This window comes from Sphingobium ummariense RL-3, from assembly GCF_000447205.1.
GTDB lineage: Bacteria > Pseudomonadota > Alphaproteobacteria > Sphingomonadales > Sphingomonadaceae > Sphingobium > Sphingobium ummariense.
Window position 1 is genome coordinate 1 of record NZ_AUWY01000108.1, and the last position, 54,105, is coordinate 54,105.

At 63.7% G+C, this 54,105-nt stretch carries 62 protein-coding genes and 2 pseudogenes (1 of these 64 only partly in view); 37 read left to right on the plus strand and 27 right to left on the minus strand.

Features of this window, described 5'->3' with window-relative positions; genetic code table 11:
* The 3 genes from M529_RS39825 to M529_RS39835 form a co-directional block, all read right to left on the minus strand.
* Positions 1 to 622: TolC family protein (locus M529_RS39825; RefSeq protein ID WP_021318847.1), on the minus strand; the 622-nt coding region annotated here is incomplete at its 3' end.
* A 63-nt stretch (positions 623 to 685) separates the two neighbouring features.
* Entirely contained in the window at positions 686 to 943 is a 258-nt protein-coding gene (locus M529_RS39830; RefSeq protein WP_007683334.1) for a hypothetical protein, read from the minus strand.
* Between the two features lie 77 nt (positions 944 to 1,020).
* Positions 1,021 to 1,383 (minus strand): hypothetical protein, encoded by a 363-nt coding sequence (locus M529_RS39835; protein ID WP_007406428.1) that lies wholly within the window; start codon positions 1,381 to 1,383, stop codon positions 1,021 to 1,023.
* Between the two features lie 261 nt (positions 1,384 to 1,644).
* On the opposite strand from M529_RS39835, the gene M529_RS39840 reads away from it, so the two are divergent.
* From M529_RS39840 to M529_RS39885, 10 genes are all read left to right on the plus strand, one after another.
* On the plus strand, positions 1,645 to 1,983 hold the full coding sequence (locus tag M529_RS39840) for a hypothetical protein (RefSeq protein WP_007406371.1): 339 nt from the start codon (positions 1,645 to 1,647) through the stop codon (positions 1,981 to 1,983).
* 140 nt (positions 1,984 to 2,123) lie between these two features.
* Complete coding sequence (locus tag M529_RS39845; RefSeq protein ID WP_007406417.1) at positions 2,124 to 2,603, plus strand: heavy metal-responsive transcriptional regulator; 480 nt, start codon at positions 2,124 to 2,126, stop codon at positions 2,601 to 2,603.
* The gene (locus M529_RS39850) at positions 2,600 to 2,821 is read left to right on the plus strand and encodes a hypothetical protein (protein WP_007406426.1); all 222 of its coding nucleotides are present in this window, start codon (positions 2,600 to 2,602) and stop codon (positions 2,819 to 2,821) included. The genes M529_RS39845 and M529_RS39850 overlap by 4 nt, the downstream gene beginning before the upstream one ends.
* Positions 2,822 to 2,880: 59 nt before the next feature.
* Positions 2,881 to 3,201, plus strand: a complete 321-nt coding sequence (locus tag M529_RS39855; RefSeq protein ID WP_007406382.1) for a hypothetical protein — start codon at positions 2,881 to 2,883, stop codon at positions 3,199 to 3,201.
* Positions 3,202 to 3,224: 23 nt separating this feature from the next.
* Positions 3,225 to 5,135, plus strand: a complete 1,911-nt coding sequence (locus M529_RS39860; RefSeq protein WP_013039106.1) for a 2Fe-2S iron-sulfur cluster-binding protein — start codon at positions 3,225 to 3,227, stop codon at positions 5,133 to 5,135.
* The gene (locus M529_RS39865) at positions 5,135 to 5,863 is read left to right on the plus strand and encodes a hypothetical protein (RefSeq protein WP_007406424.1); all 729 of its coding nucleotides are present in this window, start codon (positions 5,135 to 5,137) and stop codon (positions 5,861 to 5,863) included. Before M529_RS39860 ends, M529_RS39865 begins: the two co-directional genes overlap by 1 nt.
* On the plus strand, positions 5,860 to 6,582 hold the full coding sequence (locus tag M529_RS39870; RefSeq protein WP_021318848.1) for a hypothetical protein: 723 nt from the start codon (positions 5,860 to 5,862) through the stop codon (positions 6,580 to 6,582). The genes M529_RS39865 and M529_RS39870 overlap by 4 nt, the downstream gene beginning before the upstream one ends.
* The gene (locus tag M529_RS39875) at positions 6,569 to 7,012 is read left to right on the plus strand and encodes a DUF1622 domain-containing protein (protein WP_007683337.1); all 444 of its coding nucleotides are present in this window, start codon (positions 6,569 to 6,571) and stop codon (positions 7,010 to 7,012) included. Before M529_RS39870 ends, M529_RS39875 begins: the two co-directional genes overlap by 14 nt.
* A 14-nt stretch (positions 7,013 to 7,026) precedes the next feature.
* A complete protein-coding gene (locus M529_RS39880; protein ID WP_007683338.1) occupies positions 7,027 to 7,467 on the plus strand; it encodes a four-helix bundle copper-binding protein in 441 nt (146 codons plus the stop codon).
* A 131-nt stretch (positions 7,468 to 7,598) separates the two neighbouring features.
* Positions 7,599 to 7,889: a hypothetical protein gene (locus M529_RS39885; RefSeq protein ID WP_013039105.1), complete on the plus strand. Its 291-nt coding sequence runs from the start codon at positions 7,599 to 7,601 to the stop codon at positions 7,887 to 7,889.
* A gap of 351 nt (positions 7,890 to 8,240) precedes the next feature.
* Here the strand turns inward: M529_RS39885 and M529_RS39890 are convergent, their stop codons facing one another.
* Positions 8,241 to 8,405: a hypothetical protein gene (locus M529_RS39890; RefSeq protein ID WP_236617705.1), complete on the minus strand. Its 165-nt coding sequence runs from the start codon at positions 8,403 to 8,405 to the stop codon at positions 8,241 to 8,243.
* On the opposite strand from M529_RS39890, the gene M529_RS39895 reads away from it, so the two are divergent.
* The 5 genes from M529_RS39895 (at position 8,406) to M529_RS39915 (ending at position 14,354) form a co-directional block, all read left to right on the plus strand.
* Positions 8,406 to 8,624, plus strand: coding sequence for a hypothetical protein (locus M529_RS39895; RefSeq protein ID WP_236617702.1), 219 nt, complete (start codon positions 8,406 to 8,408; stop codon positions 8,622 to 8,624). It abuts the gene before it with no gap.
* A 442-nt stretch (positions 8,625 to 9,066) separates the two neighbouring features.
* Positions 9,067 to 10,587, plus strand: coding sequence for an aldehyde dehydrogenase family protein (locus M529_RS39900; protein ID WP_007683341.1), 1,521 nt, complete (start codon positions 9,067 to 9,069; stop codon positions 10,585 to 10,587).
* A gap of 26 nt (positions 10,588 to 10,613) precedes the next feature.
* On the plus strand, positions 10,614 to 11,639 hold the full coding sequence (gene adhP, locus M529_RS39905; protein ID WP_007683342.1) for an alcohol dehydrogenase AdhP: 1,026 nt from the start codon (positions 10,614 to 10,616) through the stop codon (positions 11,637 to 11,639).
* A gap of 25 nt (positions 11,640 to 11,664) precedes the next feature.
* The gene (locus M529_RS39910; protein WP_007683343.1) at positions 11,665 to 13,371 is read left to right on the plus strand and encodes a copper resistance system multicopper oxidase; all 1,707 of its coding nucleotides are present in this window, start codon (positions 11,665 to 11,667) and stop codon (positions 13,369 to 13,371) included.
* Positions 13,368 to 14,354 (plus strand): copper resistance protein B, encoded by a 987-nt coding sequence (locus tag M529_RS39915; RefSeq protein ID WP_009823975.1) that lies wholly within the window; start codon positions 13,368 to 13,370, stop codon positions 14,352 to 14,354. The genes M529_RS39910 and M529_RS39915 overlap by 4 nt, the downstream gene beginning before the upstream one ends.
* 292 nt (positions 14,355 to 14,646) lie before the next feature.
* Here the strand turns inward: M529_RS39915 and M529_RS39920 are convergent, their stop codons facing one another.
* The 3 genes from M529_RS39920 to M529_RS39930 are packed head-to-tail and all read right to left on the minus strand — an operon-like array spanning position 14,647 to position 16,934.
* The gene (locus tag M529_RS39920; protein ID WP_021318849.1) at positions 14,647 to 14,922 is read right to left on the minus strand and encodes an HU family DNA-binding protein; all 276 of its coding nucleotides are present in this window, start codon (positions 14,920 to 14,922) and stop codon (positions 14,647 to 14,649) included.
* A gap of 60 nt (positions 14,923 to 14,982) precedes the next feature.
* Complete coding sequence (locus M529_RS39925; RefSeq protein WP_021318850.1) at positions 14,983 to 16,344, minus strand: hypothetical protein; 1,362 nt, start codon at positions 16,342 to 16,344, stop codon at positions 14,983 to 14,985.
* The gene (locus M529_RS39930; protein WP_021318851.1) at positions 16,341 to 16,934 is read right to left on the minus strand and encodes a recombinase family protein; all 594 of its coding nucleotides are present in this window, start codon (positions 16,932 to 16,934) and stop codon (positions 16,341 to 16,343) included. Before M529_RS39930 ends, M529_RS39925 begins: the two co-directional genes overlap by 4 nt.
* 146 nt (positions 16,935 to 17,080) lie before the next feature.
* Here M529_RS39930 and M529_RS39935 point away from each other — a divergent pair, with 146 nt between their 5' ends.
* The 6 genes and pseudogenes from M529_RS39935 to M529_RS39960 form a co-directional block, all read left to right on the plus strand.
* The gene (locus M529_RS39935; protein WP_021318852.1) at positions 17,081 to 20,008 is read left to right on the plus strand and encodes a Tn3 family transposase; all 2,928 of its coding nucleotides are present in this window, start codon (positions 17,081 to 17,083) and stop codon (positions 20,006 to 20,008) included.
* Between the two features lie 79 nt (positions 20,009 to 20,087).
* Positions 20,088 to 21,227, plus strand: a complete 1,140-nt coding sequence (locus M529_RS39940) for an MFS transporter (RefSeq protein WP_021318853.1) — start codon at positions 20,088 to 20,090, stop codon at positions 21,225 to 21,227.
* A gap of 79 nt (positions 21,228 to 21,306) precedes the next feature.
* The gene (locus tag M529_RS39945) at positions 21,307 to 21,744 is read left to right on the plus strand and encodes a DUF411 domain-containing protein (protein WP_007683347.1); all 438 of its coding nucleotides are present in this window, start codon (positions 21,307 to 21,309) and stop codon (positions 21,742 to 21,744) included.
* 384 nt (positions 21,745 to 22,128) lie between these two features.
* On the plus strand, positions 22,129 to 22,392 hold the full coding sequence (locus tag M529_RS39950; RefSeq protein ID WP_004212689.1) for a type II toxin-antitoxin system RelB/DinJ family antitoxin: 264 nt from the start codon (positions 22,129 to 22,131) through the stop codon (positions 22,390 to 22,392).
* Entirely contained in the window at positions 22,379 to 22,660 is a 282-nt protein-coding gene (locus M529_RS39955) for a type II toxin-antitoxin system YafQ family toxin (protein ID WP_004212690.1), read from the plus strand. The genes M529_RS39950 and M529_RS39955 overlap by 14 nt, the downstream gene beginning before the upstream one ends.
* A 401-nt stretch (positions 22,661 to 23,061) precedes the next feature.
* Positions 23,062 to 23,376 (plus strand): annotated as a pseudogene (locus M529_RS39960) (CorA family divalent cation transporter); the annotation flags it as partial.
* Between the two features lie 62 nt (positions 23,377 to 23,438).
* On the opposite strand, the gene M529_RS39965 reads toward M529_RS39960, so the two are convergent.
* From M529_RS39965 to M529_RS40005, 9 genes are all read right to left on the minus strand, one after another.
* Positions 23,439 to 23,846, minus strand: a complete 408-nt coding sequence (locus M529_RS39965) for a response regulator (RefSeq protein ID WP_007683354.1) — start codon at positions 23,844 to 23,846, stop codon at positions 23,439 to 23,441.
* 81 nt (positions 23,847 to 23,927) lie between these two features.
* Entirely contained in the window at positions 23,928 to 24,551 is a 624-nt protein-coding gene (locus tag M529_RS39970) for a response regulator transcription factor (RefSeq protein ID WP_007683357.1), read from the minus strand.
* On the minus strand, positions 24,541 to 26,076 hold the full coding sequence (locus M529_RS39975; protein WP_007683359.1) for a two-component system sensor histidine kinase NtrB: 1,536 nt from the start codon (positions 26,074 to 26,076) through the stop codon (positions 24,541 to 24,543). The genes M529_RS39970 and M529_RS39975 overlap by 11 nt, the downstream gene beginning before the upstream one ends.
* A gap of 58 nt (positions 26,077 to 26,134) precedes the next feature.
* Positions 26,135 to 26,608, minus strand: coding sequence for a DUF305 domain-containing protein (locus M529_RS39980; protein ID WP_007683361.1), 474 nt, complete (start codon positions 26,606 to 26,608; stop codon positions 26,135 to 26,137).
* Positions 26,609 to 26,698: 90 nt separating this feature from the next.
* On the minus strand, positions 26,699 to 27,847 hold the full coding sequence (locus M529_RS39985) for a copper resistance protein B (protein ID WP_007683363.1): 1,149 nt from the start codon (positions 27,845 to 27,847) through the stop codon (positions 26,699 to 26,701).
* Positions 27,847 to 29,772, minus strand: a complete 1,926-nt coding sequence (locus M529_RS39990; protein WP_007683365.1) for a copper resistance system multicopper oxidase — start codon at positions 29,770 to 29,772, stop codon at positions 27,847 to 27,849. The genes M529_RS39985 and M529_RS39990 overlap by 1 nt, the downstream gene beginning before the upstream one ends.
* 66 nt (positions 29,773 to 29,838) lie before the next feature.
* Positions 29,839 to 30,405, minus strand: a complete 567-nt coding sequence (locus M529_RS39995; RefSeq protein ID WP_007683367.1) for an RNA polymerase sigma factor — start codon at positions 30,403 to 30,405, stop codon at positions 29,839 to 29,841.
* Positions 30,402 to 30,842 (minus strand): periplasmic heavy metal sensor, encoded by a 441-nt coding sequence (locus M529_RS40000; RefSeq protein WP_007683368.1) that lies wholly within the window; start codon positions 30,840 to 30,842, stop codon positions 30,402 to 30,404. Before M529_RS40000 ends, M529_RS39995 begins: the two co-directional genes overlap by 4 nt.
* Positions 30,842 to 31,114, minus strand: a complete 273-nt coding sequence (locus M529_RS40005; protein ID WP_007683370.1) for a hypothetical protein — start codon at positions 31,112 to 31,114, stop codon at positions 30,842 to 30,844. Before M529_RS40005 ends, M529_RS40000 begins: the two co-directional genes overlap by 1 nt.
* A 133-nt stretch (positions 31,115 to 31,247) precedes the next feature.
* Here M529_RS40005 and copC point away from each other — a divergent pair, with 133 nt between their 5' ends.
* From copC to cueR, 5 genes are all read left to right on the plus strand, one after another.
* The gene (copC, locus tag M529_RS40010) at positions 31,248 to 31,625 is read left to right on the plus strand and encodes a copper homeostasis periplasmic binding protein CopC (RefSeq protein WP_007683372.1); all 378 of its coding nucleotides are present in this window, start codon (positions 31,248 to 31,250) and stop codon (positions 31,623 to 31,625) included.
* A gap of 4 nt (positions 31,626 to 31,629) precedes the next feature.
* On the plus strand, positions 31,630 to 32,574 hold the full coding sequence (gene copD / locus M529_RS40015) for a copper homeostasis membrane protein CopD (protein WP_020820523.1): 945 nt from the start codon (positions 31,630 to 31,632) through the stop codon (positions 32,572 to 32,574).
* Between the two features lie 36 nt (positions 32,575 to 32,610).
* Complete coding sequence (locus tag M529_RS40020; RefSeq protein WP_020820524.1) at positions 32,611 to 33,285, plus strand: class I SAM-dependent methyltransferase; 675 nt, start codon at positions 32,611 to 32,613, stop codon at positions 33,283 to 33,285.
* A 107-nt stretch (positions 33,286 to 33,392) separates the two neighbouring features.
* Positions 33,393 to 35,750 carry a heavy metal translocating P-type ATPase gene (locus M529_RS40025; protein WP_020820525.1) on the plus strand — a complete coding sequence of 786 codons (2,358 nt, stop codon included), beginning with the start codon at positions 33,393 to 33,395 and terminating at the stop codon, positions 35,748 to 35,750.
* A complete protein-coding gene (gene cueR, locus M529_RS40030; RefSeq protein WP_020820526.1) occupies positions 35,747 to 36,145 on the plus strand; it encodes a Cu(I)-responsive transcriptional regulator in 399 nt (132 codons plus the stop codon). Before M529_RS40025 ends, cueR begins: the two co-directional genes overlap by 4 nt.
* A 26-nt stretch (positions 36,146 to 36,171) precedes the next feature.
* Here the strand turns inward: cueR and M529_RS40035 are convergent, their stop codons facing one another.
* Positions 36,172 to 36,807, minus strand: a complete 636-nt coding sequence (locus tag M529_RS40035) for a response regulator transcription factor (RefSeq protein ID WP_020820527.1) — start codon at positions 36,805 to 36,807, stop codon at positions 36,172 to 36,174.
* Positions 36,808 to 37,220: 413 nt separating this feature from the next.
* Positions 37,221 to 40,190, minus strand: coding sequence for a Tn3 family transposase (locus M529_RS0124875; protein ID WP_025160581.1), 2,970 nt, complete (start codon positions 40,188 to 40,190; stop codon positions 37,221 to 37,223).
* 142 nt (positions 40,191 to 40,332) lie between these two features.
* Here M529_RS0124875 and M529_RS40040 point away from each other — a divergent pair.
* From M529_RS40040 to hmpA, 4 genes and pseudogenes are all read left to right on the plus strand, one after another.
* Positions 40,333 to 40,782 (plus strand): annotated as a pseudogene (locus M529_RS40040) (integrase); the annotation flags it as partial.
* A gap of 319 nt (positions 40,783 to 41,101) precedes the next feature.
* The gene (locus M529_RS40045) at positions 41,102 to 41,581 is read left to right on the plus strand and encodes a group III truncated hemoglobin (RefSeq protein ID WP_020820530.1); all 480 of its coding nucleotides are present in this window, start codon (positions 41,102 to 41,104) and stop codon (positions 41,579 to 41,581) included.
* Positions 41,574 to 41,849 (plus strand): DUF1971 domain-containing protein, encoded by a 276-nt coding sequence (locus tag M529_RS40050; protein ID WP_020820531.1) that lies wholly within the window; start codon positions 41,574 to 41,576, stop codon positions 41,847 to 41,849. Before M529_RS40045 ends, M529_RS40050 begins: the two co-directional genes overlap by 8 nt.
* Before the next feature lie 39 nt (positions 41,850 to 41,888).
* Entirely contained in the window at positions 41,889 to 43,100 is a 1,212-nt protein-coding gene (gene hmpA / locus M529_RS40055; RefSeq protein ID WP_004206960.1) for an NO-inducible flavohemoprotein, read from the plus strand.
* 42 nt (positions 43,101 to 43,142) lie between these two features.
* Here the strand turns inward: hmpA and M529_RS40060 are convergent, their stop codons facing one another.
* The 8 genes from M529_RS40060 to M529_RS49350 form a co-directional block, all read right to left on the minus strand.
* Positions 43,143 to 43,388, minus strand: a complete 246-nt coding sequence (locus tag M529_RS40060) for a hypothetical protein (protein ID WP_020820532.1) — start codon at positions 43,386 to 43,388, stop codon at positions 43,143 to 43,145.
* A gap of 17 nt (positions 43,389 to 43,405) precedes the next feature.
* Entirely contained in the window at positions 43,406 to 44,101 is a 696-nt protein-coding gene (locus M529_RS40065) for a superoxide dismutase (protein WP_020820533.1), read from the minus strand.
* Positions 44,074 to 44,274, minus strand: a complete 201-nt coding sequence (locus M529_RS49345) for a hypothetical protein (RefSeq protein ID WP_021318857.1) — start codon at positions 44,272 to 44,274, stop codon at positions 44,074 to 44,076. The genes M529_RS40065 and M529_RS49345 overlap by 28 nt, the downstream gene beginning before the upstream one ends.
* A complete protein-coding gene (locus M529_RS40070) occupies positions 44,271 to 44,669 on the minus strand; it encodes a hypothetical protein (RefSeq protein WP_020820534.1) in 399 nt (132 codons plus the stop codon). Before M529_RS40070 ends, M529_RS49345 begins: the two co-directional genes overlap by 4 nt.
* On the minus strand, positions 44,666 to 45,343 hold the full coding sequence (locus M529_RS40075; RefSeq protein ID WP_020820535.1) for a carbonic anhydrase: 678 nt from the start codon (positions 45,341 to 45,343) through the stop codon (positions 44,666 to 44,668). Before M529_RS40075 ends, M529_RS40070 begins: the two co-directional genes overlap by 4 nt.
* Positions 45,340 to 45,981, minus strand: coding sequence for a peroxiredoxin (locus M529_RS40080; RefSeq protein WP_008828739.1), 642 nt, complete (start codon positions 45,979 to 45,981; stop codon positions 45,340 to 45,342). Before M529_RS40080 ends, M529_RS40075 begins: the two co-directional genes overlap by 4 nt.
* 97 nt (positions 45,982 to 46,078) lie before the next feature.
* Positions 46,079 to 46,258 carry a hypothetical protein gene (locus tag M529_RS40085; protein WP_020820536.1) on the minus strand — a complete coding sequence of 60 codons (180 nt, stop codon included), beginning with the start codon at positions 46,256 to 46,258 and terminating at the stop codon, positions 46,079 to 46,081.
* 53 nt (positions 46,259 to 46,311) lie between these two features.
* Complete coding sequence (locus tag M529_RS49350; protein ID WP_125445753.1) at positions 46,312 to 46,785, minus strand: hypothetical protein; 474 nt, start codon at positions 46,783 to 46,785, stop codon at positions 46,312 to 46,314.
* A 64-nt stretch (positions 46,786 to 46,849) separates the two neighbouring features.
* On the opposite strand from M529_RS49350, the gene M529_RS40090 reads away from it, so the two are divergent.
* Both M529_RS40090 and M529_RS40095 read left to right on the plus strand, forming a co-directional pair.
* Positions 46,850 to 47,698 (plus strand): LysR family transcriptional regulator, encoded by an 849-nt coding sequence (locus M529_RS40090; protein ID WP_020820537.1) that lies wholly within the window; start codon positions 46,850 to 46,852, stop codon positions 47,696 to 47,698.
* A complete protein-coding gene (locus tag M529_RS40095) occupies positions 47,695 to 48,180 on the plus strand; it encodes a DUF6306 domain-containing protein (RefSeq protein ID WP_020820538.1) in 486 nt (161 codons plus the stop codon). The genes M529_RS40090 and M529_RS40095 overlap by 4 nt, the downstream gene beginning before the upstream one ends.
* Positions 48,181 to 48,209: 29 nt before the next feature.
* Here M529_RS40095 and M529_RS0124880 read toward each other — a convergent pair whose 3' ends face one another.
* On the minus strand, positions 48,210 to 48,653 hold the full coding sequence (locus tag M529_RS0124880; protein ID WP_029986492.1) for an Rrf2 family transcriptional regulator: 444 nt from the start codon (positions 48,651 to 48,653) through the stop codon (positions 48,210 to 48,212).
* A gap of 227 nt (positions 48,654 to 48,880) precedes the next feature.
* On the opposite strand from M529_RS0124880, the gene M529_RS40100 reads away from it, so the two are divergent.
* The 5 genes from M529_RS40100 to M529_RS40120 form a co-directional block, all read left to right on the plus strand.
* Positions 48,881 to 50,515 (plus strand): nitrite/sulfite reductase, encoded by a 1,635-nt coding sequence (locus tag M529_RS40100; RefSeq protein ID WP_020820541.1) that lies wholly within the window; start codon positions 48,881 to 48,883, stop codon positions 50,513 to 50,515.
* Positions 50,508 to 50,948: a DUF934 domain-containing protein gene (locus tag M529_RS40105; protein ID WP_020820542.1), complete on the plus strand. Its 441-nt coding sequence runs from the start codon at positions 50,508 to 50,510 to the stop codon at positions 50,946 to 50,948. Before M529_RS40100 ends, M529_RS40105 begins: the two co-directional genes overlap by 8 nt.
* 155 nt (positions 50,949 to 51,103) lie before the next feature.
* Positions 51,104 to 51,439 (plus strand): MHYT domain-containing protein, encoded by a 336-nt coding sequence (locus M529_RS40110; protein WP_020820543.1) that lies wholly within the window; start codon positions 51,104 to 51,106, stop codon positions 51,437 to 51,439.
* A gap of 402 nt (positions 51,440 to 51,841) precedes the next feature.
* Entirely contained in the window at positions 51,842 to 52,111 is a 270-nt protein-coding gene (locus M529_RS40115) for a hypothetical protein (protein WP_020820544.1), read from the plus strand.
* A gap of 145 nt (positions 52,112 to 52,256) precedes the next feature.
* Positions 52,257 to 54,105, plus strand: the 5' portion of a protein-coding gene (locus M529_RS40120) for an FUSC family protein (RefSeq protein WP_025160579.1). It continues 227 nt past the right edge of the window; only the first 1,849 of its 2,076 coding nucleotides appear in the window; its start codon is at positions 52,257 to 52,259; its stop codon lies off the right edge, out of view.

Here is a 54,105-nt window from a genome sequence, read left to right on the forward strand (position 1 = left end):
CCACCGCAGCCATCTCGGCGCGGCGATCGGCGATGGCGGCGCGGAGCTGGTCGGGCTCGAGCGCCTGGCTCGGGCGCGCGCTGCCCGACGCCAGGCGTGCGGTCACGGTCTTCTGCAGGTCGTCGAGGCTGGCATCGAGCAGGTCGAGCTGCCGGAGCCGGCGTTCTCCATAATAGAGATCGACCCAGGCGAGGGCGGTCTCGAGCCGCACGTTGCGGCCTTCGACCAGCTCGCCCGCCTCGGCGATACCGATATCGGCCGCGGCGCGCGCGGCGCGTGCATGGCGCTTGGCGAGATTGGGGAAGGTCTGGCTGAACCCGATCGTCGCCATAGTGAAATCGTCGCGCGTGAAGCTGCCGGCATTGGGGCCGCTCACCGGGAAGTTCTGCAGGCCCAGGTCGAGCGTCGGATCGGGCAGGCGATCGGCCGCGACCGCCGAAGAGCGGGCGCCGGCTGTCGCCGCCGCGCGCGCCTTGAGGCTTGGCGCGTTGGCGGCAGCGAGCCTCACTGCCTGCTCGTAGGTGAGCGGGCCGGCCGACACCGGCACGGCCCAGGCGCTCGCAAGCGTCGCACCGATAGAGAGCAACAGGCGTCGCACAGCGCGCCTCGGCATCATGATCATGGATATCATCCCCTCATGACAGAGGCGGCGCGCCAAGATGTGACGCGCCGCTCCGGAGCGGGTTTAGCCCTTGTCCGACCTGACTGCGCCGCGCATGCAGTCGGCGGCGCTTGCCTGCATCATCGCGCAATCGCAGCTGGCCATGTCCCGGCTGTCGGGCACCCATATGCGGACACGCGCAGGGCCAGTCGCCCGCGGACCATATTGCGGCGCCGACCGCCATTCCCAATGGCCTTGCGGCGTGCGGCTCGCGTCGGTTGCAAGCGCAGGCGCGGCGAGACTGAGGGCCGCCACAAGGGCGGCCGGAAGCAGTTTGATCATCACGAAAACCTTTGACTGAAAAGAAGGAAACCGGGCGCGCACGCATCGATCGATGCGCGCAGCCCGTGCTCGTTCAATCAGGCAAGGCTGGTGGGAGGATCCGGCTCGGGCGCAACCGCCTTGCCGGTCAATATCGTGTCGGTCGTCCAGAAGCTGGGCGCGTCGTAGAGACGCGCAGGCGCAACGCCGCCTGCCAGGTCCGCTGCGACCAGCGGGATCACGCACCCCATCGCGGCGATGCAATCGAGCGTCAGGCCCTTGCAGGGCTTTTCGCTGGGCGCAGGCTGCTGCTTGGCCATCATCGCCATGCAGTCCGCATCCATGCCCTTGGCCAGCGGCGCGCCTGCCGCCTGCGGCACGCTGTGCGCGGCCGCCATCTGGGCTCCGAAGAGACCGGACAGCGCTCCGATGACGAGCAGGAGGGCGAGCAGGCGTTTCACGGGCCTCGATATCTAGCGGGTTTCGCGGGCGCAGCCAACCAAAGTCTCGCGCCGCGCGGATTTTGAAGTGCTGACGGCTGATTCCGTCAACTCCGCGTCAATAAAGATCCGGCCCGGGGAAGAAGATCGGCTGCGGCCTCTACGTATATCGAGGCTGGACCCGGGACCGTAGTCCCAAGCCTGAAGAGACGCTCTTCCCCTCGGCAAAGTCCGGGCGGTGGCTTACCATCCAAGGAGGTGAATATGGTCAGAAAAACTCTCATGGTCGCGCTTGCCGGCATTTCGATGCTTGCTGCCGTCCCCGCTATGGCCCAGGGCATCGGGCACAGCCTGTTCATGCGCGGCTCGATCGTCGACACGGGCAGCAACGGCACGGTCGTCTGCATCGGCAAGGCCGATGGCGCCGAGGTCGGCCAGAAGCTCGAGGTCTATCGCGTCGTGACCCATCCGGGTCCGTCCAAGGGCGTGGCGCCGACCTATCACCGCCAGCTCGTCGGCCATGTGACGATCGACCATATCTTTGACGATCACTTCGCGCACGTGTCCGTCGCCGACGGCACGCCTGCCAGGCACGACATCGTCGAGCTTCGCAAGAACTGACAAGCCGGTGGCCCGGCGGCACGGGCTGCCCTGCGACGCGTCGGGGCAGCGGGCCGCCGGCGACGAGGAGACCGTTCGGGGTCAAAGCGAAACCGCTTGACCCTGGACCATGGTCCAACCGGCATGATCGAGCGGATGACATGGGCAATTTCAAGATCGGCGAACTGGCCGCGGCCGCAGGCGTGGGGCGGGATACGATCCGCTATTATGAGCGGATGGGCCTGCTGCGCGAGCCCGCGCGCACGGCAGCGGGCTACAGGCTCTACGACGCGACCGACCTCGAGCGCGTCAATTTCATCCGCTCGGCGCAGGAGCTTGGTTTCACACTCGAACAGGCCCGGCAGCTGCTGGCACTCAGGGCGTCGGACACCGCGCATGCCCAGGCCGTGCTCGATATCACGCTTGCCAAGATCGCGGACGCCGAAGCCCGGCTCGAGCGCCTGTCGGATATCCGCGACATGCTGCGGATGCTCGCCGACGAATGCCCGGGCGAAGTGCCGGTCTCCGATTGCCCGATCCTCGCCTTCCTGACGGCGCGGCGGAAAGACCAGCAGCATAACAAGAAACATCAGGCAGCGCAGGACGAACGATCACCACGAGCGAAAGGGGTTTTGTCATGAAGAAAATGCGTTTGATCGCCGTCCTCACGCCGGCGCTGCTTCTAGGCGCCTGTGTGACCACGCGGCCGACCTCGGCGCAGGTCGAGAGTTGCCGGGCGATGGAGGGCAATATGGGTCTCCAGACGCCGCATGATCATGGCGAGATGAAGGGGCAGGGGCGCAACCCGATGAACCTCTCGCACGACCGGTGTCTCCGGATTCTGCGCAGCGCGCAATGAGCCGGTCCGGACGCCAGGGATGGCGCCCGGACACAGTTTTCAAGCCAAGGAGCAAAGCCATGATCGACCATGCGAAGAAAGCCCTTCCACTTGTCGGCGGAAGCCTGTTGCTGGCGCTCGCGCTTTCGGGCTGCGACCGCCAGGCCGACCAGACGGTGCCGCCCGCGGCGAACAGCGTCGCCGCCACCCCGGTCCTGACCGACAGCGGCAACGCTGCAGACGCGGCGCCGATGGACGCGATGAGCAACCAGGCCGAGATGGAGCGGCATCACCGTCAGGCGATGGACCATGACGCGATGCGCGCCGGGGCCGGCAACCAGACCGCGCCGGCACCCGATCCCGCGCCGGGCAATGCGGCGATGCCGATGAAGGATATGTAGGCTCGCACACTAAGGGGATGAGGATGTCCAGGCGGATCAGCCTTCGACGCTTGAGCCTCGGCTGCGCAATCGCTCTCAGCCTGTCCGCGAGCGCGGGCGCGCAGGAGGGCGAGGATCATGCCGCGCATCATGGCGCAGGCATGCCGGCCGGCGGGGGCATGTCCGCACCGGCAGAGCCGGGGTCGTCGGACATGGCGAAGATGATGAACCCCATGATGGATCGCATGATCAATGGGGAAGGGGAGAATGAGCACGGCCACGAATCGCGCCGGACCGGCTTCATCTCGCAGCTGCTCGCCTTTCCCGCGCTTGACGAAGCGGCAAGGCAGCGGGTCGCTGCGCAGGCCGGCGAACGGGTAAGCACGGGTCTGGCGATGATCAACGCCGCCTCGGCCGACGGCGCGCGTGCGACCACGGTCTCGGCCCGGCTCGATGCGGCGCGGCGCCTGCGCGAGGGAACCGACCTGTTCCGCTCCGGCACCGCCGCGCAGGGCGCGATCGGGGGCTTGCAGCCGCCCCGGGAGGTCGGGCTTGCCTGGCTGCGCGATCAGCTCGACATCGACCAGGCCGCGCCCGGCCATGCCGATCACTGGTTCGGCATCTCGCCCTCGCACCTCCTTCTCATGCTGTTCCTGGGGCTGGTGAGCGCCACGCTTATCGCGCTGCAGATCTTCCGCCTGCGGCGGATCGGGGCGATCGCCGGCGGTGTCGCCACCGCCAAGGTTCCAGCAAAGCCGGAGCCGAAGGCTGCCCCTCCCGCTACCAGGGTTGCGCCCGCGCCTGCACCCGTTGCCGACAGCGCCGGGCTCGCGCCGAGCAATGCGGCCGCACCCGCTGGGGCGTCGCTGCGCAAGCCCAAAAGCTGGGCGGGGCAGCTGCGCGTGGTCCAGATCGTGCGAGAGACGCCGAGCGTGCTGACCTTCCGGCTCGCGGACCCGACCGCCGACCGGCTGCCGTTCGACTTCCTGCCGGGCCAGTTCCTGCAGGTCGAGGTAGAGCCCGAAGCGGGCAAGACCGCGCGCCGTTCCTACACGATCGCCTCTTCGCCGACCCAGCGGGCCTATGTCGAACTGACGGTCAAGCGCGAGGAGCAGGGCGTGGTCTCGCGATACCTGCACGACAAGGTCGTCGCCGACGATCTGCTGAAGGTCAGCGGACCGTTCGGCGCCTTCACCTTCACGGGAACGGATGCCCAGAGCATCGTGCTGATCGCGGGCGGGGTCGGCATCACCCCGATGATGTCGGTGCTGCGCTATCTCACCGACACCGCGTGGAAGGGTGATATCTTCTTCTTCTACGGCGCACGGTCGACCGAGGAATTCGTGTTCCGCGACGAGCTCGAGCGGCTCGAACGCCGTTTTCCCAACCTCCATGTCGTCGCCGCGATGCAGCGCGCGCCCGGCACCGTCTGGATGGGCCCCGAAGGGCCGATCACGCGCGAGATGATCCTGGCCGCGGTGCCGGAGATCGCGAGCCGGCGCATCCATATGTGCGGCCCGCCGGCGATGATGGGCGCGATGCGCGGCGTGCTGGCGGAACTCGGCGTCCCCGACGCGCAGCTGCACACCGAGGCGTTCGGTCCGGCCTCGCTGCCGGCCGACCACGAGGATCTCGAGGTCAAGCCCGCGCCCCCGCCAGCGGATAAGCCGGCCCCGAGCGCCGAGGTGGCGCCGAGCACGGTGACCTTCTCCGTGTCGGGGGTGTCGGCGGCCTTGCCCGCGGACGAGACCGTGCTGGAGGCGGCCGAGGGCGCGGGCGTCGAGATCCCCTATGCATGCCGTGCGGGCACATGCGGCGCCTGCGTGGTCAAGCTGCTGCAGGGCGAAGTGACGATGGAGGTCGAATCCGGCCTTGCGCCCGCCGACAAGGCGCAAGGCTATGTGCTCGCGTGCCAGGCGAAGGGGACGGGCACGCCGCTCGTGGTCGAAGCCTGATGCGCGAACGCAGCGACATTGCCGTGGGCCTGCTGGTCGCGTTCCTGCTGCTGTTCCCGTTCGGCTATCTCGTGCATGTGTCGCCCCGCTTTCCGGGTAGCCTGGCCGGCGGGATCATCGGGATCGCAGCGCTCGTGCTGATGCTGCTGACGCTTCCTTATGTCGCGGCCAAGCACATCGCCTGGGTCGACAAGGCGCTCTCCCGGGTCGTCAGCAAGCCAACCCTGCTCGCCATCCACATCTATGCCGGCGTGCTGGCGCCGATCCTGGGTCTGGTCCACGCCGCGCACAAGCTCGAAAGCCCGGTCGGCCTGCTTCTGACCGTCCTCCTGCTGATGACGGTCATCACCGGCTTCATCGGCCGCTACCTGCTTGCCCAGCTTGGTCGGGCGCTGCGCGGACGCAGGTCAGAACTGGCCTCGCTTCGCGCCGCCTTCCTCGAGGAGCCGGCGGCGCCGACGCAGGCCGATACCGCAGCCCCGCCGCTGTCGGGCTGGAAGCGCTATCTGTTCGTCGCCGGGGATGCGTCCGCGGGCCAGCGCCCCCAGGACAAGGCGGGGATCGCCGCAGCGCTGGCCGATACCGAATTCGCGATCCGTGCCGAAGAGGCAACCAACACCCTGTTCGCGCGGTGGCGGTTCCTGCACATCCTGCTGGGCTGTCTCATCTTCGCGCTGCTCGCGCTCCACGTCGGCGCGGCGATCTATTACGGGCTGCGCTGGCTATGAGCTGGCAGCGTCTTTCCTACGCCGTCTTCATCGCAGCCCTGCTGGTGATGGTCGCCGCGGTCGCGATCCGGATGCGATCGGACGCGCCGAGGGATGCCGGCCTGGTGGCGCAGCTCGTCTCGCCCGGCCCGCTCTCGAGCGCGCACCAGTCCTTTGCCGGCCAATGCACGGCCTGCCACACGCCGGGCAAGGGCGTCGAAACCCGGACCTGTCTCACCTGCCATGCGGGCACCAATTTCGGGACGAAGCAGTCGACGCAGTTCCACGCGAAAGCGACGCAGTGCACCTCCTGCCACGTCGAACATGAGGGAGAGCGCGGCATCATCCGCATGGATCACGCCGCGTTGCTCGACATGGCGAAGTGGCGGCAGCCTTTGGCGGGCATGTCGACAAACACTCGAAGCCTGACCCCCGAGACCGCGCTCAATTGCGCGAGCTGCCATGCGTTCCGCGATCCGCACCAGGGCCTGTTCGGCACCGACTGCGCGAGCTGCCACAAGACCGACAGCTGGAAGATCGCCAATTACCGCCATCCATCGGTCAATTCGACGCAGTGCGCCGAGTGCCATAAGGCGCCGCCCAGTCACTTCATGGAGCATTTCAGCATGGTCTCGCAGCGCGCAGCCGGATCGAAGGCGCGCGTCGACCAATGCTATGCCTGTCACGCCACCGACAGCTTCAACAATATCCGCAAGCGAGGCTGGTATGATCACCATTGAGGCCGACTGGCTGAGCGCCTTCTTCCGGCTCGCCGTGATCGGCCTGGAACTGGCGGGCACGCTGACCATCCTGGTCGGCGCGGGGCTCGCAACCTTTCTGTTTGCGCGGCGGGCGAGGGCGGGCGACCGAACCGAGGCCTATAGCACGTTCCGCTCGGCGCTCGGCCGCAGCATCCTGCTCGGCCTGGAATTTCTGGTCGCCGGCGACATCGTCAAGTCGCTGGTGATCAACCCGACGCTCGACGATCTCATCGTGCTGGCCGGGCTTGTGCTGGTGCGGACCTTCCTGAGCATCTCGCTCGGGGTCGAGATCAACGGTCACTGGCCCTGGGAGGAAACCCGGATGGCGCGGGAGAAGGCGCGTGCGGCGTCGGATGGGTCGCCGGCGACGGCTGAGGCCGCCGGATGCGGCACACCGCGCAAGGGATAGCCGATGGAGGGTGCATGATGATCGAGAGACGCGAATTGCTGATGGCGGGCGCCGGCCTTGCCGCCGCCGGAACGCTGGCTGCGCCGGCGGCGGGGCAGCAGCATCGAATGGAAGGGATGGCGATGTCGATGACGGACTGCATCGACGATTGCCTGGCTTCACACCGCATGTGCCTCGAAACCGCCGCCTGGCTGACGAAGCAAAGCAGCGCGCTGGCGAGCGCGTCGTTGATCGCCATGCTGAACGACTGTGCGGAACTGTGCCAGGCGACAGCCAACTCGATGCTGCGGGAATCGGCTCTGCACCGCATCCTGTGCCGCGCCTGCGCCGATGCTTGCGAGCGCTGCGCCGAGGAATGCGGGCGTCATAGCGAGGACCAGCGGATCGCGCGTTGCTCGGCCACCTGCAAGAAATGCGCGGCGAGCTGCCGAATGATGGCGGACATGACCGGCTGACCACCCGCTTCGCATATTACGTATACTGCCGGGTCAGGACCGATACCATCTCAAGGGCAAGCTCCCGGAGGAGCGAGAAACGACCGGATCTGAAGCCGGTCGAACGGAAACCAGACTTGAAGGAATCGATAGTGCGCAAGAAAACGGTAGTTATCACTTCGCTCGCAGCCCTCGGCCTCCTTGCCCTCGGTGCCGGGCCTGTTCTCGCCGATGGCATGCCGTCGGACATGCCGGATCTCGAGGAGACGCTCAAGGCCAAGCCTGCGCCGGCTCAGTCCGGCACGGCCCATATGGAGGGCATGCGGCACGGCAAGGACCAGATGCACGGTGAGATGATGCGAGGCCACCGGATGGCCATGCGGGAATCGGGGAGCCAGGAGGGGGCTTCTGACATGTCGCATCGGTCGGGCGGGGGGTGCTGAACCAAAAGCCCATCAGAGGTCGGTTGATCAAAGCCTCACCATACAAGGCGTTGGTATCGTTTGACCGGGCCGCAACGTTGGTCCGCCGTTTCCCCGGCGGGCCAATTGCGTTTCAGAATAAAGGTCTGCACGAGCTTTAATGCGATGCAGTCATGAATCCGCTGGACCCTTGGACCATGGTTTCGCCCGCAAGATCGCGGGCCTGCCAGTCCTGATCCAGTGCGGATTCGTAACTTACGTATTCAGACCAAAGGGCCAAGCCCGCATGAGGGGTCGGTATGGTCGCGGTCGCAAACGGCGATCGGGCAAGGACTCATCATGCGGAGAACCACAATGCGAAAGACGAAACTTCTAGTCGGCGCGATCGGCTGCCTGGCGACCCTGAACTTCGCTGGCGCGGGTCTGGCGCAATCGGCACCCGCCGCGCCCCAGCACGCCCCTGCGCAGCCGAAGCCATCCACCGCCCATGCCCATCAGCAGGGGATGGATCATGGAGGGCAGCAGATGCACGACCAAATGATGCAGGATCACCAAGCCGGCATGCAGAAGCCGCAAGGCCAGCAGGGCGCTGCGGGCATGGCCGGAATGTCTGGTGGCTCGTCGCAGGGGAGCGGTTCGAGCAAGGCTGGCAAGCCCAAGAGCGGTTGCTGCAAGATGCCGATGAAAAAGGCAAAGCCGGCCGCCAAGAAGAAACCGGCCACGCCTATGGCCGACAAGCCGATGAGCGACATGTGAGGTTTCCAGCCCCGAGAACAGACCCCTGGGGCTGAGGGCCCGCCGCTGCCCCCGCGGCGGGCCTGTTCTTCAAGAGGTGTTCCAAGTTTCTAGGATTTCATAACGAGAAGCAGGCGTCCACCGCGAGAGAGAGGAGCCCGCGATGCGTAAAGCTCCAGGAGTTGGCACCGAGCTGCGGGTCCGCGCTTACGATTAAGAGGTCCGACCAAGCATGGCCGGATCAACTTCAGTGACCTCTGCGCCGCGATTGAATGGCGAGAGCCATTGCCTGCTTAGGCGACGAGATAATCTATGAGCTGATGAGAAAATCATCGGCTTCTTTTGCGTGTCCAGCCTGGCGCTTCGTAAAAACTCTGCCTGATTTTTGTCTGCGGAACTTACTTATAGGCCGTCTCATCAGAAGGCCTACTTCATCAGGCATCGGTAAAGATGGAGACAGGCGATGTTCGAGAAGGCGATCGGGACCATCAATGCTGCGGCGTCCTTCCGACACCGCTATGATAATTTCATCGGTGGTCGATGGAGCGCTCCAGCGAGCGGCGAGTATTTCGCGGACACGAGCCCGATCAATGGCGCCCAGATCGCCGAGTTTGCGCTGTCGACGCCGGAAGATGTCGAGCGCGCGCTCGATGCGGCGCACGCCGCCAAGGATCAATGGGCAAGGATCTCGCCCGCCGACCGCGCCAGGATTCTCAATCGCGTCGCCGACCGGCTCGAGGATAATATGGAGTTGCTGGCGCTTGCCGAGACGATCGACAACGGCAAGCCGATCCGCGAGACGCGCGCTGCCGACGTTCCGCTCGCGATCGACCATTTCCGCTATTTCGCCGGCTGCATCCGGGCCGAGGAAGGCGGGATCTCGACGATCGATGCCGACACCATCGCCTATCATTTTCGCGAGCCGCTTGGCGTCGTCGGCCAGATCATCCCGTGGAACTTCCCGCTGCTGATGGCGGCGTGGAAGATCGCCCCGGCGCTGGCGGCGGGCAACTGCACCGTCATCAAGCCCGCATCCCAGACGCCGCTCACCTTGCTGATGTTCGCCGAGCTCACCGCCGACATCCTGCCGCCCGGCGTGCTCAATGTCGTCACCGGCCCGGGACGGACCGTCGGCCAGGCGATCGCCGCCAATCCGCGCATCGCCAAGGTCTCGTTCACCGGCGAGACCGTCACCGGCAAGCAGATCATGCATGCGGCCGCCGACCATCTGATCCCCCAGACGATGGAGCTTGGCGGCAAGTCGCCCAACATCTTCATGGCGGACGTGCTCGACGAGGACGATGCCTTCTTCGACAAGGCGCTCGAAGGCTTCACGCTGTTCGCGTTCAACAAGGGCGAGGTCTGCACCTGCCCGTCGCGCGCGCTGATCCATGAGTCGATCTTCGATCGCTTCATCGAGCGCGCCGTGGCGCGCGTCGCCGCGATCCGCCAGGGCGATCCGCTCGACCCCTCGGTCCAGGTCGGCGCGCAGGCGTCGGAGGACCAGCTCCACAAGATCCTGGGCTATATCGATATCGGCAAGGCCGAGGGCGCGCAGTGTCTGGTCGGTGGCGCCAAGGCGCTGCCGGGCGGTGCGCTCGACCAGGGCTATTTCGTACAGCCGACCGTGTTCGTGGGTCAGAACCACATGCGCATCTTCCAGGAGGAGATCTTCGGTCCCGTCCTGGCGGTCACCACCTTCAAGACGGTCGAGGAGGCGATCGCACTTGCCAACGACACCGCCTACGGTCTTGGCGCGGGCGTCTGGACCCGGAGCGGCAACACCGCCTACCGTCTGGGCCGCGCGATCGAGGCCGGGCGGGTCTGGACCAACTGCTATCACCAGTACCCCGCCCATGCCGCCTTCGGCGGATACAAGGCGTCGGGCTTCGGGCGTGAAAATCACCGGATGATGCTCGACCATTATCAGCAGACCAAGAACCTGCTCGTCTCCTATGACGAGCACGCGCTCGGCCTGTTCTGACCCCTCGCTCAAAAGGAGAAACGGACATGGCGAAAACCATGAAGGCGGCGGTCGTCCGCGAATTCGGCAAGCCCCTGGTCATCGAGGACGCGCCGATCCCGACGGTCGGCCCCGGGCAGATCCTGGTCAAGATTGCGGCAACCGGCGTGTGCCATACCGACCTGCACGCGGCAGAAGGGGACTGGCCGGTCAAACCCAACCCGCCCTTCATTCCTGGCCATGAAGGCGTCGGGCATGTCGCCGCCGTCGGTGCGGGCGTCACCCATGTGAAGGAAGGCGACCGGGTCGGCGTGCCCTGGCTCTACACCGCCTGCGGGCATTGCGTGCATTGCCTGGGTGGCTGGGAGACGCTTTGCCACGAACAGCAGAACACCGGCTATTCGGTCAATGGCAGCTTTGCCGAATATGTCCTCGCCGATCCCAACTATGTTGGTCACCTTCCCGACAATGTCGACTTCCTCGACATTGCGCCGATCCTCTGCGCGGGCGTCACCGTCTACAAGGGATTGAAGGCCACCGAGGCCCGACCCGGCGAGTGGGTGGTCGTCTCAGGGATCGGCGGGCTCGGCCACATGGCGGTGCAATATGCCCGTGCCATGGGTCTCAATGTGGCCGCGGTCGACATCGACGATAGCAAGCTCGACCTCGCTACACGCCTTGGCGCCACACTGACGGTCAACGCGCACAGCGAGGACCCTTCGGCAGCGCTCAAGAAGGCGATAGGCGGCGCGCACGGAGCGCTCGTCACCGCCGTTTCGCCCAAGGCGTTCCAGCAGGCGCTCGGCATGGTCCGGCGCGGCGGCACGGTCGCGCTCAATGGTCTGCCGCCGGGCGACTTCCCGCTGTCGATCTTCGACACCGTGCTGAACGGCATTACCGTGCGAGGCTCGATCGTCGGCACGCGGCTCGATCTGCTCGAGGCACTGGCGTTCGCCGGCGACGGCAAGGTCAAGGCCACGGTCCATGCAGACAAGCTGGAGAACATCAACGACGTCTTCTCCCGCATGCACCATGGCGACATCGAGGGCCGGATCGTCCTCGACCTCGCCTGAACCCGACTTCGCGAAAGTACAGTTCATGTCTCCCTTACATATCCGGCCGATCGCACGGCGCCGTTTCGTCCAGGGGCTGGCGATCGGCGGCGCGGTTGCCGGCTTCGCCCCGGCGCTTCTCGCGCGATCCGCCCCAGTCTCGCCCGCCGAGCTTAGCGGGACCGAGTTCGACCTCGAGATCGCCGAGCTGCCAGTCAACTTCACCGGCAAACGCCGTATCGCGACCGCCGTGAACGGCAGCGTGCCCGCGCCGGTCCTGCGCCTGCGCGAAGGCGACACGGTCACGCTCCGTGTGCGCAACGGCCTCAAGGAGATGTCGAGCATCCATTGGCACGGCATCATCGTGCCGGCGGAGATGGACGGCGTGCCCGGCATCAGCTTTGCCGGCATCGCGCCGGGCGAGACCTTCACCTATCGCTTCGAGGTCCGCCAGAGCGGAACCTACTGGTATCACGCTCACACGCTCGCCGAGCAGACGGGACTCTATGGAGCGATCATCGTGGAGCCGAAACAGGCGCCGGCGGCGCGGGCGCCCGATCGCGACTATTGCATCGTGCTCAGCGACTGGTCGGACGAGCCGCCGCTGCAGATCTTCCTCAATCTCAAGAAGCAGAGCAGCTACTATAATTTTGCGCAGCCGACAGCCGGCGACTTCCTCAAGGATGTCGGCGCCATGGGCCTTGGGAAGGCGCTCGAGCGGCGGCGGATGTGGAACAGCTCGCGGATGAACCCGACCGACTACAGCGATGTCTCTGCCGCGACCTACACCTATCTGATGAACGGCGCGCCGCCCGCCGGCAACTGGACCGGTATCGCCGCGCCCGGCGAACGCGTGCGCCTGCGCTTCGTCGGCGCGGGGACGGCGACGTTCTTCGACGTGCGGATCCCGGGGGTCGAGCTGACGGTCGTATCGGCCGACGGGCAGCCGGTCGAGCCGGTCACGGTCGAGGAATTCCGGATCGGCCCGGGCGAGACCTATGACGTCGAGTTCACCATGCCCGAGGGCGGCGCCCGCACCATCTTCGCGCAGGCGATCGATCGGAGCGGCTATGCCCGCGGCACGATCGCACCGGCTCCGGGCATGGCGGCAGCCGTGCCGCCGCTCGATGCCCGGACCTGGCTCGAGCCGGTCGACATGATGGGCGCGATGGCGACGATGGGCGCAATGGGAGGCGACGCGCATGCCGGGCACGGCATGACCGAGATGCCGGCCAGGGCACAGCACGCCCGCACCGAATATGGCGCCAATACCGACATGCGCGTCGACTATCCCCGCACCAATCTGGACGATCCCGGCGCCGGGCTGCGCGGGCGCGGCTGGCGCGTGCTGACGCTGGCCGATCTGCGCACGCCGGGCGGCGATCCCGACCCGCGCGAGCCCGAGCGCGACATCGAGCTGCATCTGACGGGCAATATGGAACGGTTCATCTGGTCGCTCGACGGCATCAAGCTCAACGATTCCCGGCCGCTGCATTTCAAGCCGAACGAGCGGCTGCGCGTCACCTTCGTCAACGACACGATGATGGCGCATCCGATGCATCTGCACGGCATGTGGAGCGATGTCGAAGGCCCGGACGGCGCCTTCCAGGTCCGCAAGCATACGGTCGTGGTCCAGCCCGCCCAGCGGGTGAGCTTCCGCGTCACCGCCGACGCCATGGGCCGATGGGCCTTCCACTGCCATCTGCTCTATCACATGGCGGCCGGCATGTTCCGGGAGGTGGTGGTCGCATGATCCGGATTATCCCCTCGCGCGGCATTGCTCTTGGCGTTGCCCTCTTCCTGGCGCCGGCGATCACGGCTCCCGCCCTCGCGCAGGATGCCTTGCCCCCGTCGCCCGCCGCCACCCCTGCCCAAACGGCCACTCCCGATCCAAACTCACCTTCCGCGCAAGGCTCTCAGGAGCATGCGGGCATGGACATGCCGGGCATGGATATGACCGACACGAAGGCGTCCGGTAACGGCGCCACGATGGACATGGGCTCGATGCAGGGTGGCAAGGCCCCGCCGGACGCGCGCAACTCGGACGATTATGCCGACGGCTATCGCAACTCGACGCTGCCGGGCTATGAGATGGCCGACAAGCTCTCGATCCCCAAGATACTTGTGGATGAGCTCGAGTTCACCAGCGGCAACGAGGGTCAGGGCGTGGGCTGGACCGTGCTCGTCACCAAGGGTCAGGACAATGACAAGCTCTGGCTGCGCAGCCAGGGGCTCAAGAACTCCCGCGACCAACGTCTCGATCCGGAGAGCAGCGTCGAGGCGCTGTGGTGGCACAGCAAGAACCCGTTCTGGGGCACGCTGCTCGGGGTCAGGCAGGATCTCGGCAAGGGTGCGACCACCTGGCTCGCCGCCGGCGTCGAGGGACTGGCGCCCTATTGGTTCGACGTCCAGCTCACCGGCTATGTAGGAACCGATGGGCGTCTCGCGGCGCGCGCCAAGGCCTCCTATGAGGTCCTGTTCACCAATCGGTTGATCCTTACGCCGCAGGTGGAAACCAATATCTATTCGAAGCGGTCGAGCGATCGGCAGCTCGGCAGCGGCTTCAGCAATGTCGAGCTGAGCGGACGGTTGCGCTACGAGGTGTCGCGCAAGTTCGCGCCCTATATCGGCTTCGTCTGGGAGCGCGCATTTGACGGCACGGCCGATTTCCGTCGCCTGCGCAGGGAAGGGCCTTCCGAACACAGGCTGGTGATCGGCTTGCGCGCCTGGTGGTGATCCGCGGATGGCCACTCGAGGGATCGACCGCGAACGCGCCGCGTGACAAGGCCCCTGTGCATTATTTGGACACAGATTCACGGTAGGCAAGCTTGAGGGGCGTCAGCGCCAGCTTTCCTTCCAGGGTTCGCGTAACGCGAGCCGTCCCGGCTACGCAAAAAGGCCGGCGCAACGGCCGGCCATAGTTTTGGGAGAGGATGCCTGAAAGGCACCATGATGCTGCGCTTGCGAGCAGGTTTGTGCAAGTGCAAAATTCGCAGGTCCCGGCTATAAACCCGCGCATTGGCGCCTGTCAGAGGGCCAGCTTGTCTTTCACCGCTTTCGCAGGCGCGAAAGTGAGTTTTCGGGCGGCCTTGATCGTGATGGTCTCGCCGGTCGCGGGATTGCGGCCTTCGCGTTCGGGCGTGTCCTTCACCTTGAACTTGCCGAACCCGTGCAACGACACGTCTTCACCCTGCGATGCGGCTTCGACGACGGCGCCGAGGAGGGTGTCGATGAATTTGCGAGCGTCGGCCTTGGTGATGCCATGCTCGTCGGCGAGCCTCGCCACGAGATCGGGATTAGCCATGTCTTGTTCCTTTTTGCTGAGTGGAAAGGGCGGGCGAACTATCTTGGTCGGGCCGACCCGTCACCGGCGCAGATCCTCGATGCCGAGTTCCTGCCAGATCCAGGTGAAATCGTAGGTCGCCATCGGATCATTGGTGTCGGCCTGCCGCCCGCTGAGATTTTCGAGATGCTTGAGCCATGTGGCGAGCCGGTCACGTCCGGCCTTGCTGCGGGCGCATTGACGCGGCGTCTTGTCATCGAGCATCGGGACGGGCTCGTCGAGGAGGGCCCGGTACTGACGATCGAGCATGCCATGGACCAGTGGAGTGGCGACTTCGACTGGAATGTCCGGTGCCGGCTCCGATGTGGTTCGCCCCTCCTGCCGCGCGGCCATGGCCTGTTCGATCGTCTCGATCTCGGTCAGAGGTGTGGCGACCAGGCCCCCAAGAGCCTGGTCGACGAGCGCGATCCCTCGTTCCGCACGTTCGGCCGAGGTGACGGCCAGGATGAGGGCACGGCCCTTGAGTTCGAGATTGCCGAGCACCGGCGTGCCGTCGGCCATCGATACGCCCCACGCCATCTGGCCGGTGCCCTTCTTGTCTGGGACCGGCTTCGCTCCGAGCCAGTTCCAGAAGTGGGAGGTTTCCCGCTGCAAGGCTGGCACCGTATCGAGGCGCTCTCCGATGAGAGCTTGCGTCGTACCTCGCGCGAGCGGGAAACGGACGCGATGAAAGATGACCTCTTCGCCGTCGGCATTGTGCAGTGTGGGAATGGTCGTGGGTTCCAGAGCCTTGGGCAGGATATCGAACAGCCAGACCATCGAAATGAGCGGGGACAGGTCGCGCAGCTGATCATCACCAATGGCGAGTTTCGCGTGTGGCCCGCGCTTGCCTTGCCCCAGGCGCAATGCCTCGAGAAGGGAATTGGTGGCTTCCGCAGTGAAGGACAGCAGACCGCCAGCCAGTATCATGTGCCCACTCACCGGAATGATACGCGCACCGATCCTGTCCCATGGCCCCAGCGTCTTCGAGGCGGTGCGCTCGCGGACTTGAACCGGCTCGCCGCCCCGGATCAGATCGCGCGCGAGGAAGCCGACGCCAGGCTCGATCGCGCTGACTTCGTAGACGCTCATGACGGAGGTGCGCAGCGCGCGCATGTAGATCTTGTTGGGGCCGCCCTCGTTCCATCCGCGGCGCTTGAGGTACTCGTCCACGAGGTTGCGACCATCCGGCTCGAAGACGCGGGTCGCCAGATCCTCGAACGCACAGCCCCACAGGGTCATGGCCCAGTGCTCGCCGATGATGTCGGGCAATTCGTCGGAATCAATGTCGAACTGCGTCAGTGCCGTCCCCAGATGATCGTCGAGCGCATCGTGCAGATCGTCGGCCCATTCGGGCCGTGTCGCGAACTTCATCAGCCCGGTCAGGTCATGGCCGCGTTTCATGCCGGTAGCTCCATGGTCTGCCGGTGCGCGGCGACGATGCGCGAAACGGTCGGTTCGCTGACATGGTAGAGCCGCGCCATTTCGGCGCCTGACTTTCGCCCGGAGATGACGGACTCCGCGATCTCGCTCCGTTGCTTGTCGCCGAGCTTGCGTCGGCGCCCGCCAATGCGCCCCTCGGCCCGCGCCTGGGCGAGACCGGCGCTGGTGCGCTCGCGGATCATCGCGCGTTCGAACTCGGCGAAGCTCCCCACCATCTGCATCATCATGCGGCCTGCGGCCGTCGTGGTGTCGATCGCCTCGGTCAACGAACGGAAACCTGCGCCTGCCGTCTCGATCCGTTCCATGATGTGCAGCAGGTCCTTGAGGCTGCGCGACAGCCGGTCCAGTTTCCACACGACAACGACGTCATCGTCCCGCAGCTGCCCGATCATCTCCAGCAGCTTCGGCCGGTCCCAGCGCCCGCCACTGGCGGTCTCCTCGAACACCCGCTTGCAACCAACCGCGTCGAGCGCCCGGCGCTGTGCAGCATTCGACTGCTCGTCGCCTTTCGACACGCGGGCATAGCCGATCAGATAGGGTACCCTGGTCAAATCCCGCCTTTCATAAACGACCGTATCCGGAGGTCTTCACGGCACGAACGGATTCTCGCGCCCTTCCGTCTTTCACAATCCTCTTTCAGAATTGTATTGAAAGGCAAGCGGTTTTTGGAGGTTCGCAAGTGCCCGGACGCATTCCGATGACGACGCGGCAGCGCGCCGCCCTGCTGGCGTTGCCCGAAGACGAGGCGGTGATCGTGAAGCACCATAGCCTGTCCGACGATGACATGGCCGCAGTCGGAACCGCGCGAACCCCTGCAACCCGGCTCGGCTATGCCCTGCAGCTTTGCTGCCTGCGGTATCCGGGCCGGCATCTGCGTCATGGCGAACTGCTGCCAGCACTCATGCTCGACCATATTGCCGAACAGGTCGGAGTGGATGCGGGCGTCATCGCTGATTTCGCGAGACGCATGCCCACACGCTACGATCAACTCGCCGCGATCAAGACGCGGTTTGGCTTCAGCGACCTGAGCCGGCCACGCCGTGCGGAATTGATGATGTGGCTGAAAGGTGAGGCTGCGACCACCATCGACGGGCGCGAACTGCTGGACCGGTTCCTGGACGAGATGCGCGCCCGCCGCATCGTCATTCCCGGTATCAGCGTCGTGGAACGCATGACGGCCGAGGCGATGCATCATGCTGAAACGGACATCGTGGCCGCAGTCGACGGCAGCCTCGCACCCGAAATCCGTCAGCATCTCGACATGCTCATCGATGACAAGGTCCATGACCGGCAAAGCCGACTGTCCTGGCTGCGTGAACCGGAACCGCGTGTAACAGCCGGCTCGCTCATAGAAATCATCGAAAAGGTCGTCATGATCCGCAGGACCGGTGTGTCGGCATTGTCGATCGATCCCCGCGCCACACCGCGCCTGGCGCAATTTGCCCGGGAAGGCGTTCGTTATACAGCGCAGGCTTTCCAGCAGATGCGTCCCGCCCGCAGGCGAGTGGTGCTTCTCGCGACGCTGCGTGAGTTGGAAGCAACGCTCACCGATACCGCGATCGATATGTTTGGCGCGCTGGTCGGGCGCTCTCATCTCCGTGCCCGCAAACGGCTCGAGCAGCGGGTGGCCGTTTCCGGTCGCGAAGGGCGCGAACGGTTGCTGCGCATCGCCAGGATTCTGGAAGCAATGAGCCAAGCGAAACGAACTGGCGGCGATATCGCCGCGGCGGTCAGCGCCGTGGCATCCTTCGATACGATCGACGCGGACGCCGCGATCATCCGACGCACCGCCACACCGCACAGGGATGAGGTTCTGGATGAGATTGCGGCCGAATACCGCACTTTCAAGCGGACGGGGCCGCTGTTCGTGCGTGCTTTCGATTTCCAGGGCCGAGCGGGCGTGCAGGAGTTGCGCGAGGCGATGGCCATCCTTGCCGATCTCGACGGAGACTGGCGTAAGCCGTTGCCTGCCGGCGTACCGCTCGGTCACATCGAACGACGCTGGCGCCGGTATGTCATGACGCCCGGCGGGATCGATCGCGCCCATTGGGAGTTGGCGACCTACAGCGCCCTCGCCAACGCCCTGGCGTCGGGTGGGATGTGGGTGCCGACAGCCCGCATCCATCGCTCGCTCGGCGTGCTGCTCGCCCCGTCAGCTGCCAATGCCGTGCCGAAACAGGAATTCTCGCTCGGCGATCCGCATGCCTGGCTCGAGGAGAGAGCGGCACGGCTCGACGACACCCTGCGCGATGTCGCCAGCAATCTCGACAAGCGCGACCCCGCGCTCTTCGCCGGAGAACGGCTGCGGTTTCCGAAAGAGCCGGCCAAAGAGGCCGGCGAGGACGAAGGCCGGCAACTCGCGCTCGCCTGTTACGGTATGGTGCCCGCGACCCGGATCACCGACGTATTGTCACAGGTCGAGCGCTGGACCGGGTTCATCTCGCACTTCGGTCATGTCTCGACGGGCCTGCCGCCCTCCGACGAACATGCCTTCCTCGCCACACTGATCGCCGAGGCAACGAACCTCGGCCTGTCCCGCATGGCGGAAGTCTGCGGCGTGGCTTCCCGGCGCGTCCTCTTGCGCATGCAGACGTGGCATATGCGCGAAGAGACGTTCCGCGCCGCGCTCGCCTGCCTGACCGACGCCATCCATGTCGAGCCGCTCGCCGCCTGGTTCGGGCCAGGGCATCGTGCCTCGGCCGACGGCCAGGCTTATTATCTCGGTGGGCCTGGTGAAGCCGGCGGGACGATCAACGCGCATTACGGGCGCGACCCGGTGGTCAAGATCTACACCACTATCACCGACCGATATGCGCCACTCCATCAGACGGTGATCGCTGGCACGGCAGGCGAGGCCATCCACGCGCTCGACGGCATTCTCGGCCACGACAGCAGCGCCGACCTCACCGCCTTGCACACCGATGGAGGAGGAGTATCCGATATCGTGTTCGCCGTCATGCACCTGCTCGGTTTAGACTTCGAGCCCCGCATTCCACGCCTGTCGGACCGGCGGCTCTATGGTTTCGAGCCGGCACGGCGTTATGGCCGGCTCGCGCCCCTGTTCGGGCGCCGCCTCAGCCGTGACCTGATCATCAGCCACTGGGAAGAGATCACCGAGGTGATAGGAGCGATGCGAGACCGCACCGTTACACCATCGCTGATCCTGAAGAAGCTGTCCGCTTACCGGCAACAGAACAGTCTCGCGGCCGCGCTCCGCGAGGTCGGACGGATCGAGCGCACGTTGTTCACGCTGCGATGGTTTGAAGACCGTGATCTTCGCCGCACCGTCACCGCCGAATTGAACAAGGGCGAGGCACGCAACAGCCTGGCCCGGGCCGTCGCCTTCCATCGCCTCGGTCGCTTCCGTGACCGAGGCCTGGAGAACCAGCAGACCCGTGCGGCTGCCCTCAACCTCGTCACCGCCGCCATCATCCTGTTCAACTGCCGCTATCTCGGTCGCGCCATCGGTGAATTGCGACGCCGGGGTAGGGCGATCGACCCGGCCATGTTGTCCCGAATGTCGCCACTGGGATGGGACCGGATCAATCTCACCGGCGATTACATCTGGTCCGACCGCCTCGACCTCGATGCCGAAGGCCTCATGCCCCTGCTCATCAAACCGTGAATCTGTGTCCGAATAATGTACAGGGGCCGACAAGGCTGGATCGCAAGCCAACGGTCGCTGGCCGGCCTCCTTTTTCGTCTTGTTGCTCGCGGCGGCTGCGGCGTCGGCGGGACAGACGGCCATTCTCGCCTTCCTTCCGGCACTGGTCGACCCGGCTCGTGGCGCGCTATCGTCAAGCGCTCATGATTTTCACGTCGCGAGCCTGACTGCGGTCCATCCCCTGGCAGCCTTGCTGGCGGCGCCGCTCTGGGGCTGGATCGCGGACCGGGTCGACTATCGGGCGATGTTGCGCGCAGCGCTGGTCATCCTCGCGCTGGTGACCGCGCCGATCGGCCTCGTCGGGTTGCCTGAGCTTTATGCATTGCGTCTGGTGGCGGGGATGGCGTCGGCCGCCATCATACCGTTGGGCTTGCTCTGCGCGAGCTTTGCCGCAAGCGGGCGCGCGGACCAGGCGCGCCGCTTCACCTGGCTGACCGCCTTCGTGTTTCTGGGCGATCTCGCCGGTCCGCTGGTGGCGGAGGTCTCGGCCGCGATCCTGCCCCGCGCTCCCCTCATGATCCTCGCTCTCGGCATCGGTGCCGTCGGGGCGGCGCTTTGCGCCGTGCGTCTGCCGCGCTGGTGTGCACCTTGCATCGATGGCGGAGACCTGCCCGCGCCTACGCTCGGCGCGACGTTGATCCTGCTTTTTATCACGATCGTCGCGGGCGGCGGGCTGGCGGCGATGCATGTCAATCTCCTGGTGACGCGGAGCGCCATTTCGCTGAGCCGCGAAGAGATCGCCTGGATGCTCAGTCTCTGCGGATTGGGCATGCTGGCGGCACAGATCTTCCATGCAAAGCTGGATTGGCTGGTCACTGTGCCGAGGCGGCTTGCCGGATTGACGCTGGGCCTGCTGGCTGTGGCACTTTTCATGTTTCCTGTCGCCGCGAGTATGGCCGAGCTCAGTGGGATCATCGTTGCTGCCGGCTGGAGCTCGGCAACCCTTCGATTGGTCACCAGCTTCTGGATCAGCGGCGGCGGGGCCCCTTCAGGCGTGAAGCTCGGTTTCCAGCATTCCGCCGCCAGCATCGGGCAGGCGCTCGCGCCGCTGGCGATAGCCATCGTCGCTCCCGGGGCGCAGCCGCTCGTTCTGTGGGGGATTGGTGGTCTATCGCTAGCGCTGCTTGTGTCCCTGCCGCTAGCCTGGAGGCCGCCCGCCATCGTAAAATCATCTGCGTGATGAGGGGAGGGGCGCATTGATGCGTATAGAAAAGAAGGGGCCTCTGCCCCATGCTTATCGTTCTTCCGGGAGTCATTTCATGAAGACCCGCCTATTCGTCGCCTTGCTGTTCCTCGCCATGCCCGGCGTAGCGCTTGCGGCCAGTGATATCGTCGTCCACCGGGATCCGGGATGTGGATGTTGCGAGAAGTGGGCGCAGGCCGTGCGCGCGAAGCTGGGACGCAAGGTCGTCATGCGTGACGATGCGTCGCGCAGCGAGCTTCAGCGCAAGGCCGGCATGCCCCGGACGCTGGCATCTTGCCACAGCGCGATCGTCGATGGCTATATGATCGAGGGCCATGTCCCGATATCCGACGTCAAGCGCTTGCTGGCGACCCGTCCTGCGGGCGTCAAAGGCATTGCGGTTGCGGGGATGCCGATCGGTTCGGAGGGCATGGAAGTGGCAGGCGCTGCCCGCCAACCCTATACGGTGGTGGCCTTCGGCAGCGCCGGTCAGCGAATTTTCGCCCGCCATTGATATCGCGCGGTTTGCAGCATCCTGCAGAATTGCCCGGTGGTAGAGGACCCCGCTGTCGAGTGTAGAACCTTGTGTCAAGCGAGCTGATGGCGTCCCTACCCCTACCTACACTGAAAAAGCAACGATTTGTCTTGTAAGTTGTTCGCGGTCGTCTCCCTGATTTGCCTGAATTTGGCCCAAAATGTGGGAACGATTGTGGGACCGTTTGCCCACCGAAAGTGTGAGAACGGCCCCAACATTCCCGATCAGGGCCCCGAACCGATGGCACTCACAGCATTGAAGGTGAAAAACGCGAAGCCCGGTCGCCATGTCGATAGCCGGGGCTTTGCCTGATTGCACTTTGCGTTCGCTTGCATTACATCGTCATGCAGAAAGGAAATCGACATGGCCGCAAACGCTCTTGTGCAGACCCGGATCGACGGAGCGGTGAAGGAGGAAGCCGCGACCGTGCTGGCTGCTATGGGGCTGACCGTCTCCGATGCCGTGCGCCTGATGCTGACCCGCGTTGCCCGCGACAAGGCCTTGCCGTTTGAACCGCTGGTGCCCAATGCCGAGACGATCGAGGCCATGAAGGAAGCGCGCGAGGGAAAGGGCAAGCGGTTCGCCACGGTGGTCGACCTGATGGCCGACCTCAATGCGGACGATTGAACGCTTCGGGCGGTTCAAGCGCGACTACAAGCGGGAGAAGAAGGGGCAGCACGCCAAGACGCTGGACGCTGACCTGATCCCGATCATCGAGGCGCTGGCATCCGACGAGCCGCTTGAACCGCGCCACCGCGACCATGCGCTGACCGGCGACTGGCGCGACCATCGCGATTGCCACATAAAGCCCGACCTCGTGCTGATTTACCGCAAGCCCGATGACGACACCTTGCAGCTTGTGCGCTTGGGATCGCACGCGGAATTGGGTTGGTGACGCCCGCGCATGGCGAGCTTATACGTTTGTCGGGTATGTCAGCCAGAGGCACGATTACGGGTTAGGTGTGATCAGCGAGCATCCGATGCCAACAAGCTTTTGCAGAAGACATCAATCGCAGAGATGCATTCGGCAGGCGCTGCTTGAAACAAAAATGAGGGCCATAAATCACTTTCACCCTCAAATTCTGACAAATTTGCCGTTAGTTCACGACTGGTGAGCGAGAAATGAGCCGATCGCGTTGGGCTTGAAGAGCCGACCGCTCGCTCCACCGTCGTGACCCCTACGTTGATGACCGGCGGATGCTGGCCCGGTAGACGATGCTGCCGAGAGCGACGACGACGCCCATGATGGCAAAAGATTCCATGCTCGAATGGCTCAAAAGCCAGATCGTGAGAAGGAAACCCTATTTCCGTGATTTGCTCGATCACATGCTCAGGGTTGAGAGCGCCATCACCGGCATCCGCGACATCCTGATCTCGGTGTTCGAGGCGAGTCACCTGCTCGAACAGCAGCGCCAGGGTGCGATCACGCGTCAGCTTGCCGCCTGGGCCGCGATCCTCGCGGTGCCTACCGCGATTGCCGGAATCTACGGCATGAATTTCGAGAATATGCCCGAACTGAAGACGCAATGGGGATATTTCGTCATCCTCGGCGTCATCGCTGCGGTCTGCATTGGGCTCTACATCCGGTTCAAACGTAGCCACTGGCTTTGACGGCGCAGATCGGCTTTCCACATCGCGCCGGGCTGAGGCTGCCGGGGGCCGGCCGCCATAACTCAATGCTTTCGCAGAACCTCGGCGCGGTGCCGGTCCAACGCATCGAGCAAAGCCCTGCCGATCAAAGGCTTTGCGAGAACGTGATCGAAGCCCGCCTCGGCGGCCCGCCAGGCCAGCAGCGTGTCGTGAAAGCCTGAGATCATGATGGCGCGTCCCGACCATCCGATCTCGCGAAGGTGACGCAGCATCGCGAATCCGTCGATGTCGGGCATGCGATAGTCGAGGATGACGCAGTCTGCCTCCTTCGCGCGGGGGTCGGCCAACAGCGCGTGGCCGGTCGTATATCCCCACACGGCATAGCCGCGCGATCTCAGCAGCAGCTGGAGGCCACGCCGCACGCCGGGATCGTCGTCGGAGACGAGGATGGTGTATCTGCCATCATGCTGAGTGGAACGGACCGATGGCATTGCGAGAAGCGGACACCCGTGTGACGATTGCACCATCGATCGCATATCGCGCCTCGTCCCGTCGCTACGTAGAGGTCGCAGTCACTTCGGCTTGCGGCCCATGCCCGCGGCAAAGGCGATCCGCAGGGCTTCGGACAAATTGCGGACCTCGAGCTTGGCCATCAGGCTCGCGCGATGGACCTCGACCGTTCGCGATGAACAGCCCAGGTCATAGGCGATCGTCTTATTGGGCAGGCCGTTCGCCAGCCCTTCCAGCACTTCACGCTCCCGGGGCGTCAGTGCAGCGACCCGCACGCCGGCTTCAGAGGTTTCCAGAGTGCGAAAGTCGACATCGTCGAGACGCGCGAACGCGCGGCTGACGGCGCCGAGCAGGGCCGCTTTCTCGAAGGGCTTCTCGAGAAAGTCGACCGCGCCGCCTTTCATGGCCTGCACCGCAACCGACACGTCGCCATGGCCGGTCAGGACGATGACCGGCATGTTGACCCCGCGTGCTGCCATGGCGGCCTGAACCTCGAGACCGTCCATCTCGGGCATGCGCACGTCAAGGATGACGCAGCCGACGGCCGCCGACTTCGCCTCCTTGAGAAACTCCACGCCCGAGGCATAGGTCACGACGTCGTAGCCCGCGGTCTTGAGCGCAAAGCTCGCCGCCTTGCGGATGCTCTCCTCGTCGTCGACCAGATGGATGACGCGTCTATCCCCCATGTTCCTCCTCCGCCCGCGCATGGATCAAGGTAAAATGAAAGCGGGTGCCGCCACGGTCGGGGCGCTCCATCCAGATACGGCCGCCATGCGCTTCGATGATGGTCCGGCAGATCGAGAGGCCGAGGCCCATGCCGTCGGCCTTTGTCGAGTTGAACGCCGTGAAGAGCTGCTCGCGGATTCCGTCCGCGATGCCGGGACCGGTATCCTCCACGGTCACCTCGATCAGCCCGTCAGGGCGCAACCTGGTCGCCACCTTGAGGTCGCGAACCGGACACTCCGCCATCGCCTCGATGGCATTGCGCATCAGGTTGACCAGCACCTGCTGGATCTGCACCCTGTCGACGAGGACCAGCGTCGCGGCGGGATCGACCGCAAAGAAGCTGCGGATGCCGCGCTCGCGTGCACCGACCAGCGCGAGCTGGCTCGCCTCGGCGATGACCTGCGGCAGCTCGTGGAGGCTCTTGTCGACCTCGCCGCGGGCGACGAAATCGCGCAGGCGCCGGACGATATGGCCGGCCCGCAGCGTTTCCTGTGCCGCATCATCCATCACCGACCGTAGCGACACGAAGGGTTCGTCGTCCCGCTCGTCGAGCATGTCGCGGATCGTCTCGAGATAGAGCGCGACCGCGGCAAGCGGCTGGTTGAGCTCATGCGCGAGCGTCGAGGCCATCGTGCCCATCGCGCTCAGCCGAGAGACATGGACCAGCTCTGCCTGCAGTTCCTTGAGCCTGAGCTCATCCTGCTCCTTGGCGGTGAGATCCCGGATAAAGCCGGTGAACAACCGCTGCCCGTCTTCACCGGCCTCGCCGACCGACAGCTGCATCGGGAAGGTTGAGCCGTCGCGGCGCTGGCCGACCACGACGCGACCGAGGCCGATGATCCGGCGCTCGCCGGTCTGCAGATAATGCGCGAGATATTCGTCGTGACGGTCGCGATCGGGCTGGGGCATAAGGCAGGAGACGTTGCGGCCGACGAGCTCGGCTTCGCTGTAGCCGAACAGGCGTTGTGCCGCTGCGCTGAACGACGTGATGGCGCCGGTCTCGTCGATGATGATCATCGCATCCGGCACCGTCGCCAGAATCGATTGCAGATGCTGCTCGCGGGTCTCGATCGATGCGCGGACCGCCGCCTCGTCGGTGACATCGCGGCTGATGCAGGCGAAGCCGCGATGTGTGTCGCCTTCGAACAGTGCGGTGATCGTCAGGCGCGCCAGATATTCCGCGCCGTTCTCGCAGACCCGCCACGCTTCGCGCTCCAGCGTGCCCTCGTGAAGGGCGGCCGCCAGGTCTGCGCCTGGACGCCCCGCCGCAATCTCGTCGGGCGGGTAGAACAGGTCGTGGGGCTGTCCCAGGACGCGATCGAGCGGCCAGCATTCGGCACGCTCGCCTTCTTCATTATAGCTCAGCACCATCCCGGAAGGATCGAGCAGCGTCAGGACGTGGCCGCCAGCCTGTCGCAGGAACAGCGGCGCAAGCCGCGCCACCTCCCTGGCAATCTCGTCGGGCCCGCGCCTCGTGTAGACCATCGGCCGGCTCACACGCCCGGCCGGGCGCACGTATCCGGGCGTAGCCGGACCGTGCCACTCAGCGCCGCGCGAGTATGGCCTTCATCTCGTCGATTTCCTGCCGCTGCGAGCGCTTGATCGATTCGCAAAGCCGGATGACTTCGGGATCGCTCAGCTTTGCTTCCTGGCACATCAGGATCGCGCCGGAGTGGTGTGGGATCATCGAGCGCAGAAAGGCCGTGTCGCCGATCGTGGTCTGCGTGCGGATGAACGCGAAGCTGCCCAAGAAGGCGACCAGCGACGCGGCGATCAGCGCGATGTTGGCGGCCTTCGACGGGAACATGTGCCGCATGGCGAGGATCATGAGCACCACCATCGGTGAGACCATCATCAGCGTCATGTAGAGCATGTTGAGGTTGTTGTAGAAGCTGTCGAGCCCGTCGATCATGACGAACATCACCAGATACATGATGACGCCGCTGATGACGGTCTGGAAGGCCAGGCTCCAATAGGCGCCCATCTTCCGTGTGCTCATGTGGGACGAATGATCCATGGCGTATCTCCTTCGTTCGGCGCAGGCCGACCTGGGTCTCAGTGTAACGCCCCGCTCTCCTGTTCGCCCCCGCCATCAGCCGTCCCGATGCTAGAACCAGAAGCGGATGCCGGCGACGAAGCTGGTGGCATGGACGTCCTCGCCGGCAAGCCTCGACAGCCGCGCCGTGTCGCCGGCTTTGCGCAGATAAGAGACGCCGATATAGGGTGCGAACTGGCGGCTGAACTCATAGCGCAGGCGCGCGCCGAGCTCTATGTTGACCAGCCCCGAACCGATGTCGTTCTCCGGAATATCCTGCGCGGCGAAATTGACCTCGGCGCGCGGCTGCAAGATCAGGCGCTGGGTAATGCGCTGGTCGTAATAGCCCTCGACCCGGCCCAGAACATCGCCCTTGGTCGAGAGGAACAGCGCGCCTTCGACTTCGAACATGCCGGGAGCCAGGCCCTCGACGCCGACCGTCGCGTAAGTGCGGTCGGGCCCGCGGCCGAAGTCCTGGCGGATACCGCCCTGAAGATTGAAATAGGGGTCGATGGCCCGGCTATAGAGCACCTGCACCTCCGCGCTGTCGATGCCGCGGCCGAACTCGCCTTCGCCCTCGCTCTTGAGCCAGAGCCGGTTGATATCGCCGCCGTAAAAGCCTTCGCCATCCCAGCGATAGCCATCGCGACCGCTATGCGCTTGATACTCGAACAGGTTGAGCAGCACCTGCCCGAAATTGTTGCCGCCGCTGTCCTTCATCATGATGTCGCGTGAGCGCGCCATCTCGGCGCCGGGAAAATCACGATCGGCGAAGTGGTCGCTGGGGGGAGGCGGCGGGGGCGCATTGCCGGCCGGAAGCGCCGTGCCGGTCATTTGCATGCCGGGCATGGCGGTCTGGCCATGCTGCGAATGGTCCATCCCGGGCATGTCCGGCATCGCGCCGTCCTGATGCTGGGAGTGGTCCATGCCCGGCATGTCCGGCATCGCGGGAGACGCGGGTTGCGGCTGACCGGCCGCATCTCCCTGCGGCGCAGGACTGGCCTGGTGCTGCGAATGGTCCATCGCCGAGGTGGCGTCTGGCGCTGGTGTCTGAGCGCGCGGCCTGGCGGCGGCCTTGTCCTTCTTCTTCTCCTGCGCCGGCGGCACCTCGCCCGGCGGCGCCATGCCGGGCATGCCGTGCATTGAATGATCCTGGGCAAAGGCGGGCGCGGCAGCGAAAAGGGCGATCGCGCTCACCAGCGGCGTGAGGATGCGGGTCATTACGCGTCTCCCTTCGGACGGACGCTCACGACCCGCATCATCCCGGCATGCATGTGGTAGAGGAGATGACAGTGGAAGGCCCAGTCGCCGACCGCGTCGGCGGTGAAGTCCCAGGTCACCTTGCCGCCGGGCTGGACGATTACCGTATGCTTGCGTGGCGCATGATCGCCATGCCCCGTCACCAGCTCGAAAAAATGCCCGTGAATATGGATCGGATGCCCCATCATCGTGTCGTTGATGAGATTGACGCGCACCCGCTCGCCTTCGATGAAGGGGATCGGCTCGTGATGGTCCGACATTTTTTCGCCGTCGAACGACCACATGAACCGCTCCATGTTGCCGGTGAGGTGAATGTCGATGCTGCGGCTCGGCGCGCGCACGTCCGGATTGCGATCGAGCGCCATCAGGTCCCTGTAGACAAGCACCTTGTGGCCGACGTCGGCGAGGCCCTGGCCGGGCTCGCCGGTGCGGTCGACGGGCATCGGCGAGATGGTCTGGACGCTCGGGTCGCGCTTCACCTGCGGCGCGTTCGAGAAGTCTCGCATCTTCATCGACCCCATCGCGTGCCCGCCATGGTCCATGCCCGCCATCTGGCCATCGGCGCCCATCGCGCCGTGGTCCATCCCGCTCATCGCGGAATGATCCATCCCCGAATGATCCATGCCTGCCATGGCGCTATTGTCCATGGTCGCCATCGCTGCCGCCGCGCCGGTCGCGAGGCGCGCGGACGCGTTCTTCTCGGCCGTCGGATCGACGCCCCGCATAGCGCCGCCCGACATGTCCATGCCTTCCATGCCCGGCATCGAGGACATGTCCATGCCCATGTCCTTCATGTCGGCGAGCGGCCGTTTGCGTAAGGGGGGAACCTCGCCGGCCATGCCGGCGCGCGGCGCGAGCGTGGCACGCGCCATGCCCGAGCGGTCGATCGCCTCGCCGACAAGGGTGTAGGCCTTGTCATCGCCTGGGCTGACAACGACGTCGTAGGTCTCGGCAACACCAACCTGGAACTCGTCGACGGTGACCGGCACCACATTCTGCCCGTCGGCCTGGACGATGGTCAGCGGCAGGCCGGGGATGCGGACGTTGAAGGTGGTCATCGCCGACGCATTGATGACCCGCAGCCGCACCCGTTCGCCCGGGGTGAAGAGCGCGGTCCAGTTGTCCATCGGACCATGGCCGTTGACGAGATAGGTGTAGGTGGATCCGGTCACATCGGAGATGTCGGCCGGGTCCATCCGCATCTGGCCCCAGTCGAGCCGGTCCTTGAGCGGCTGATCCTTGCCCGACAGGAGCCCGGCCAGGGTCTGGCGCTGGAAATTGAAATGGCCGGGGTTGACCTTGAGGCGCCGGAAGATCGCCTGCGGCGAGAGCGCGCTGTGATCGGCGAGCACGATGACATGCTCGCGGTCATAGGCGACCGGATCGGCACCGGCGGGATCGATGATGATCGGGCCGTAATGGCCTTCCTGTTCCTGCAGGCCTGAATGGCTGTGGTACCAGTAGGTGCCGCTTTGCACGACGGAGAACTGGTAGAGGTAGTTCGAGCCCGGCTTGATGCCCGGAAAAGACACGCCCGGCACACCGTCCATATTGGCCGGCAGGATCAGCCCGTGCCAGTGGATCGAGCTGTCCTCCTCCAGCTGATTGATGACGTTGAGCCGCACGCGCTGGCCCTCGCGCAGCCGGATCAGCGGGGCGGGGACCGTGCCGTTGAGGCCGATTGCCCGGAACTTGCGCCCGTCGATGGTCATCGACTGCCGGGCGATGGTGAGCGTAATGTCTTCGCCCGACACGGTCGGCAGCGTCGGTCGCATCCCCGGCGAGATCGTCTGCGCCCAGGCCGGCAGCCAGGCTGACAATGCTGCGCCGCCGCCGGCGAGGGCCGCGCCGCGGAGGAACTGGCGGCGGTCGAGAGCAGAAATCATTCGGTTGTCTCAGCTTTAAGAAAGAGGGCGTACCTATTGGGAATACGCAGCATGGCCTCATCCCCCTCAAACTTTCTTTAATATTTCCGAAAGGCGTGCCCTAGCTCGATAGAGGCGCGTTTCGACCGCCTTCTGGCTGATCCCGAGAATTTCGGCGGTTTCAGCTTCCGATTTCTCGTCGATCGTACGCAAAATAAGCGTGTCCTTGAGGGAAGACGGCAGGGCAGCAATCGCTTTCATTGCTTGCGCGAGCTGCTGTTCGGCCCCGATCGCCTGATCGGGCAGCGGTGCGTCGTCGGCGACGCCGTCCGCCTCGCCGAGCGGTAGGGCTAGGGCAAAGAAATTTCGAACCGCTCGCCGACGCCGCCAGTCATGGCATTTGTTGATGACAATCCGGGACATCCAGACCTGGAAGGGTCGGGTTACGTCATAGCGGTTGAGTGCGGCAAAGGCCGCGACGAAGCTCGCCTGGGTGACATCCAATGCCTCATCCATAGATCCGACATGGCTGCGCACGAGCCGGTGAACCCAACCTTGATGCCGGCGGACCAGCTCGCCATAGGCCGCTTGCCGGCCTCCAAGCGCCAGAGCCGCGAGCTCCCCGTCCGAGCAGTCGGGGAGGCACGCGGTCATTCGGATTTGGCCGTCAGCGCTTTCACCACGGCGTCGTCGAATTTGTCCGTCTGATCCGGGCGCAGCACGGCCCGCATCGCGAAGATATGCTCAAGTGTTTCTTTCTGCAGCGCGCCCATGGCCTGGTGCGAGCGATCCACCGCAGTTGCGACTTGCGGGCCATAGCCATGCTCCGCTTCGATCGCTTCCGCGAGACGCGCATTGTCGGCGCGCAATTCGGCCTCCAGCGCTTGACGCCGGATCGCGTAGTTCTTCTCGATTGTCTCGAGTCGGCTGTGTTGCGCTGAATTCAGCTTCAGATCGCGATGGAGCAGCTCGTGCAGCTCATTTTCGACCGGGCGCACTGGAACCACATAGACGCGGCCAATGACAACGCCAGCGATCGCCGCGGCGAAGGTCACCAGGACGAGGAGCAGGAGCCGGCGGCGGTCGCGCATCACTGCGAGCTCAGCAGCGTCGAGGGCGCAAGCGCGAGCCGAGCATCGAAGGGCGATAGCGGTTTGGCATCAGCAGACCGTGTCGAAACTGCCGAGCCGGCAATTCCGATGAACAGCGCGGTTGCGGCCGCGATGCCGAACGTCATAGCGCCAAGGCTTGGTATGGCCCGGATGCGCGCTATTTCCGCCATGACCCGGCTTTCCAGGCCGCCGAGCCTGGGATCGAGAGGCGCATCGCGCAACCGCGAGAGCAGGTGGTCAAGTTCATCCATGGTGCTTCTCCGTCTTCATCCATCAATACGCACGATGGTCCAGGAACCCTTGCTGTAGATTGAAAAGAATAATTGCGAGGGGTGGGGGCTCGGGCTGCGTATTGTCTCATGGGATCTACAGGAGAATGTTCCAATGCGTTTCTTTTCGCCTCTCGCAGTTATCGCCGCCGTCGGCCTGAGTGTTTCTGCTCCGGCCTACGCGCATCCCAAGCTTGTGTCCTCGACGCCCGCCGCGAACGCCAGCGTCTCGGCGCCTTCGCGTATCACGCTCACCTTCAGTGAAGGTCTGATGCCGAAGCTGTCGGGCGCCGAGATCGTGATGACCGGCATGCCCGGCATGCCCAACCACCGCATGGCGGTAACCGGCTTCAAGACGTCCGTCGAAGGCGACAAGACGCTCGTGCTGACGCTCGCCAAGCCGCTCATGGCGGGCAGCTATCAGGTCGCCTGGCACGTCGTCTCGACCGACACGCACCGCATCCAGGGCAATCTCGCCTTTACCGTCAAGTGACGCCATGAACGACGTGGCACTCGTCGCCGTCCGCTGGGCGCTCTACGTCGATCTCGGCCTGTTGTTCGGCCTGCCGCTGTTCGCGCTCTATGCGCCCGGCGGCGGCCGGATGGTACAGCGGCATCTGCCGATGGTAGCAATGGTGGCCGGTCTCGCCTGTCTCGCCCTCCTGCTGTCGGCGCTGGGGTTCGCGTTGCAGGCAGCGGCCATGACCGGGCTGCCGCTCACCCAGCCTGATCTTTCCATGGTCGCAGAGCTGTTCAACGGCACGTCCATGGGAACGGCGCTGAAGGCGCGCCTCGTCGCGCTCCTCGTTCTTCTGCTCTCCATCCCCTTCTATCGCCGGCAATCCCGTCCTGCCTTCATCGCCTCCACTCTGGCAGGCGCGGTCGCACTCGCGACCCTCGCCTGGAGCGGGCATGGCGCGGCCGGCGAAGGCGAGGCGGGCTGGCTGCAACTGGGGGCCGATCTCATCCATCTGCTCGCCGCGGGCGCCTGGGTCGGCGCGCTTGCCGCATTCCTTGCGCTGGTTCTTACCAGGCTCGCAACCGATGATCTCGCCACTGAAGACATGGACCGGGTCATGCTCGCCGAGGAAGCGCTGCGGGGCTTCTCCCTCGTCGGCACGATCATCGTCGCCCTGCTGATCCTGACCGGGACGGTGAACGGCTGGTTCCTGGTCGGCCCGGGCAACATCGCGTCTCTCGGGCAGTCGACCTACGGCCTGCTGCTCATCGCCAAGCTGCTGCTCTTCGCCGGCATGCTGGGCCTGGCCGCGCTCAACCGTTATCGCCTGACCCCGGCACTTGCGCAGGCGATCGAGGAAGAGGACGCGCCACGGGCGCAGGCGCTGCTGCGCGCGAGCCTCGTCGTCGAAGGCGGTCTTGCGATCGTCATTCTCGGGCTGGTCGCCTGGCTGGGGACACTGTCGCCACCCATGTCGATGTAGCTTATCGTTTCGGACGCCTCGCGTTGGGAGAAGCCAATGCAATCCTACACCCCGCCGCTCGGGACCGGATCGACGAAAGACTATGATCGCGCGATCCGCCTGTGGACGCGGGAGAAGCGGTGGCGTGCCGCCATGCTCGCCGCCCTGGCGCCCAAAGCCGGTGAGACGGTCGTCGACGTCGGCTGTGGCACCGGCAGCTTCGCGCTGATGCTCAAGCAAGCCGAGCCCAGGACGCAGGTGATCGGTCTCGATCCCGATGCCGAGGCGCTCGACATCGCGCGGCACAAGGCCGCTGCGCGGCAGGCCGATATCGACTGGCGTCAGGGATTTGCCAGGGACGTGGCCCCGGGCACCGCCGACGCTGTCGTATCGAGTCTCGTGCTGCATCAGATGCCGGTCAGGGAGAAGGCGGCAACCCTGCGCGCCATGTTCGCCATGCTGCGCCCGGGTGGCCGCCTGGTGATCGCAGATTATGGCCGCCAGCACGGTCTCATGCGGCTCGCCTTTCGCCTGACCGTGCAGCGACTCGATGGCATCGATGATACCCGACCCAACGCCGACGGCGTGCTCCCCGGCCTGATCGCGGCGGCCGGCTTCAGGCATGTGGCCGAGACGTTTCGGCTCTTGACCATCACCGGCGCGATCGAATTGCTTACCGCGCATCGACCGGCGCAGGCCCAGGGCCTTACGGTTGCGAACGACCTTGGCTGATCCCGGCCGAGCGACCGGGTACGCCGATTTGGCCGCTTAGGCGATTACGTATTGACCCTGACACGGTGTCAGACCCTAGATCGTCAGGCGTCGAAAGGAGCAAGGCGATGAACGAGACACATGGAGCGGCGCATGGCGGCGGTTGCTGCGGCGGCCACGGCGGCGCGAAAGCGGCGACCGGCATCAAGGACCCGGTCTGTGGCATGACCGTCGATCCGGCGACCACCGCGCACCATGCCGATCATGGCGGTGAACGCTATCATTTCTGCAGCGCGGGCTGCCGGGCAAAGTTCATCGCCGATCCCGAGCGCTATCTCGGCCCGCCGGCACCGCCGTTCGCAGCGCCCGTGGGCACGATCTGGACCTGCCCTATGCATCCCGAGATCCGGCAGGACCATCCCGGGTCCTGTCCGATCTGCGGCATGGCGCTCGAACCCGCGACCGTGACCGCCGACAGCGGTCCCAGCCACGAGCTGGTCGATTTCACGCGGCGTTTCTGGGTTGGCCTGGTGCTGGCCCTGCCGGTGCTGATCCTCGAGATGGGGGCGCACCTGTTTCCTGTGATCCATCGCCTCGTGCCGATGTCGACCTCGGTATGGATCCAGTTCGTGCTGGCGACGCCTGTCGTGCTCTGGGCGGGCTGGCCGTTCTTCGAGCGTGGCTGGGCCTCGCTCAAGACCCGCAACCTCAACATGTTCACCCTGATCGCGATGGGGACGGGGGTCGCCTGGATCTACAGCGTCGTCGCGACGCTCGCGCCTCAGCTGTTCCCGCCTGCCTTCCGCGGCGAGGACGGCATGGTTGCCGTCTATTTCGAGGCCGCCGCGGTGATCACCGTTCTCGTGCTGCTCGGCCAGGTGCTCGAACTGCGCGCGCGTGAGCGGACCTCGGGCGCGATCAAGGCGCTGCTCAACCTCGCGCCCAAGACCGCGCGCCGGATCGCCGCCGACGGGAGCGAAGAGGAGATCAGTCTCGATCTGGTCGCGGTCGGCGACCGCCTGCGCGTGCGGCCGGGCGAGAAGGTGCCGGTCGACGGCGTAGTCGAGGACGGCCGCTCCTCGCTCGACGAGTCGATGGTCACCGGTGAATCCATGCCCGTCACCAAGGCCAAGGCCGACACGGTGATCGGCGGCACGCTCAACCAGACCGGTGCGCTGGTGATCGTCGCCGACAAGGTCGGACGCGACACCATGCTTGCGCGGATTGTCCAGATGGTCGCCGAGGCGCAGCGCTCGCGCGCGCCGATCCAGCGCATGGCCGATCAGGTGTCGGGCTGGTTCGTGCCCGTGGTCATCGCGGTTGCGGTGGTCGCGTTTATCGCCTGGGGTATCTGGGGCCCCGAGCCGCGCTTCGCCTATGGGCTGGTGGCGGCGGTCGCCGTGCTGATCATCGCCTGTCCCTGTGCACTGGGTCTCGCCACGCCGATGTCGATCATGGTGGGCGTCGGCCGCGGCGCCGGACTCGGCGTCCTTATCAAGAATGCCGAAGCGCTCGAGCATATGGAGAAGGTCGACACGCTCGTCGTCGACAAGACAGGCACGCTGACCGAAGGCCGCCCTGCCGTCACCCAGGTCGTGCCGGCGCCCGGCTTCGACGAAGCCGAGTTGCTGCGGCTTGCCGCCTCGGTCGAACGGGCTTCCGAACATCCGCTCGCGCTGGCGATCGTCGAGGCTGCGAAGGATCGCGCCATCGCCACGAGCGACGTCACCGACTTCGACTCGCCGACCGGGCGCGGCGCGCTCGGTACGGTCGAAGGGCGGCGCATCGTCCTCGGCAATGCGCGGTTCCTCGCCGACGAGGGCGTCGCCACCGAGGCGCTCGCCGGCCAGGCCGACGCACTGCGACGCGATGGCGCCACCGCAATCTTCATCGGAATCGACGGCACCGTCGGCGGTGCCTTCGCCATCGCCGATCCGGTGAAGGCCACGACGCCAGAAGCGCTCGCCGCGCTCAAGGCGGAGGGTATTCGCGTGGTCATGCTGACCGGCGACAACCGCACGACAGCGGAAGCGGTCGCCCGGCGCCTGGGCATCGACGAGGTCGAAGCCGAGGTGCTGCCCGATCAGAAAAGCGCCGTGGTCGCCAAGTTCAAGCGCGAGGGGCGGGTGGTCGCCATGGCCGGCGACGGTGTCAACGACGCCCCCGCGCTGGCCGCCGCCGATGTCGGCATCGCCATGGGCTCGGGCACCGACGTCGCCATCGAGAGCGCGGGCGTGACCCTGCTCAAGGGCGACCTCACCGGCATCGTCCGGGCGCGTAAGCTCAGCCAGGCGACCATGTCGAACATCCGCCAGAACCTCGTCTTCGCCTTCATCTACAATGTCGCGGGCGTGCCGGTGGCGGCGGGCGCGCTCTATCCGCTGTTCGGCATCCTGCTCTCGCCGATCATCGCGGCCGCCGCCATGGCGCTCTCCTCGGTCAGCGTGGTCACCAACGCGCTGCGACTCAACCGGAAGGCGCTGTGAACATCGGCGAGACGTCTCGGCGGAGCGGCGTCTCGGAGCGGATGATCCGCCATTATGAGAAGATAGGCCTCATCCCGGCGCCGCCGCGCCGGGGTGCGGGCTATCGCGACTATGACGAGCGCGATCTTCATCGCCTGCGGTTCATCGCCAATGCGCGCGATCTGGGGTTTCCGATCGAGGAGATCCGCACTCTGCTCGGCCTTTGGGCGGATACGGGTCGCGCGAGTGGCGAGGTGAAGCGGCTTGCGCTGGCCCGTGCCGAGGAATTCGAGCGCAAGGCGGCAGCGCTGACGGCGCTGCGCGACACGCTGGTCGATCTCGCCGAACGCTGCCACGGCGACGCGCGGCCGGATTGTCCGATCATTGCCGAACTCGCCACGGGCCGATCCGCATAACGTCCGATGTCGCAGGATGGTGAAGCCTAATGGCGATCGTCCTCAGGCGATCCGTTCAGGTCCACAGCAAACGCGATCCGTAGCAAGTCGGGCAAACTTTGGGCTCCCAGTTTGACCATCAGGCTGGCTCGATCCAGCTCGACCGTGCGCGGCGTGGTACCGAGTTCATCTGCGATAAAGCTATTGGGATAGCCTCGCGCAATCCCTCTAAGAACGGCCCGTTCGCGCTGCGTCAGTCTCGCGGCTTTCGACAGCGCGTCGGCCTGTTCTGCGGCACGCCCGGTTATATTCTCCAGCGAGCTGAAGGCGCGGTCGATCGCGCCAAGCAATGCGGCCTTTTCGACCGGTTTGGCGAGAAAGTCGGCAGCGCCCGCCTGCATTGCCTGCACGGCGAGCGTGGGATCGCCATTGCCGGTGAGCATGACGACAGGCATATCAATCCCGCGTCGCGTCAGCTCCACCTGGACCTGAAGGCCGTTCATGTCCGGCATGTGCATGTCGAGGATCACGCAGCCTTTCTTCGCGTCACCCGCGGCCGACAGAAACTCCGGCCCCGAAGCGTAGGCCTCGACGGCGAAGCCGGCGGTACGCAACGTGAATCGCAGTGCCTTTCGGATTGTCTCTTCGTCATCGACGATGTGAACGACGCGCTTGTTCCCCATACTCCTCGGATCGATCTGGAGTGCCGCGCCGCAAAGGCACCGCTATTGGGGAGGCCTCTTACGGGCAGGACCATGGTCCAAGGTCAAGGCCGAAATATTGCCGCAGCAGTTCCAACGGCGCAGGTGCTCGACATCGCCCCGATACGGCGGCTCTTACCACTGGAGTTCGGGCACCTCCGTCTGGTCTCCTGGAAGGGGGGCGCCCCAAAACGCGGCGGCCGAAAACGTACACGCCCTCAACGGGGCTGAACGCGCTACCTGCAAAAAGGGGCGTGAGGCCCAAAAGTGCGTCTGTCGGGCTCGACTTCAGAGCCGCAAAGCTCGGGCACCTGCTGGGGACATACGAGCCGTTCTAGGCCTCACCTCAAGATTTGTTCGCCAGACAACGCTAAGCTGGAAATACTGAGAACATCCTAGGCGACGAGCCGAAGTCTGCCGTTCGGGTCGTGGAGTGCTCGGTACCCGCGGTTGCCGCTGAAAGATGCATCTTCCCAAAGGTAGTCACCTGTGAGGCCGATATGCGACCAACCCAGAGGTGAGACGTGCGCTAGCAGTGTTTCGTCGATCTCAATTCCCGAGTACCGCAGGTGATCGGCGGCCCGGCCGAGATAGAGGGCATTCCAGTATGCAATGGCGGCGATGAGCAAGTTGAGCCCAGATGCGCGGTATTGCTGGTTCTCAAGAGTTCGATCGGTGAACCGGCCCTGGCGGTTGGTGTAGACGGCGTCTGCCAGAGCGTGCCGGGCCTCTCCCTTGTTCAATCCGGCTTGGCAGGCGCGGCGCAAATCAGGCTGTTCCAGCCAGTCGAGCGTGAACAACGTCCGCTCGATGCGGCCAAGTTCGCGAAGGGCAAGGTCAAGCTTGTTCTGCCGGCGATAGGCGGAAAGCTTGCGCAGGATGATAGACGGAGCAACAGTTCCTTCCCGAATTGAGGCGGCCATTCGGACGAGATCATCCCACTCTGCCTCAATGGTGCCGACCTTGATCGCCTGGCCGAACAGACATTCGATGCCTTTGTAGTTTGCACCGGATACGATGGTTCCGAGCCGCCGGTCTGCAAGATCACGCATTCGAGGGACGAAACGGAACCCGAGCAGGTGGCACAGGCCAAAGACGTGATCCGACGCACCGCCGGTATCGGTATACAGCTCCTTCAGTGGCAATTCGCGGGCCCCTAGCATCAGGCCGTCGAGCACGTATGGGGCTTCGTTTGCGGTGGCAGACATGATGCGCGAACTGAACGAGGCAAAATGGTCGGAAAGGTGCGAGTAAATTTTGATACCTGGCTCGTGACCGTATTTTGCGTTGATCTCGGCTGCGCCCGATCGGATCCGGCCGGTGCGGAAGAACTGGCCGTCGGATGATGCACTGACACCTTCGCCCCAGTTTCGCGCGAACGGGAGGCGGTGATGTTCGCGCACAATCTGGGCCAGAGCAGCCTCGTAGTTATCGGGCGAGATATACCAGTTCTGGGTCCAGGCGAGCTGCGCATATGTGACGCCCTGGCTGGCGTTGGCCATGCGTTCGACGCCGAGATTCGTACCATCCGCCAGAATGGCGGCGAGCACGGCAGCGGGCTTATCGTGCTCCTTGCCCGAGCGGACATCCCGAAATGCAGAGAGAAATCCGGTACGTTCAGCGACTTCGAGCAGGAGTTCGGTAATTCGGACGCGCGGGAGTAGGGCATCGAGTTTGCGGTCAAGAGCTTCCGCTTCTGGTGGAGTCGCCGCTTGCAGCGGAACGACTTTCAGCTTTTCGCGAACGAGCGTCACGCCAGGCAAGCGGCCGGTCCGCAGCTGATGCGCGAAGTGACGCAATCGCCGATCAAGTTCGGCGCTCTTATGAGCCAGATATTCTCCGGAATTCACGTTGATCGGCAGTTCGGAGATTGCCGATTGTGCGGCCTTGCGGGGGAGCAGATAGGCGTCGAAACGCTGGTAAGCCCGCGTTCCTTCGACCCAGACATCGCCCGCTCGCAGTTTATCTCGAAGTGTCGCCAGCACGGCCGTCTCGTAGCGCGGACGGCTGACCTTTCCTCCCTCCATTATCAATTTGGACCAATGCCGATTGGAAAAGGGCATCGGCGGGTTTGCTGGCAACTGCGTACCCCAACTGCCGTTGGCCTGCTTGAGGAGATCGAGAGCGGAGAGCAGGTTGGTCCCGCTGCCCGAGGCCTTGAACGTGAATGTGTCGAGGAAGTTGCGGGAGAACCGGCGCAGTGTAGCGTATCGCTCGGTTGCAAGAACCAGAGTGTCCTCCTGAGCGAGATCCGCCAAGGCATCGACGTGCGGACGGGCTGCCATCAGGCGATGCCAGCCCACCATCTCATCGACCAGGACCAGCGGATCGCCGCCAGTTTCCTCTGCCATATCCAGCGCCGCGATCGTTGCACCAAACAGTCGCATGAGCTTGCCGACCGAAGGTGCTGTGTCCTGATAGCGGCGTTCCTGGCCACGCTTGGCTCGGGTGAACAGCCCGCCAATGAGGCGCTCGAACATCAGGATTGCGGCATCTGCAAGCTTGACCTCGAGATTGACGACCGCGGCTGCCAGCGTCGCTCTGCGGCGATTGTGGGAATAGTCGGCCAACAGAAACGGCGGAGCGACGCTGCCCTCGCGCACGAATTGGCCAAAGCGGAAGCCCGTGGTTGCTAGGCTGATTGCCGGTTCAATCCCGAGATCACGTATGAACCGCAGCCGCTTGAGAAGCGCATTCATGTTCTTGGTTGACGGAGATCCGGGCATATCCCGCAACCAAGCCAGCGGCGTCATACCAAGGGCTGGGTCATTGATCAGGAGTGCGTCGAGCAACTCCAATGTACTGCCGCCCAGTTCGGCGACGATTTCCGATGCTGCGCGCTTACGAGCGCGTGCTCTCCCGGCAAGCCCGGCCCGCTCGAGGGTGTCGGGCGGGGGCAGAATAAAGCGCTCCGCCTTCAGGTTATCCATCAAGGATCTGGCAATTGTTTCTCCGCGGTCACTGCGCATGGCTGCACGGGCTGCAAGTTCAATAGCGTGGGCAACATCCGCGCGTGTGAACGGCCTAAGACCGAGGTAATCAGCGGCAATTGAGCTGTGGTCGGTTCGCGTTTGCGGACGTTGGCCATAGGCACCGTATGTGCCCGGAGCGACGCCAAGCTGCGCAGACAGGTAGTTGAGTATAGCATCGGGGATGTCCGAGTTCGTGCGCAGCCCAAACCCAGGATGCCGCAGTAAGGCAAGGTGAGCAGCAATACCGAGCCGATTAACGGGGCCTCGTCGCTTTCCGATGATATCCAGGTCTTCGACCGTCAGCGTGTAGTTCCTGATGATCGAGAAGTGGTCGGTTCTTGGTAGGAATAGCCGCTCGCGCTCTTCCCGCGTCAGTAAATTGCGCCGCGCCATGTTGTACCCCGCCTGAGTCGGAATGACCCCCCAATCGGTCAGGCTAGACCCGCGCAATGGGGCAGGCATGCAAAAAGGTTATTGCAGAGTTTCAGAGACATCTCCGGCTTAGCGTTGTCTGGCGAACGAACCTTGAGGTGCCCCCCTGTTTCGCCGGGTGCAGGTGCGCCGCTACAAGGCGCGGGCTGCGGTCAAGGGGCGGCGGATCGAGACGATTTCTGGCCGCGAAAGCTGGGATCTGCGCAAGACGTTGCCGAAGTCGGCGGTGCCGGCGCGCACCGAATATGATGTGGGAGAGGGGGCGTTGCACCCGGGTTCGATCGGGCCGATCTGGCGGGCAATGATCCGGCGCGCCTTCGACAAGGGCGCGCTGAGCGACCTCACCGCCGATGATCTGGCGCAGTTGCTCAAGGGCGTGAGCGCGCATTCGACGCGGGTGGGCTTGAACCAGGATCTGTTTGCGAGCGGCGAGGATCTGGCGGGGATCATGGATGCGCTACGCTGGAAGAGTCCCCGGATGCCGCTCGCCTATAATCGCAATCTGGCGGCAGAGCAGGGTGCCGCCGGCCGCTTGATCGCGAAAATCGGGTGATTAGATCTTGAGCTGCGCATAATTAGGTATTTGTGACGGTGTTTGAAAATTCCGAGTGCGCCAGATCACGCGGATTAGCGTTCCAGCGAATGTCCGACGGAATCGGAAAAGAAAACCCGCCCGTCTTTTGACGGGCGGGCAAGGAAAGGTGTCTACGTCTTACCGAGACTCCTTCGGGTCGCTGGCTGATGCTATGCCTTCGTGTTTCGGATTCAAGGCTAAACTAGCGGGGCTGAGCAGTTTCTCAGGCTGTGTACATCGCCGCGACCGACGGCCTGGAAATATGCGCTAGCCTTGCGTTTATGCGCAATCATGATAGATGTATTATATATACATGATTGGAGCGCGAGTCGTGGACGGTGTCTCGAAAATCAGAGAAGAAGAGCTGACTCCTTTGGTGGAGGAATTTTACGCGCGGGTCCGCGCCGACCCCGCGCTTGGGCCGATTTTCAACGATGCGATCGATGACTGGCCGGAGCATCTTGGGAAGCTGACTGCGTTCTGGTCCTCCGTCATGCTCACCAGTGGCCGATACAAGGGGCAACCGGTGCCGGCCCATTTGAAGCATAAGGCCAGGATAACGCCCGCGCTGTTCGAGCGGTGGTTCGCACTCTGGGTTCAAACGACCAATGACAGGATGACGCCCGAAGCGGCAGCGGCGCTACAAGCGAAGGCGCGGCGCATCGCCGAGAGCCTGCAACTGGCGATGTTCTTCCAACTGGAGGAACGGAGTGCTGCATCGGTCGCCAACGCGGAACGTAAGGATGCCATCGAGCGACCAGGGCAAACCCATGGCTGAAATCTTGCCTTACCGTTCCACGCCGGTGTTCAACCAGGACACTCTGCCGGCTGCCTTGCGCGCGCGACATGACACGAAGGCTGGTGTTTGGGGCGTGATCCGGGTTTTCGAGGGCGAACTCCGGCTAACCTACCTCGAGCCACCTTCGGAGATCGTCCTGACGCCTGACCAGCCTGGCTTGATTCTCCCTCAGCAACCGCATTTCGTAACGCCGACAGGGCCGATGAAGATGCAGGTGGATTTTTACGATCACATTCCCAAGCTCTGACATTCCGGGATTTTCAACGCATTCAAAAAGGAGAAGTTGATGACGCAGCCCCTCAGCGATCAGACCATTGCGCTCGTCAAGGCGACCGTCCCCGCGCTCGAAGCGCATGGCCTCGACATCGTGAACGAGATGTATTCCCGGATGTTCCAGAACCCGAACATTCGCGACCTTTTCAACCAATCGCACCATGGTGATGCCGGTTCGCAGCCGCGGGCACTGACCGGCGCCATTCTCGCCTATGCGAGCAACATCGAAAATCTCGGTGCGCTTGCCCCGGCGGTCGAGCGGATCGCGCAGAAGCATGTTGGCCTGCAAATTCTGCCCGAACATTATCCGCACGTTGCCGAGGCGCTCCTGGGGGCGATCAAGGCGGTGCTGGGGGATGCGGCCACCGATGAAATTCTCGCTGCCTGGGGCGAAGCCTACTGGTTCCTGGCCAACATCCTGATCGCCCGCGAGCAGCGAGTCTACTCAGAACAGAAGGATGCGACCGGCGGATGGAATGGCTGGCGCGATTTTCGCGTCGAGGACGTCGTGCGTGAGAGCAGCGTCATCAATTCCTTCGTTCTGCGCCCCGTTGATGGCGGGGCCGTCATGCGGCACAAGCCCGGGCAATATCTGACCTTCTGGCTTGAAATTCCGGGACATCCGCCAGTCAAGCGCAACTATTCGATTTCAGCAGCCCCCAACGGCGAAACCTATCGCATTTCGGTCAAGCGTGAGCCGCTTGGTCTTGCGTCAGGCTGGCTTCATGATGAAGCCAAGCCGGGCACGGTGCTCAAAGTTGCCGCGCCTGCAGGCGAATTCTTCCTGGCAGCGCATGTCGAACGCCCGGTGATCCTCCTGTCGGGCGGCGTGGGGCTGACCCCGATGGTGGCCATGCTCGAAACGCTTGCTGAGGGCGAGGCGGGAGTCCCCGTGCACTATGTCCACGGAACTCATGACCGCGATACCCACGCAATGCGTGATCATGTTCGCGCTGTCGCTGGGCGGGGCAAGTCAATCACCGTCACCGATTTTCATCAGACCCCGCTCGAAGATGAAGTCGCAGGACGGGATTATGACGTCGCCGGCATCATTACCGATGAATGGCTGGTCGCCAACACGCCTGTAGGTGAGGCCGATTACTATATCTGCGGACCACGCCCGTTTCTGCGGCACGCCGTCTCGACCTTGTCGCTGGCTGGCGTCCCATCCGACCGCATTCATTACGAATTCTTCGGTCCGGCGGACGAATTGCTCGCCGCCTGACTGAGCGCGGAAAAGGGCGACATCGCCCTTCTCCGCGTCTACTCAAACCGCCATGTCGGCGTGATCTCGGACTTCTGGACGCACTTGGGCGTCAGCGACAGGTTCCTCGACGAGAATCGCGAACTTGGCACCCTGGTAATAGATGCTGGGCCGATGCCAGGCCCGCGTCACGACGACGACCGTTCCGTCGATCTCGATCTCTTCGCCTGCCTGGGGTGACCGCGCGAAGTGAAAACTGCCCCGGGCTGCTGGGGAACTGCTATCGCCAGCCAAAACGTCAACGAGCATTTACTTCTCCTCCTTATTCAACGGGCGGTCTGTGATGGTGGATAGCGCCACGGCTTGCCCTGGCCGATCGCTGCGTCAAACTGCGTTTCGGCGAAGCTCCAATTTGCGAGCCTGTTCCACCAGGACGTGATCCAGCCCGCGCGATCCTGGCGGTAATCGATGTAGTAGGCATGCTCCCACACATCGCAAGCAAGCAGCGGCGTCACCCCTTCCTCAAGGATTGGGCTACCCGCGTCGTGGGTAGAGATCACCTCGAGCTTGTCGCGCTTCGCGATGAGCCAGACCCAACCCGATCCGAAATGGCCCGTTCCTTCAGCGGAAAAACGCTGTCTGAGCGTTTCGAGACTCCCGAATTCGGACGAAATGGCGCTGGCGAGCAGCCCGGCAGGTTTAACCGTTTTCGGCGCCATGCTCTCCCAAAAGAAGCTATGGTTCCATGCCTGGGCTGCATTGTTGAAGACGCCCTTCGCGCCGCTGCCGTGCGCGATACGGATGATTTCCTCGAGCGTGTGGGCCGAGAAATTCTGCTCGGCCAGCAGCCGATTGAGCGTTTCCACGTAGCGTGCGTGATGTTTGCCGTGGTGGATCTCCAGTGTTTCCGCCGAGAGGACAGGCTCGAGATCCTTGGTCCCATAGGGCAGGGGAGGCAATTCGAAGACGAGCCTCTCAAGGTCGGATTGAGGTATTACAGCATTGCGGCTTTGATCAGCCATCGCTTGTCTCCTTGAGCAGAAATAGCGCCGGAAATCGTTTCGGCCGAGGCGTGATGATGCGGCACCATCCGGCGCAGATAAGTCGGTAGGAAGGCCCTGATGATGAGCGCTGCGGGACCATTGCTGATGCAGCCGCACAGGGCGCTGCAATGGTCTTTGGTGAGAACGGTCAATGTGCATAGGACAGCTCCGCCCTTCGCGCATCGAGCGCGGCCATGCACAGGGCGATTGCCTCAACCGGGTGATGGGCTGTCCATTGGCCAAGCTCGCCCACCACGGTGGTTCCCTGGGGGCCGGCTTCGATCCAATAGCCGGATGGCACCAACATAGCGGCAGCGCGGCAAGTCGCCGTGTAGAGCAGTGCCCGAACGTGGTTGCCGTCGTCCTGCAGCCAGACTCCCGGAGCAATAACGGTCAAGCTGCGCAGTGCCGGAAATACGGCCAGCGCAATCCGTGCATCAATGTCGCGATCGGGTTCACTCGCGCCCTTGCAGGCGGAGATGGCGTCGACGAGGCTGTCGTCATGGCCAATCGCCCTCACGCGGCACAGGGCGCGCACGGCGATCATGACGCGCCTGCAATCCGGAGTTTGGGAACTGCCTCATCGGGGTGGCGGCTGACGGGTGAGCAGACCGGTTGGAGAAGGCCGTCTCCAATGGCGTAGACCCAACCGTGAAGCGTTAGCGCAGCGTGCCGCGCCCAGGCCCGAAGAACCAATGGGTTGGCTGCGAGTGCTTTCACCTGGGCGCGGATATTATGTTCGCACAAACGGTCCGCATTGGTATCCGGGGTGCAGCAGACTGTTTGATAGAGCTCACGCACCGGTGCGAGCCAAAGCCCGATCGCGTCGTCCCTGTCCGGTGCCATTGCCGCTTGAATCCCGCCGCACCCGTAATGGCCCACGACGATGATGTGCTCGACCTTCAAAACATCGACCGCGAACTCCAAGGCGGCGGCGAAGTTAGGATCGCTCGGCGTGGCGAGATTGGCGACGTTGCGATGAACAAACATCTCGCCGGGATCGAGATCGACGATTTCGGTGGCCGGCACCCGGCTGTCCGAACAGCCGATCCAGAAGTAGCGTGGCCGCTGCTGGCCTACGAGCCGTTTAAAGAATCCGGGATCGATCAGGGTTTTGGCGTCAGCCCATACGCGGTTGCGGGCCAACAGGTCGGAGAGGCCGCCGTCGTCTGCTCCGTCGGCGGCGGTCTGTCTTTTTCCACTCTCCTCCAATTGCCTCATTGCCCGGGAGCCTGCAGATCGACGACCCGAAGGTAGGGCTTCAGTGTCTTGTAGCCTTGTGGGAACTGCCGGGATGCCTCCTCGTCCGACAGCTTCGGCGATATGACGACCGGCTCGCCAGGTTCCCAGTTGACGGGCGTTGCGATGCTACGGGCATCTGTAAGTTGAAGGCTGTCGATGGCACGGAGAATCTCGGCAAAATTCCGACCGGTCGAAGGCGGGTAGGTCAGGATCAGCCGCACCTTGCGTGACGGATCGATGACGAAGACGGAACGGACAGTGACCGTCGGGTCGCTCTCGGGGTGGATCATGTCGTAGAGCGCCGACACCTTGGTGTTGGCATCCGCGATCATCGGGAAGTCGAGTTTCGTCCCTTGGGTTTCGTGAATGTCGAGCTCCCATTTGTGATGGGCTTCGACCGGATCCACCGAGAGGCCAATGGGTTTGACGTTGCGTTTGTCCCATTCGGACCGGAGCTTGGCAACCTCGCCCAGTTCCGTCGTGCAGACCGGCGTAAAATTCTTGGGATGGCTGAACAGGACACCCCAGCTTCCGCCGAGCCAATCGTGGAAGCTGATGCGACCGTGCGTGCTGTCCTGCTCGAAATCGGGGGCGATCTGCCCGAGCTGAATGGCCATGGGAACTCCTTCATATCGCAGATCTGATGTGGAGATGGACGAAGCATCATACAAACGAATGTTATTATTATTTATCAGCAAAGATATTGGATATAAATTAGCGCCGGGTTCCCGGTCCGAGCCCCACGATCACGAGGAGGGCTATCGGCATGGCGAACAGCACTATCCCATTGCCGTCCCCTTCGGCGACGAAGCCGTTTTGGCGGAGCAAATCGACAAAAAGGCGGATCGAGACGAAGGCGATGCTTGCGGCGAAAATCAGATAGAGCCCGGACATGGAGGGCGGGCGCTCTGGTCCACGCGCTTGTCGGTCATCATCGTTGTCAGCCTTCACGGCAGCTTTGTCCGTGACGAGGGAGGCGGTTTGCGGCGGCAGGTTTCCTGAAGATTAGGGGCATCTTCACCCGACGGCTGTCGGTCTTCAGATGACCACAGCGCGATGAAGTCAAACGGAGGGGGCACTTCCTGCCAGGGCTGACGCACTCGGCGATGTGCCGTTTGTTCCCAATCGAGAGAGAGGATCACACCGATACAAACCGCGATCACGAAGACCACCACGGCAACGAAGACATCGTCACTGATCGCACCAGCGTCGTAAAAACTGAAAAGTGCTATGCCTATCCCTAAAACCAGCAACGCCAGCGCTATGCTGACTTTCCAGATTTCGGCCCGCGGCGGCGGCGGTTCGGGCGTGAAGCGGCCTAAAGGTTTCATCTGAAAGTTCGCCCAAACCGTTAGACGCCTTATGGTTGTTGGTGCCTGTCCAGGGTCGATCACACGGGTCTTGCCTTGTGATCCCATCATCGGCCCGCTACCATGAAGCAAGCAAATGAATATTATTGCGCATTGAGCGCAAGGATGATGGTTTATGGATATCAATGTTGCGCGCACATTCTTGGAAGTCGTTAAAACCGGCAGTTTTGTGAACGCTGCGTCGAACCTTCACCTCACGCAGACCGCAGTCAGTGCCCGCATCCGGGTGCTTGAGGACCTGCTCGATCGGCCAGTATTCATCCGCAACAAGGCAGGTGCGAAGCTGACACCGGCGGGCGAGCAGTTTCTGCGCTTTGCAACCACCATGGTGCAGGTCTGGGATCGGGCGCGCCGCGCCGTCGCGCTCCCGCCGGGACGGGAGACCGTGGTAACGGTCGGCGCCGAGCTCAGTCTGTGGAGTCCCTTGCTGCGGCACTGGTTGCTCTGGATGCGTCGGGAATGTCCGGAAATCGCGGTAAGCACCCATATCGACACATCCGAACGCCTGATGGAGCAGGTCCAGGATGGCTCACTCGATATGGCGGTGCTCTATGCCGCGCCGAGCCGTCCGGGGATCATCGCCGAACTCTTGTTCGAGGAAAAGTTGGTCCTGGTGCGGACCACGCCAACCAGCAGCCCTCTCGCACCGGAAGATCATGTTCAGATCGATTGGGGTGAGGAGTTTGCCGGGAGCTATCACGCCGCTTTCCCGGATCAGCCTAACTCCGTCGTTTCGATCAGCTATGGTCCGCTCGCGCTCGATTATATCCTGGCGACAGGGGGTAGCGGCTATTTTCGCAAAGGCTTCATCCGCTCCTATCTCGAGGAAGGCCGCCTCGCTCTCGTCCCCGGAAGTCCTGAATTTTCGTACTCGGCCTATGTCGTCCACAGCACAAAGGCCGACCCGGGCGTGATGGACCGCATTCGTGCCGGCCTCAAGGCGGCCGCGGCGATTACAGCATGACCGTGAACGAACCATCCTCGCCCGTTTGCTACGCCAGCGAAGCCGATGACATTTACATGGGCTTTGCCGGTCGCGAGGAGATCCTCGCGGCGCTCAACGAACTGCTGGAAGCCGAACGGGCCGGCGCCCGCGTCGCGCTCGCCAGCACCAAGTCGGCGAACGATCCCGACTACGCCGAACTGATGCGATCGGTCCGTGCCGACGAAGCACGTTGGTGCGCGATGCTCTCGAGGCAGATCAGGCGATTGGGCGCAGCGCCCTCACGCAAGACCGGCGCCTTTTACAAGAAGGCGTTGGCAATCCCTGATCCGCTTGAAAGGCTCGCCTTTCTCAACCGCGGACAAGCCTGGGTGGTTCGCAAACTGGAATCTCTGACCCCTAGGGTTCGTGACGAGGCATTGCATGCCGATCTGCGCGAGATGCTCGAGAGCCATCGGGTCAACATCGATCGCGCCGCAGCGCATCTTGAAGCGGAGCATTGACCTGCGCGGAAATCCGCAGGCTGTATCATTTAGTCCATGCCGACGCCGAGCGGTGATTGGCGGTTAATCAGCCGCTTCATGGCCTCACGATCGGACAGGAGATCGGAAATCCGGTAGGTATCGAATACCGCCATCATCGCCTGCATGCCTTGCGCCAGCACGCCGGTCAGTCCACATGCGGGAGACAGCGCACACCCGGAACAATCTGCGAGTTGGAAGCCTTCCTCGGTGCGGCGGACGACCTCGCCGACGGTCATCTCATCCGCTGGTCGGGCGAGACGCATGCCGCCGGCGCGACCGCGAACGGTTTCGATGAAGCCGTCGTGCGCCAGGGCGTTGACGACCTTCATCAGGTGATTGTGGGAGACATCATAAGCCCGCGCGATTTCGCCGATCGAACACAGGCGCTCTTCGTGAAGGGCCAGGTGAATCAAGACCCGCAGTGAATAATCCGTGTAGCGTGTCAGCCGCACGCAGAACTCCCGAGAAACAATCTGCAAACACCATACCTGTATGTCACAGACATGTTAAGGCCGGGATTGCCCTCGATGCCGGCTTGCAACGATCGGCCCATGGTTGTTGGCCTGCAGCGACCTGCCTTATCGAGCAATTATTTTGATGGATCGCTGCATTAAAAGTCATTTTGTGCATGAGTGCTCGTGATGCCATCCTGATGTCCCCTTGGGCGTGAGAGGCTGATATGTACAAATACGACGAGTATGATCAGGCCATGGTCGATGCCCGGGTCGAAGAGTTTCGCGACCAGACGCGCCGTCGGATCGAAGGCCATCTCAGCGAAGACCAGTTCAAGCCTCTGCGGCTCAAGAATGGGCTCTACCTGCAACTGCACGCTTATATGCTGCGCGTAGCGGTGCCTTACGGCACGCTCAATTCGCGGCAAATGCGCAAGCTGGCGCATATCGCGCGCAAATATGACCGAGGCTACGGTCATTTCACGACACGACAGAACATCCAATATAACTGGATCAAACTGGCGGATGCGCCCGACATCCTCGCTGAGCTCGCGACGGTGGAAATGCACGCCATCCAGACGAGCGGCGAGAGCATTCGCAACCTGTCGGCGGATCATTATGCTGGAGCTGCTCCCGACGAGATATGCGATCCGCGGCCCTGGGCCGAACTGATCCGCCAGGCCACGACGTTCCATCCAGAATTCAGTTATCTGCCGCGCAAGTTCAAGATCGCAGTGATCGCCGCGCAGGAAGACCGTGCCGCGCTGCGCTGGCACGACTGTGCACTGCGCATCATCAAGAACGAGAACGGTGAGCAGGGGTTCGAGGTCTATGCTGGCGGCGGTATGGGGCGCACGCCGATTATCGCTTTCCCGATCAGGGCGTTCTGTCCGGCAGGCCAGATCTTTTCCTATATCCAGGCGATCCTGCGGGTGTGGAACCGGCATGCGCGGCGCGACAACATCCACAAGCAGAGGATGAAGATCCTTGTTCATGAACTGGGGGAAGAAGAGTTCCGCCGTCAGGTGGAGATGGAGTTCGAGCACATCCTGACGCTGGGCCGGGATTTTCCGCAGGCCGAGTATGACAGGATTGCCGCCCATTTTGACCCGCCGCCGTTCGAGACCGGGCTTTCCGAGGAGCTCGACCGCTCCGATCCCGACTTCGCGCTATGGGTCGATCGCCAGGTCGCCGCACATAAGGCGCCCGGTTATGCCATCGTCAATATCAGCCTCAAACCCGACGGGGGTATAACCGGCGACATTTCAGCCGAGCAGATGGAGCTCGTGGCCGACCTTGCCGAACGCTACAGCTTCGATGACCTGCGCTCGACGCATGTCCAGAATCTCGTGCTGCCCCATGTGCGCAAGCGGGATCTCCATGCGGTCTGGCAGGCGCTGGACGCGGCGGGGCTGGCAAGCGTCAATCTCGGCCTCGTCACGGACATCATCGCTTGTCCCGGACTCGATTATTGCAGCCTGGCCAACGCGCGTTCGATACCCGTCGCCCAACAGATCGCAGAGCGCTTTGCCGATCTCGATCGTCAGCTCGACCTCGGCGAACTCAAGATCAAGATTTCGGGCTGCATCAACGCCTGCGGTCATCACCACGCGGCCCATATCGGTATCCTTGGTGTCGATCGTAAGGGCACAGAGAACTACCAGTTGCTGCTTGGCGGGTCCGGGGCCGAGGATGTTTCGCAGGCCAAGATCACCGGGCCGGGCTTCGACGAGACCGGGATCGTCGATGCCGTCGAACGCACGATCGAACGCTATCGTGAGATTCGCGAGCCAGGTGAACGCTTTCTCGATTGCTATCGCCGCGTTGGCATGGATCCGTTCAAGGAGGCTATTTATGGGTGATCCGTTACGCTTCCGGGACGATCCGGCACCGGATGAGCCGGGAGTTTCCCTGGATGCGTTTCTCAATCAGAAGGACGCAACCTCAGTGCTTCTCGAGGCGGGCGATGATGTCCGCGCCTTGTTACCCGAACTTGGCCGCGTACGGCTCGTCGAGATCGACTTTCCGCGGTTTCGCGACGGGCGTGGTTTTTCCAGCGCAAGCATATTGCGCGAGGCGGGCTACACAGGCGAAATCCGCGCGATCGGTGACGTGCTCATTGATCTCGTATTCTTTATGCGGCGTTGCGGCTTCGACAGCTTCGAGCCCGACGCCCCCTTTCATCCGGGTGCCGTCGATGCTGCGCTGAGCCGCTACCCTGACGTCTATCAGTCCGCGACAGATGGGCGAGTACCGATTTGGGCGCTGCGGCATCCCCAATTCGCCACGGAATGAAGGCAGTTCCTTCCTCTGGTTTGGACGGTAGTTCGGCACCTGGCGCGCGCACCATATATTAACCAGACCATCGTGCCTTGAATGCTGGAAGTGATGAGCGGGGTCCTTGTAAATATATCGCAACACGATATATTGGAACGAAGGGCGCGGAGGGGATGTCGATGGAGGCAGATATGCCGATGTTGCAAATCCTGGTCACGGCTGTCGGCCTGACGTTGGGCAGCTTGCTGGTCGCGATATCGCTGTCCTGTCTGGCTTGGTGGCTGGCCACCCGCGTTCATCATCCGCGCTGGGGCGCGGCTTTTCTGCTCATCATAGTCGGTGGCACCTGGCTGGCTGCGTTAGGGCAAAGTGAGTTCGTGAAGATGGCCACCGTGTTCGCTCTGGTTGGGGCAGGCCTGCTCTATCTGGTAGGCCGGGAAGAACGGGATGGAGGATCTTCGCGCGATACCAAGCCGGGCCGCTCCGCCCTCTCTAAAGGAAAGCACTGATGGCAACGCAGATCTGGATCTATCCTGCCCTCATCGCGGTTCTAGGCCAGAATAGACGGCCGAGCTTTGCTGAAATGCGCAGTTTCGTTCGACGAGCCCGACGTGAAGCCGCTGCAGCTGGGGGTTCGGACGTAGCACGCCGAGGGAAGGTGCGTCGCCTGATCGAAGCGGCTTTGAAAGCGCCAACTCCTCAGTTGATAGCGGACGAATAGGCGCTTCCTACTCTCGCTTTGCGAACGCCCCTGCGTGCTATGCTGATGCCCCGTTTGCGCGACCTGAGAGTTTTTGCGCTTAACCTGCAAAAACATTCGTTTGCGACGCAGTGCGCATTCTTTCACCCTGCTTCTATCAAACCATGAAGATAGCTGGTTGCGAGCGAGCATCGACAGGAGAGGATGCCGCATGAAGAGGTTTATGTCGGGCGACCCTGCTGCACAGGCCGTTTTTACATGGTCGCGGGCTCTATGGACGCTTCTGTTCGCTGGGCTCGCGTTTGCTCTCTATTGCCTCAGCGAATATCGCCTCCTCAGTGAGGAGCAGATTATGCTGCTGATTTTCCTCGCCGTACCGATCGCCGCATTCTTTGTGTCAGGCAAAGGGCAGGACATGTCTGATGGTTCGAATAAGACAGACCAGGGCACCAATTCGCGCGCGTCCACAAGAAAGAATTAAACGCAAAATATTTGCGTTTATCCATTAATATTTTGATTTACGGTTTAGGGTGCTGGCTCGGTTAAAGGGCTTTCTCATATCCATGGGAGGTAATGACCACGGTCGCTGTCGATCGTGACAATCCCGTTTGTCATGGTTGTCAGTGATGCTTGTTGCGTTTGCAGGCGGGAAACGCCTGCCAGCCTCTCCCTTGGTGGTTGACCCCCAGAAGCTGCTCTTTTCGCTCAGCAGCTTGCTGGCGGCAGCCGCTACGTTGGCCATAGCCTTCTCAGCCAGTTTGCCGCGCCCCTGGTGGGCTCTGTTGACGGTATACGTTACCGCTCAACCCATGGCCGGTGCCTTTCGGCCCAAGGTTCTCTACCGTCTGGGCGGCATACTAACCGGTGCCGCTGTCACGATCCTGCTCGTTCCCAACTTGCAGAACTCGCCCGAACTTCTGGTCTTGTGCCTCGCGGCCTGGACAGGTTTCTGCATCTATCTTGCGGTTCTTGATCGCACCCCGCGTGCTTTCCTGTTCCAGATGGCGGCGTTCAGCTCAGCGGTGATCAGCTTTCCCTATCTCGATGATCCGGGGAATATTTTCGAAACCACGGCCGCGCGGGTGCAGGAGATGACGGTTGCTATCCTGTGCGTGACGGCGGTTCATGCGCTGCTCCAACCCTGGAGCGCGACGCCGGCTATTCGCGCCCGTGTCCAATCTTTTTTGGGTCACGCCCGCCGCTGGACCGCAGAGGCGCTTGGCAGTCAACATACCCGTCTCGAGGACGCGCATCGCCGCGCACTGGCGGCGGACGTCACCGAACTCGGCATGATCGCGGTCCATTTGCCGTTCGATCAGCGCTGGGCTCCCGCGACCCGGCGACGGGTTACGGCCTTGCAACAGCAGCTCGCCACCGTCCTGCCACTTGCCTCGGCTGCGGCGAACCGGCTCGACCGTCTTCGCGAAGCTGGCGATCTCCCCCCGGAGCTCGAAGCTTTGCTGGCCGACGTCACCGACTGGCTGGATGATGAGCAAAGCGAGCTGCACCGGGTGGGATCGCTGGTGCGGCGGTGCGAGGCGCTGGCGGCTGCCGCTGAGGCGCGCGGCGACTGGAACGGCCTGCTGACCGCGAGCGCCTGCATCCGCATCGCCGAGTTCCTGACCGCATTGGCCGCGAGTCGAAGGCTGGCGGACAGGATCGGGTCACCGGGTCGGCCCAGCGCTAAAATTCTTGCCGCAGAATCCTTTTCGCTTGCCCGCGATCATGGCGTCGCTGCGCTCGCGGGCCTGGCGACCGCCACGGCAATCGGGCTCTATTGCGCCGTCTGGATCCTGCTCGCCTGGCCTAATGGATCGGCGACCGCGGCCTTTGCCGCGCTCATTACCTGTTCTTTTGCCGCACAGGACGATCCCGCGCCGGTGATCGGTCGCTATCTCGTGGCGACGCTCAAGACCTTTCCGTTGGCGGCCCTCTATCTTTTCGTGATCCTGCCCCGGGTCGATGGCTATGAAATGCTGATCGTCACCCTGGCGCCAGCCTTGCTGTGGATGGGCTATATCCAGGCCGATCCCGCACGTTCGCCGCAGGCATTGCCGATGTTCTCCTGCTTCATCGTCGCCATGGGCTTTCTCGCGCGTTTTCAGGCGGATTTTGCACTGTTCATCAACACGGGGTTGGCCCAGCTGGGTGGAATTGTAGCGACGCTTGCCGTCACCCGCATGTTCCGATCGGCCAATGTCCTGTGGACCGCCCGGCGTATCCTGCGCGCGAACTGGGGTGAACTGGCCCTACTTGCGGACATTCGTCGGCCGTTCCGTCCGGACCGCTGGACGGCAAGAGCGGTCGATCGGCTCGGGCAGGTGGCTGCACGCATGGCGGTGGCACCCGCCGGCGATAGACTCCGTGCCGCTGACGGTCTGGCGGACCTCAGGATCGGCCGCAACATCATTCCGATCCGCCGGGCGCTGTCTCATGTCCCGCATAACGTGCGGCACCGCCTGGGCGCGGTACTTG

Excerpts from the sequence above, each read along its gene's own strand:
- M529_RS40035 (WP_020820527.1), bottom strand. The coding sequence starts at position 36,807 with ATGGGGAACAAGCGCGTCGTTCACATCGTCGATGACGAAGAGACAATC.
- M529_RS39860 (WP_013039106.1), top strand. The coding sequence starts at position 3,225 with ATGTCCAGGCGGATCAGCCTTCGACGCTTGAGCCTCGGCTGCGCAATC.
- M529_RS39915 (WP_009823975.1), top strand. The coding sequence starts at position 13,368 with ATGATCCGGATTATCCCCTCGCGCGGCATTGCTCTTGGCGTTGCCCTC.
- M529_RS40050 (WP_020820531.1), top strand. The coding sequence starts at position 41,574 with ATGGCTGAAATCTTGCCTTACCGTTCCACGCCGGTGTTCAACCAGGAC.
- M529_RS40000 (WP_007683368.1), bottom strand. The coding sequence starts at position 30,842 with ATGCGCGACCGCCGCCGGCTCCTGCTCCTCGTCCTGGTGACCTTCGCC.
- M529_RS40020 (WP_020820524.1), top strand. The coding sequence starts at position 32,611 with ATGCAATCCTACACCCCGCCGCTCGGGACCGGATCGACGAAAGACTAT.
- M529_RS39970 (WP_007683357.1), bottom strand. The coding sequence starts at position 24,551 with ATGGGGGATAGACGCGTCATCCATCTGGTCGACGACGAGGAGAGCATC.
- M529_RS39840 (WP_007406371.1), top strand. The coding sequence starts at position 1,645 with ATGGTCGCGCTTGCCGGCATTTCGATGCTTGCTGCCGTCCCCGCTATG.
- M529_RS40085 (WP_020820536.1), bottom strand. The coding sequence starts at position 46,258 with ATGTCCGGGCTCTATCTGATTTTCGCCGCAAGCATCGCCTTCGTCTCG.
- M529_RS40095 (WP_020820538.1), top strand. The coding sequence starts at position 47,695 with ATGACCGTGAACGAACCATCCTCGCCCGTTTGCTACGCCAGCGAAGCC.
- M529_RS39830 (WP_007683334.1), bottom strand. The coding sequence starts at position 943 with ATGATCAAACTGCTTCCGGCCGCCCTTGTGGCGGCCCTCAGTCTCGCC.
- copD (WP_020820523.1), top strand. The coding sequence starts at position 31,630 with ATGAACGACGTGGCACTCGTCGCCGTCCGCTGGGCGCTCTACGTCGAT.
- M529_RS40075 (WP_020820535.1), bottom strand. The coding sequence starts at position 45,343 with ATGAGGCAATTGGAGGAGAGTGGAAAAAGACAGACCGCCGCCGACGGA.
- M529_RS39875 (WP_007683337.1), top strand. The coding sequence starts at position 6,569 with ATGATCACCATTGAGGCCGACTGGCTGAGCGCCTTCTTCCGGCTCGCC.
- M529_RS39945 (WP_007683347.1), top strand. The coding sequence starts at position 21,307 with ATGAAGACCCGCCTATTCGTCGCCTTGCTGTTCCTCGCCATGCCCGGC.
- M529_RS39870 (WP_021318848.1), top strand. The coding sequence starts at position 5,860 with ATGAGCTGGCAGCGTCTTTCCTACGCCGTCTTCATCGCAGCCCTGCTG.
- hmpA (WP_004206960.1), top strand. The coding sequence starts at position 41,889 with ATGACGCAGCCCCTCAGCGATCAGACCATTGCGCTCGTCAAGGCGACC.
- M529_RS39990 (WP_007683365.1), bottom strand. The coding sequence starts at position 29,772 with ATGATTTCTGCTCTCGACCGCCGCCAGTTCCTCCGCGGCGCGGCCCTC.
- M529_RS39975 (WP_007683359.1), bottom strand. The coding sequence starts at position 26,076 with ATGGTCTACACGAGGCGCGGGCCCGACGAGATTGCCAGGGAGGTGGCG.
- M529_RS49350 (WP_125445753.1), bottom strand. The coding sequence starts at position 46,785 with ATGATGGGATCACAAGGCAAGACCCGTGTGATCGACCCTGGACAGGCA.
- M529_RS39865 (WP_007406424.1), top strand. The coding sequence starts at position 5,135 with ATGCGCGAACGCAGCGACATTGCCGTGGGCCTGCTGGTCGCGTTCCTG.
- copC (WP_007683372.1), top strand. The coding sequence starts at position 31,248 with ATGCGTTTCTTTTCGCCTCTCGCAGTTATCGCCGCCGTCGGCCTGAGT.
- M529_RS39845 (WP_007406417.1), top strand. The coding sequence starts at position 2,124 with ATGGGCAATTTCAAGATCGGCGAACTGGCCGCGGCCGCAGGCGTGGGG.
- M529_RS39880 (WP_007683338.1), top strand. The coding sequence starts at position 7,027 with ATGATGATCGAGAGACGCGAATTGCTGATGGCGGGCGCCGGCCTTGCC.
- M529_RS40005 (WP_007683370.1), bottom strand. The coding sequence starts at position 31,114 with ATGGATGAACTTGACCACCTGCTCTCGCGGTTGCGCGATGCGCCTCTC.
- M529_RS39980 (WP_007683361.1), bottom strand. The coding sequence starts at position 26,608 with ATGGATCATTCGTCCCACATGAGCACACGGAAGATGGGCGCCTATTGG.
- M529_RS39985 (WP_007683363.1), bottom strand. The coding sequence starts at position 27,847 with ATGACCCGCATCCTCACGCCGCTGGTGAGCGCGATCGCCCTTTTCGCT.
- M529_RS39910 (WP_007683343.1), top strand. The coding sequence starts at position 11,665 with ATGTCTCCCTTACATATCCGGCCGATCGCACGGCGCCGTTTCGTCCAG.
- M529_RS40105 (WP_020820542.1), top strand. The coding sequence starts at position 50,508 with ATGGGTGATCCGTTACGCTTCCGGGACGATCCGGCACCGGATGAGCCG.
- M529_RS39895 (WP_236617702.1), top strand. The coding sequence starts at position 8,406 with ATGATGCAGGATCACCAAGCCGGCATGCAGAAGCCGCAAGGCCAGCAG.
- M529_RS40100 (WP_020820541.1), top strand. The coding sequence starts at position 48,881 with ATGTACAAATACGACGAGTATGATCAGGCCATGGTCGATGCCCGGGTC.
- M529_RS40115 (WP_020820544.1), top strand. The coding sequence starts at position 51,842 with ATGAAGAGGTTTATGTCGGGCGACCCTGCTGCACAGGCCGTTTTTACA.
- M529_RS40070 (WP_020820534.1), bottom strand. The coding sequence starts at position 44,669 with ATGATCGCCGTGCGCGCCCTGTGCCGCGTGAGGGCGATTGGCCATGAC.
- M529_RS39925 (WP_021318850.1), bottom strand. The coding sequence starts at position 16,344 with ATGAAACGCGGCCATGACCTGACCGGGCTGATGAAGTTCGCGACACGG.
- M529_RS40065 (WP_020820533.1), bottom strand. The coding sequence starts at position 44,101 with ATGGCTGATCAAAGCCGCAATGCTGTAATACCTCAATCCGACCTTGAG.
- M529_RS39935 (WP_021318852.1), top strand. The coding sequence starts at position 17,081 with ATGACGACGCGGCAGCGCGCCGCCCTGCTGGCGTTGCCCGAAGACGAG.
- M529_RS0124875 (WP_025160581.1), bottom strand. The coding sequence starts at position 40,190 with ATGGCGCGGCGCAATTTACTGACGCGGGAAGAGCGCGAGCGGCTATTC.
- M529_RS40110 (WP_020820543.1), top strand. The coding sequence starts at position 51,104 with ATGTCGATGGAGGCAGATATGCCGATGTTGCAAATCCTGGTCACGGCT.
- M529_RS40080 (WP_008828739.1), bottom strand. The coding sequence starts at position 45,981 with ATGGCCATTCAGCTCGGGCAGATCGCCCCCGATTTCGAGCAGGACAGC.
- M529_RS40045 (WP_020820530.1), top strand. The coding sequence starts at position 41,102 with ATGTATTATATATACATGATTGGAGCGCGAGTCGTGGACGGTGTCTCG.
- M529_RS39920 (WP_021318849.1), bottom strand. The coding sequence starts at position 14,922 with ATGGCTAATCCCGATCTCGTGGCGAGGCTCGCCGACGAGCATGGCATC.
- M529_RS39955 (WP_004212690.1), top strand. The coding sequence starts at position 22,379 with ATGCGGACGATTGAACGCTTCGGGCGGTTCAAGCGCGACTACAAGCGG.
- M529_RS40060 (WP_020820532.1), bottom strand. The coding sequence starts at position 43,388 with ATGCTCGTTGACGTTTTGGCTGGCGATAGCAGTTCCCCAGCAGCCCGG.
- M529_RS40090 (WP_020820537.1), top strand. The coding sequence starts at position 46,850 with ATGGATATCAATGTTGCGCGCACATTCTTGGAAGTCGTTAAAACCGGC.
- M529_RS40025 (WP_020820525.1), top strand. The coding sequence starts at position 33,393 with ATGAACGAGACACATGGAGCGGCGCATGGCGGCGGTTGCTGCGGCGGC.
- M529_RS39850 (WP_007406426.1), top strand. The coding sequence starts at position 2,600 with ATGAAGAAAATGCGTTTGATCGCCGTCCTCACGCCGGCGCTGCTTCTA.
- M529_RS39995 (WP_007683367.1), bottom strand. The coding sequence starts at position 30,405 with ATGACCGCGTGCCTCCCCGACTGCTCGGACGGGGAGCTCGCGGCTCTG.
- adhP (WP_007683342.1), top strand. The coding sequence starts at position 10,614 with ATGGCGAAAACCATGAAGGCGGCGGTCGTCCGCGAATTCGGCAAGCCC.
- M529_RS39965 (WP_007683354.1), bottom strand. The coding sequence starts at position 23,846 with ATGCCATCGGTCCGTTCCACTCAGCATGATGGCAGATACACCATCCTC.
- M529_RS39900 (WP_007683341.1), top strand. The coding sequence starts at position 9,067 with ATGTTCGAGAAGGCGATCGGGACCATCAATGCTGCGGCGTCCTTCCGA.
- M529_RS39950 (WP_004212689.1), top strand. The coding sequence starts at position 22,129 with ATGGCCGCAAACGCTCTTGTGCAGACCCGGATCGACGGAGCGGTGAAG.
- M529_RS39855 (WP_007406382.1), top strand. The coding sequence starts at position 2,881 with ATGATCGACCATGCGAAGAAAGCCCTTCCACTTGTCGGCGGAAGCCTG.